General features: G+C 39.5%; 48 protein-coding genes (1 of these 48 running past the window's edge). 6 read left to right on the forward strand and 42 right to left on the reverse strand.

Annotation, left to right across the window (positions count from 1 at the left end):
* From MWU78_RS09900 to MWU78_RS09920, 5 genes are all read right to left on the reverse strand, one after another.
* Positions 1-444, reverse strand: a 444-nt coding sequence (locus MWU78_RS09900; protein WP_246997454.1) for a Calx-beta domain-containing protein, incomplete at its 3' end; no start/stop codon positions are given.
* 155 nt (positions 445-599) lie between these two features.
* Positions 600-1,484, reverse strand: a complete 885-nt coding sequence (gene fabD, locus MWU78_RS09905; protein WP_246997456.1) for an ACP S-malonyltransferase — start codon at positions 1,482-1,484, stop codon at positions 600-602.
* 324 nt (positions 1,485-1,808) lie between these two features.
* Entirely contained in the window at positions 1,809-2,318 is a 510-nt protein-coding gene (locus tag MWU78_RS09910) for a gamma carbonic anhydrase family protein (RefSeq protein ID WP_246997458.1), read from the reverse strand.
* Between the two features lie 111 nt (positions 2,319-2,429).
* Positions 2,430-3,161 (reverse strand): LytTR family DNA-binding domain-containing protein, encoded by a 732-nt coding sequence (locus MWU78_RS09915; protein ID WP_246997460.1) that lies wholly within the window; start codon positions 3,159-3,161, stop codon positions 2,430-2,432.
* Positions 3,162-3,233: 72 nt separating this feature from the next.
* Positions 3,234-5,438, reverse strand: a complete 2,205-nt coding sequence (locus tag MWU78_RS09920; RefSeq protein ID WP_246997462.1) for a tetratricopeptide repeat protein — start codon at positions 5,436-5,438, stop codon at positions 3,234-3,236.
* 319 nt (positions 5,439-5,757) lie between these two features.
* On the opposite strand from MWU78_RS09920, the gene MWU78_RS09925 reads away from it, so the two are divergent.
* Positions 5,758-6,939, forward strand: coding sequence for a vWA domain-containing protein (locus tag MWU78_RS09925; protein WP_246997464.1), 1,182 nt, complete (start codon positions 5,758-5,760; stop codon positions 6,937-6,939).
* 190 nt (positions 6,940-7,129) lie between these two features.
* Here MWU78_RS09925 and MWU78_RS09930 read toward each other — a convergent pair whose 3' ends face one another.
* Positions 7,130-8,122 (reverse strand): type IX secretion system membrane protein PorP/SprF, encoded by a 993-nt coding sequence (locus MWU78_RS09930; protein WP_246997467.1) that lies wholly within the window; start codon positions 8,120-8,122, stop codon positions 7,130-7,132.
* A gap of 118 nt (positions 8,123-8,240) precedes the next feature.
* On the opposite strand from MWU78_RS09930, the gene MWU78_RS09935 reads away from it, so the two are divergent.
* The 3 genes from MWU78_RS09935 (at position 8,241) to MWU78_RS09945 (ending at position 10,431) form a co-directional block, all read left to right on the forward strand.
* Positions 8,241-9,143, forward strand: a complete 903-nt coding sequence (locus MWU78_RS09935) for a NifU family protein (protein WP_246997469.1) — start codon at positions 8,241-8,243, stop codon at positions 9,141-9,143.
* 69 nt (positions 9,144-9,212) lie between these two features.
* Positions 9,213-9,413 carry a dodecin family protein gene (locus MWU78_RS09940; RefSeq protein WP_215950179.1) on the forward strand — a complete coding sequence of 67 codons (201 nt, stop codon included), beginning with the start codon at positions 9,213-9,215 and terminating at the stop codon, positions 9,411-9,413.
* Positions 9,414-9,594: 181 nt separating this feature from the next.
* Positions 9,595-10,431 carry a mechanosensitive ion channel domain-containing protein gene (locus tag MWU78_RS09945; RefSeq protein WP_246997471.1) on the forward strand — a complete coding sequence of 279 codons (837 nt, stop codon included), beginning with the start codon at positions 9,595-9,597 and terminating at the stop codon, positions 10,429-10,431.
* Here MWU78_RS09945 and tsaB read toward each other — a convergent pair.
* The 26 genes from tsaB to ruvB form a co-directional block, all read right to left on the reverse strand.
* Positions 10,428-11,099 carry a tRNA (adenosine(37)-N6)-threonylcarbamoyltransferase complex dimerization subunit type 1 TsaB gene (gene tsaB, locus MWU78_RS09950; protein ID WP_246997474.1) on the reverse strand — a complete coding sequence of 224 codons (672 nt, stop codon included), beginning with the start codon at positions 11,097-11,099 and terminating at the stop codon, positions 10,428-10,430. The two genes, MWU78_RS09945 and tsaB, sit on opposite strands and share 4 nt — an antisense overlap.
* Positions 11,100-11,118: 19 nt before the next feature.
* Positions 11,119-12,459, reverse strand: coding sequence for a TolC family protein (locus tag MWU78_RS09955; RefSeq protein ID WP_246997476.1), 1,341 nt, complete (start codon positions 12,457-12,459; stop codon positions 11,119-11,121).
* Positions 12,460-12,490: 31 nt separating this feature from the next.
* Complete coding sequence (locus tag MWU78_RS09960) at positions 12,491-13,639, reverse strand: efflux RND transporter periplasmic adaptor subunit (RefSeq protein ID WP_246997479.1); 1,149 nt, start codon at positions 13,637-13,639, stop codon at positions 12,491-12,493.
* Positions 13,640-13,669: 30 nt separating this feature from the next.
* A complete protein-coding gene (locus tag MWU78_RS09965) occupies positions 13,670-14,932 on the reverse strand; it encodes an ABC transporter permease (protein WP_246997480.1) in 1,263 nt (420 codons plus the stop codon).
* A gap of 1 nt (position 14,933) precedes the next feature.
* Complete coding sequence (locus MWU78_RS09970) at positions 14,934-16,163, reverse strand: ABC transporter permease (protein WP_246997483.1); 1,230 nt, start codon at positions 16,161-16,163, stop codon at positions 14,934-14,936.
* Positions 16,156-16,857, reverse strand: a complete 702-nt coding sequence (locus MWU78_RS09975) for an ABC transporter ATP-binding protein (RefSeq protein ID WP_117018487.1) — start codon at positions 16,855-16,857, stop codon at positions 16,156-16,158. The genes MWU78_RS09970 and MWU78_RS09975 overlap by 8 nt, the downstream gene beginning before the upstream one ends.
* 100 nt (positions 16,858-16,957) lie before the next feature.
* Entirely contained in the window at positions 16,958-18,070 is a 1,113-nt protein-coding gene (locus MWU78_RS09980; protein WP_246997484.1) for an efflux RND transporter periplasmic adaptor subunit, read from the reverse strand.
* Between the two features lie 94 nt (positions 18,071-18,164).
* A complete protein-coding gene (locus MWU78_RS09985) occupies positions 18,165-19,424 on the reverse strand; it encodes an ABC transporter permease (RefSeq protein WP_246997486.1) in 1,260 nt (419 codons plus the stop codon).
* Positions 19,425-19,452: 28 nt separating this feature from the next.
* Entirely contained in the window at positions 19,453-20,700 is a 1,248-nt protein-coding gene (locus MWU78_RS09990) for an ABC transporter permease (RefSeq protein ID WP_246997488.1), read from the reverse strand.
* Between the two features lie 88 nt (positions 20,701-20,788).
* Positions 20,789-21,046 (reverse strand): hypothetical protein, encoded by a 258-nt coding sequence (locus tag MWU78_RS09995; protein ID WP_246997490.1) that lies wholly within the window; start codon positions 21,044-21,046, stop codon positions 20,789-20,791.
* Positions 21,036-21,569 carry a DUF420 domain-containing protein gene (locus MWU78_RS10000; RefSeq protein WP_246997492.1) on the reverse strand — a complete coding sequence of 178 codons (534 nt, stop codon included), beginning with the start codon at positions 21,567-21,569 and terminating at the stop codon, positions 21,036-21,038. Before MWU78_RS10000 ends, MWU78_RS09995 begins: the two co-directional genes overlap by 11 nt.
* Positions 21,569-22,297 (reverse strand): SCO family protein, encoded by a 729-nt coding sequence (locus MWU78_RS10005; protein ID WP_246997494.1) that lies wholly within the window; start codon positions 22,295-22,297, stop codon positions 21,569-21,571. Before MWU78_RS10005 ends, MWU78_RS10000 begins: the two co-directional genes overlap by 1 nt.
* Positions 22,297-22,929 (reverse strand): hypothetical protein, encoded by a 633-nt coding sequence (locus tag MWU78_RS10010; RefSeq protein ID WP_246997496.1) that lies wholly within the window; start codon positions 22,927-22,929, stop codon positions 22,297-22,299. The genes MWU78_RS10005 and MWU78_RS10010 overlap by 1 nt, the downstream gene beginning before the upstream one ends.
* 136 nt (positions 22,930-23,065) lie before the next feature.
* The gene (locus MWU78_RS10015; RefSeq protein ID WP_246997498.1) at positions 23,066-23,449 is read right to left on the reverse strand and encodes a cytochrome C oxidase subunit IV family protein; all 384 of its coding nucleotides are present in this window, start codon (positions 23,447-23,449) and stop codon (positions 23,066-23,068) included.
* Between the two features lie 56 nt (positions 23,450-23,505).
* On the reverse strand, positions 23,506-24,480 hold the full coding sequence (locus tag MWU78_RS10020) for a cytochrome c oxidase subunit 3 (protein ID WP_246997500.1): 975 nt from the start codon (positions 24,478-24,480) through the stop codon (positions 23,506-23,508).
* A gap of 147 nt (positions 24,481-24,627) precedes the next feature.
* On the reverse strand, positions 24,628-25,209 hold the full coding sequence (locus tag MWU78_RS10025; protein WP_246997503.1) for a cytochrome c oxidase subunit 3: 582 nt from the start codon (positions 25,207-25,209) through the stop codon (positions 24,628-24,630).
* 5 nt (positions 25,210-25,214) lie between these two features.
* Positions 25,215-26,114, reverse strand: a complete 900-nt coding sequence (gene cyoE / locus MWU78_RS10030) for a heme o synthase (protein WP_246997505.1) — start codon at positions 26,112-26,114, stop codon at positions 25,215-25,217.
* 227 nt (positions 26,115-26,341) lie between these two features.
* Positions 26,342-27,052, reverse strand: coding sequence for an energy transducer TonB (locus tag MWU78_RS10035; RefSeq protein WP_246997508.1), 711 nt, complete (start codon positions 27,050-27,052; stop codon positions 26,342-26,344).
* 242 nt (positions 27,053-27,294) lie between these two features.
* The gene (locus tag MWU78_RS10040; RefSeq protein ID WP_246997510.1) at positions 27,295-27,651 is read right to left on the reverse strand and encodes a VanZ family protein; all 357 of its coding nucleotides are present in this window, start codon (positions 27,649-27,651) and stop codon (positions 27,295-27,297) included.
* A 37-nt stretch (positions 27,652-27,688) separates the two neighbouring features.
* The gene (gcvH, locus tag MWU78_RS10045) at positions 27,689-28,069 is read right to left on the reverse strand and encodes a glycine cleavage system protein GcvH (protein ID WP_246997512.1); all 381 of its coding nucleotides are present in this window, start codon (positions 28,067-28,069) and stop codon (positions 27,689-27,691) included.
* 124 nt (positions 28,070-28,193) lie between these two features.
* On the reverse strand, positions 28,194-35,375 hold the full coding sequence (sprA, locus tag MWU78_RS10050) for a cell surface protein SprA (protein WP_246997514.1): 7,182 nt from the start codon (positions 35,373-35,375) through the stop codon (positions 28,194-28,196).
* Positions 35,376-35,380: 5 nt separating this feature from the next.
* On the reverse strand, positions 35,381-35,962 hold the full coding sequence (ruvA, locus tag MWU78_RS10055; RefSeq protein ID WP_103443094.1) for a Holliday junction branch migration protein RuvA: 582 nt from the start codon (positions 35,960-35,962) through the stop codon (positions 35,381-35,383).
* 66 nt (positions 35,963-36,028) lie between these two features.
* The gene (locus MWU78_RS10060; RefSeq protein WP_246997515.1) at positions 36,029-38,323 is read right to left on the reverse strand and encodes an NADP-dependent malic enzyme; all 2,295 of its coding nucleotides are present in this window, start codon (positions 38,321-38,323) and stop codon (positions 36,029-36,031) included.
* 191 nt (positions 38,324-38,514) lie between these two features.
* Positions 38,515-39,435, reverse strand: coding sequence for a tRNA epoxyqueuosine(34) reductase QueG (gene queG / locus MWU78_RS10065; protein WP_246997517.1), 921 nt, complete (start codon positions 39,433-39,435; stop codon positions 38,515-38,517).
* 5 nt (positions 39,436-39,440) lie between these two features.
* Positions 39,441-40,772, reverse strand: coding sequence for a cytochrome P450 (locus tag MWU78_RS10070; RefSeq protein ID WP_246997519.1), 1,332 nt, complete (start codon positions 40,770-40,772; stop codon positions 39,441-39,443).
* Between the two features lie 52 nt (positions 40,773-40,824).
* The gene (ruvB, locus tag MWU78_RS10075; protein WP_246997521.1) at positions 40,825-41,847 is read right to left on the reverse strand and encodes a Holliday junction branch migration DNA helicase RuvB; all 1,023 of its coding nucleotides are present in this window, start codon (positions 41,845-41,847) and stop codon (positions 40,825-40,827) included.
* Positions 41,848-41,998: 151 nt separating this feature from the next.
* On the opposite strand from ruvB, the gene MWU78_RS10080 reads away from it, so the two are divergent.
* Complete coding sequence (locus MWU78_RS10080) at positions 41,999-44,263, forward strand: acyl-CoA dehydrogenase (RefSeq protein WP_246997523.1); 2,265 nt, start codon at positions 41,999-42,001, stop codon at positions 44,261-44,263.
* Here the strand turns inward: MWU78_RS10080 and MWU78_RS10085 are convergent.
* The 9 genes from MWU78_RS10085 to MWU78_RS10125 all read right to left on the reverse strand — a co-directional run bounded on the left by MWU78_RS10085 (position 44,260) and on the right by MWU78_RS10125 (position 56,924).
* Positions 44,260-45,084: a DUF2807 domain-containing protein gene (locus MWU78_RS10085; protein ID WP_246997525.1), complete on the reverse strand. Its 825-nt coding sequence runs from the start codon at positions 45,082-45,084 to the stop codon at positions 44,260-44,262. The two genes, MWU78_RS10080 and MWU78_RS10085, sit on opposite strands and share 4 nt — an antisense overlap.
* Before the next feature lie 188 nt (positions 45,085-45,272).
* Complete coding sequence (locus tag MWU78_RS10090) at positions 45,273-47,093, reverse strand: cbb3-type cytochrome c oxidase subunit I (protein ID WP_246997528.1); 1,821 nt, start codon at positions 47,091-47,093, stop codon at positions 45,273-45,275.
* A gap of 44 nt (positions 47,094-47,137) precedes the next feature.
* Positions 47,138-48,196, reverse strand: a complete 1,059-nt coding sequence (locus MWU78_RS10095; protein ID WP_246997529.1) for a cytochrome c oxidase subunit II — start codon at positions 48,194-48,196, stop codon at positions 47,138-47,140.
* Positions 48,197-48,230: 34 nt separating this feature from the next.
* On the reverse strand, positions 48,231-49,544 hold the full coding sequence (locus MWU78_RS10100) for a quinol:cytochrome C oxidoreductase (RefSeq protein WP_246997532.1): 1,314 nt from the start codon (positions 49,542-49,544) through the stop codon (positions 48,231-48,233).
* Between the two features lie 18 nt (positions 49,545-49,562).
* Positions 49,563-50,123 carry a cytochrome c gene (locus MWU78_RS10105; protein ID WP_246997533.1) on the reverse strand — a complete coding sequence of 187 codons (561 nt, stop codon included), beginning with the start codon at positions 50,121-50,123 and terminating at the stop codon, positions 49,563-49,565.
* An 11-nt stretch (positions 50,124-50,134) separates the two neighbouring features.
* Positions 50,135-50,656, reverse strand: coding sequence for a DUF3341 domain-containing protein (locus MWU78_RS10110; protein WP_187581894.1), 522 nt, complete (start codon positions 50,654-50,656; stop codon positions 50,135-50,137).
* Between the two features lie 2 nt (positions 50,657-50,658).
* Positions 50,659-52,407, reverse strand: coding sequence for an NrfD/PsrC family molybdoenzyme membrane anchor subunit (gene nrfD / locus MWU78_RS10115; RefSeq protein WP_246997535.1), 1,749 nt, complete (start codon positions 52,405-52,407; stop codon positions 50,659-50,661).
* Between the two features lie 33 nt (positions 52,408-52,440).
* A complete protein-coding gene (locus MWU78_RS10120) occupies positions 52,441-55,560 on the reverse strand; it encodes a TAT-variant-translocated molybdopterin oxidoreductase (RefSeq protein ID WP_246997537.1) in 3,120 nt (1,039 codons plus the stop codon).
* 35 nt (positions 55,561-55,595) lie between these two features.
* Entirely contained in the window at positions 55,596-56,924 is a 1,329-nt protein-coding gene (locus tag MWU78_RS10125; RefSeq protein ID WP_246997539.1) for a c-type cytochrome, read from the reverse strand.
* Between the two features lie 229 nt (positions 56,925-57,153).
* Here MWU78_RS10125 and MWU78_RS10130 point away from each other — a divergent pair, with 229 nt between their 5' ends.
* A complete protein-coding gene (locus MWU78_RS10130) occupies positions 57,154-57,525 on the forward strand; it encodes an SPOR domain-containing protein (RefSeq protein WP_246997541.1) in 372 nt (123 codons plus the stop codon).
* A gap of 42 nt (positions 57,526-57,567) precedes the next feature.
* On the opposite strand, the gene infB is transcribed toward MWU78_RS10130, so the two are convergent.
* Positions 57,568-57,671 carry the final stretch of a translation initiation factor IF-2 gene (gene infB / locus MWU78_RS10135; RefSeq protein WP_246997544.1) on the reverse strand. 2,773 nt of this gene lie beyond the right edge of the window, so the window shows 104 of its 2,877 coding nt (coding positions 2,774-2,877); the start codon falls outside the window, past its right edge; it ends in the stop codon at positions 57,568-57,570.

Raw genomic sequence — 57,671 nt, forward strand, 5'->3', positions numbered from 1 at the left:
GTCATTATCCAAGATCGTATAGGTATGCACCGTGTTCGTACCCAATGTGGCATTGGTAGGCGACGATAGCGTCACCACCACCGTCTCATCAAGTTCGTCGATCAAATCGTCCACGATGCCCGCTATGCTGATGTTCCCTGTCAAGTCTCCAGCCAAGATCGTAAGCGTACCGTCGGCCAGGGTATAGTCCGTCCCTCCTCCGGTAGCCGTGCCGGTTACGGCATAATTCACCGAAACATTAGAACCGCTCGCAGCGGAAAGCGACACCGCAAGGGCAGCGCTGGAAACGGATTCAAGGCCACTGGAGGCCGTTGTGCTAAATGCGACCGTCTGCCCATATCCACTAAACCCTAAAAACAGCAGAGCACTCGCAAAAACCAAAAACTTCAGTTTATAAGAAACCAAAAAATTGGAAAGTATATTATATAGGGAAATTATTTTCATAGCCGGTTACATCATTCAAAGATTGAAATGGGGAATGGCCTAGCCGTATCCCCAAAATAGGGAATCAATATTAAGAAAAAATACCCCACAAGCCTAACAATACAGCTTAAATATGAATATATCAGATGAACAGCAAAAAACTATTGCTAAGCCATTTACGAAAGCTCCGCAGACATAGTTTCAGCTCCGGGATGTATCTTTTTAACCAAGCCTTGAAGCACCTTCCCAGGCCCAACTTCTGTAAACAATGTGGCGCCATCAGCCACCATTTGCTGCACGCTTTGGGTCCATTTTACAGGGGCCGTTAACTGGGCGATTAAATTTGCTTTTATAACCTCTGGATCGGTTACCGCAGTGGTTGGTACATTTTGGTATATGGCACAGCTTGGTGTCTTGAAAATAGTATTTTCTATAGCAGCAGCCAATTCTTCCCTTGCGGGCTCCATTAAAGGTGAGTGAAAAGCACCGCCTACTGGCAATACCAAAGCCCTACGGGCACCGGCTTCCTTCAATTTTTCACAAGCGACATTTATAGCATCCACTTCACCGGAGATTACCAATTGGCCCGGGCAATTATAATTGGCCGGCACCACAATACCAGGTATTTCTGCACATATTTTTTCCACAATAGCATCATCCAAACCTAAAACAGCTGCCATAGTGCTTGGTTGTATTTCACAGGCTTTTTGCATTGCCATTGCACGTTGGAATACTAATTTTAATCCATCCTCAAAATTCAGGGCACCATTGGCCACCAAAGCCGAAAATTCCCCCAAGGAATGGCCTGCAACCATATCCGGTTTAAAGCTTTCGCCCATAACCTTACTCATGATTACCGAATGCAAAAAGATGGCCGGCTGGGTAACCTTCGTTTCCTTTAAGTCCTCCGGAGTCCCCTCGAACATAAGATCGGTAATGGAAAAATCTAAAATTTCATTAGCGGTTTCAAACATTTTTTGCGCTAAGGGATACTTTTCATAAAGATCCAATCCCATTCCTACAAATTGTGCTCCTTGACCAGGAAAAATATATGCGTTCATACGTTTTTATTTATACTATTTAATGTTGTGGCAAAAATAAGATTATTTGATCAGGAGTTTGCCCTGAAGCCCAAGAATTAGTTTACTTTAGGCCTCAAGCCTAATTGAATATAATTTTCAATTGATAACTATAAAATAATCATCAACACTCCAATCCCGAAAAATTACTCCTTAAACCAACTGGAATATTTTACATTTTCACCTCACCCAGAAACGTCGTAAAAGACGTTCCGACCTCTCCAAAGGAGAGGTAGATCAGGTTTCCCTTTCTACAAGCATACAGACCTGAAAATATTCCTTGAAGCATACTTAAATATAAAAAAATCACTCCTTAAACCAACTGGAATATTTTACGTAATTATTGGCAATTCGTTCTACCTCACCAACACTTAATTCAGTACTGATATCCTTTATTTTTTTGGCCGGCATACCCGCAAAAACAGTACCCGAAGGTACACGTGTTCCCTTTGTAACCACGGCACCGGCTGCAATAATACTATTACTTTCAACAACACAATCATCCATAACAATACTGCCCATTCCTATTAACACATTGTCATGTATAGTACAACCGTGTACTATGGCATTGTGTCCTATGGAAACGTTATTGCCAATATTGGTGGGCGACTTTAAATAAGTACAATGTATTACAGCTCCGTCCTGCACATTCACCTTATTTCCCATTTTTATATAATGGACATCCCCTCTTAAGACCGCATTGAACCATATACTGCATTGGTCTCCCATGACTACATCCCCAACAATTGTGGCATTCTCAGCTATATAACAATCTTCCCCTATCTGGGGCGATTTTCCGTTTATTGTTTTAATCATTTTGATTTTTTTAATTACTTGGCAAGGTTTCATTATAGAGCCTCCCATTTCCATTTTTTAGTGGTCTACCCCTATTAGGCACTTCAACCTTAGACTTTATGCAAATTTATGCTATTCAAAATACGATAACAAATTCTTCTTTTTTGAAGCGGAAACCATTATTTCCTTTCCATTGGAAATTATAACACTACCCCCCTTGCCCCTCTTATATTGGACCACCTCGTTAACATTTACCAAATACGACTTATGTATTCGGGCAAAAACATATTCTCCTAAGGCCTCCTCAAAATATTTTAAAGTTTTACTCACCAATATCTTTTTATTCTCCAAATACAGTTCCGTGTAATTGTCATCTGCCTTGCAATATAAAATATCGGCCACATTCAGTACTTGAAAGCCGTCCTGTTGTGGTAGGGTGATCTTTCCGTCCACCTTATTGAATTTTGGTGTAAGTATCCGATCTTCTATTGCTTTTTCCTTTTCCCTTATTTCAGTTACATATTCCACTGCCTTTATGAGTTCGTCTATGCTAATGGGCTTCATTAAATAGTAGGCCGCATGGGCATTAAGGGCATCCACGGCGTATTGATTATATGCGGTAACAAAAACGGTCTCAAAATCACGGTCCGGCAACTGATCCAATAAATCGAAAGCATTTCCAAATGGCATTTCTACATCCAAAAACACCAAATCCAGATCATTCCCTTTGATTAGGGCAAGTCCTTCCGCTATGGTTGCCGCCTCCCCTACCAGACTTACGGTAGGACAATATTTGGCCAAATAATTACGGAGAATTTCCCTGCTATTTACTTCGTCTTCTACTATTATAGCATTTAACTTCATTCTTGGAACTTATAACATATTGAAAAAATTGCAGGACTAAGTGGCATGCAAACTAGAACTCTTCTTATTTTATCAATCCCTCTTAATAGAGAACACTACCCTGGTGCCCGTGCCATTAGCCTCCAGGTCAGAAATAAAAACGTCCACTTTATCCTTATACATATCGTTTAATATTTCTATTCTCTTTTTAATGTTCCCCATGCCCTTGGACTTCTGTTTCTTCTGATTTTGGGTCTTGATGGCTTTCGATCTCTTCCTACCTATGCCATTGTCCGTTATAGAAATCTCAATAGCATTTTTATCCTTCTGCTTCAGTTCTATTTTTAATAAACCCTTATCTTCCCTGTAGCGCAACCCGTGCCATATTGCATTTTCAATATAGGGTTGCAATAGCATAGGAGGTATTTGAAAAGCATCAATGTCTATATTTGGATCTATCTCGATCTTATAATCAAATTTATCCGTAAAACGGGAATGCTCCAACTTGGTATACAGTTCCAACAATTCCAATTCTTTGGACAAGGGAATAAAATCTTCGTCCGAATTTTCCAATACGGCCCGCATTAGGGTAGAGAAATCGCTTAGATACCTGTTTGCACTTCTTTCGTCGCTTTTAGCAATAAAATTATTTACAGAATTTAGGGCGTTAAATATGAAATGAGGATTCATCTGAGACCTCAGCGATTTCAAGGCCAATAAATTATTTGCCAATTTTTGTTGCTTATTGCTACTATAAAAGAAGTATGCGGCCAATCCCATCAAAAGCATTCCAAAAATTAATGAATAGATAATCCAATTCTGCCGTTTTATACTTTCTTCTACCAATTGCTGCTCCGTAAGGGCCAGGCTGTATTTGCTTTGCGAAAGTTCCCTTTCCTGTTCCAGTCCGGAAATTCTGCTTTGTTTGGAGGCTATCTCCCTATTAAAACGAGCCGCTCTGGCTATTTCCTGTTCTTTTCTAACATATAAGGTATCTACAACAGCTACATATTGTTGATAGGTCTCCAAAGCCTTGGTGAAATCGCCCTTATACCTATACACTTCCGACAATTTTCTCGTGGCATCTTTCTGGACGAACAAATCGTCTTCAACATCAGCATCTTTAATACTCTCTTCCAAATAAGGTATTGCCTCGTCGTATTTATCCTGGGCAATATAGGCATTGGCTATCTTATAATTTATTCTTTGGGCCGTTATGGAATCGTTTTGATTTAACGATCCAGCTGCGGGCGACTTGGTTTTAGGTATTTTCTTCAGATCCTCCAAGCTCTTTTTTCGCAATGCTATTTCCTGCCCAAATTGATTTTTTTGATTGTAAAAATCGGCCACCTTCTCTTTTTCCTGTACAGCCCGCTGAGGGGCTTGACCAGAGGCCATTTGCAGGGAATTATCAAAATAAACATCGGCCTCCTGTAGCCTATTGTCCTTTGCATAGGCCCCAGCTATCTTGGAATTTAAATCGATGGTCTTTGGTGAAATCTGATTCTTTTCGGCCACCGTAAGCCCTTCATTATAGAAGGCCACTGCTTTATCCACTTCACCAAGGCCAACATAGGCGTCCCCGAGAAATTCGTACAGCTCCACTCTTTGATAGGGTACCATTTTAGGTATTTTGACTAAGGGCGATAAAACTTTCTCCGCTGCCCTAAAATCTTTGTTCAAAATATAGGTTTCACCCAATAGCAATGAAGTTTTAAGGGTCTTGTTCGCTAAAAGTGCATCCTTATAACTGGAAATGGCCAAATCATATTGTTTGTGGTACTGATAGACTTCACCCAAGGTGGTATAGGAATTGGCCAATTCCTCCTTATTATTACCTACTCCCAATTGTGAAATGGATTGGGTAATAAAATCGATGCTTTTGCGAATATCCTTCTTCTTATAAAAATTTGCCGAATCTATATAGGCCCGGTACAAAGAGACCGACCTATCCCCCCTAATGTTATTGCTTGCACCAACTTCACCCCTTTCCAAGGCATCCACCAAAATTTCTATATCGCTCTTACTCTTAACCAGATAACGCACGGTTTCCATATTTGGGCTTTTAAACACAACCTCCTCTCCGATTGAAACCTTAATATTGAATTCACCTCGGGCATTCGTCAGGCTATACTCCCCGCTATTGGTGGACACCGCTACCCCCGAAACTCCTTGGTCGCCCTTTCTTTCCTTAACAACACCCCGCACCTCAAATTGTTCCCCAGTCTGTGGTAATTGGGCATACCCAACGGTTCCACTGAACACTATTAAGAAACATATGTAAAAATACTTGGTCATTAGCTTATATAATATAGGATAAACATAATCGATTTAAATCATATTAAAAAATGCATAATTCCATCAAACTGGGCAGTTCACTACCAAAAAACAGGCTTTACGAATCCAAAACTCCTGTTGCCTCATCCAGGATAGCCGTTTACTCATTCTCGATTTTTTTTGAAATATGTTGCTCCTACTTTTAACATGTGATATCACCGGTTTACATCGAAATAATTAAAATTCCGGGGACTCATATATGGCAACATTAGTGGTAAAGCATAATGGCCCAACCACTAAAATTAAAAAAGAATCAATGTTTAACTTAAATAAAATAGAAATGAAAAATTTAAAACAAATCCTAATAATGGGGGCAATTACCCTAGGTATGAGCAACAGCTATGGTTCCGACCTTAATTATTTGAACAGCAGCAAAGAGCCCATATTAACTGAAGCGGGCATAGAAAAATATAAGCCGGCCAATAACTTGGTCAAGATTGCGCTATTGCTTGATACCAGTAACAGTATGGACGGACTTATAAATCAGGCGAAAGCACAATTATGGGATATTGTCAACAAATTTACGCATGCCAAGTGCGGTAACGATGGTAGACCTCAATTGCAAATTGCACTTTATCAATATGGAAACGATAACCTATCTTCCAGGGAAGGTTACATCCAACAGGTATTGGGCTTCAGCAGTGATTTGGATGAGATTTCAGAAAAATTATTCTCCCTGTCTACCAATGGAGGGGAAGAGTATTGTGGACGGGTAATTCAGACATCGTTGAACCAGTTGGACTGGGGAAAAAATCCAGATAATCTAAAAATGATCTTTATTGCCGGGAATGAGCCTTTTACCCAAGGAAAATTAAACTATAGGGATGCGGTGGCCAATGCCAAGGAAAAAGACATCGTAATTAATACTATTTTTTGCGGTGCCTACGAACAAGGAATAAACACCGATTGGAAAAATGGGGCCCAACTAACAGGTGGGGAATATATGGCCATTGACCATAACCGGAAAGTAGTCCATATAAACACACCATATGACGATGTGATCATTAGACTAAACTCCAAATTGAACAGTACCTATATTTCATATGGCGCATTGGGTGCAACCAAGATTCAACAGCAAAGTGCCCAAGATGACAATGCTATGGAAATGGAAGAAGCCGTGGCTGTAAAAAGAGCTGTTAGCAAATCGTCTCGACTATATTCCAATTCCTCATGGGATTTAGTGGATGCCTCTAAAGATAAGGATTTTGATATCGCTAAAATTAAAAATGAACAATTACCAATGGAATTACAGGGAAAATCCAAAGCGGAAATTGCAACCTACGTTGAAGACAAGAAAAAGGAGCGTATTGGCATACAAAAAGAAATTCAAGAACTGAACAGCAAAAGGGAAACCTATATTGCCGAGCAACAAAAGGATAACGAAAAAGGTGAATTGGAAAATGCCATGCTTACGGCAATAAAAAAGCAGGCGGCCAAGAAGAATTATCGTTGGGAGCAGTAAGTTAAAAGAAAATCGGAATCCCTTGTAAGAATCCCAACTGCCTCATAAATTGAATAAAATAATGTTCAATGGATCTTATTGGATCTGTTGAACAATATTTTATTTGATAGTAGCACAAGAAAGTGCTTCAACTAAATTATTATGGTTATTGATAAGGGACTACGCCCAGGGGCCCAATTTAGCAATAAGATCAGTAATTAACTGCCGGACATTTACAATCGTATCTTTTCTCGGATTGACCAAAGTCGTACCCTAAGGTAATTTGATGAAACCCACCATTATCAAATCGAACATCGCCCATTTGATAAGAATAGTTATAGGACACCAGAAAATTTCTGTAGTTTACCCCAACGATAGGGGTAATAAGCTGCAAACGTTGTTCCCCAAAATCTGTGGCGGTCTGGTATTGTGCTCCATCAAAACTTCTTCGGTAAGAAACGCCGCCCCATACCGTTCCAAAATCCACACTCTTGTAAACCTTTGCGTTTATATCAATAGCCTTTTCCTGGGTAAACTCTGTAAACTGGAATAACACCGAAGGCTCTACCTGCCATTCGCTCCTTCCAAATACATAACCAGTGGATACCAAGTATTTTCTTAGGTTGTTGGACTCGATCGCCGAATATAAATCCCTACCGCGCCCCATTAAATTGTGTATCGCTGCATGGGCATAGAACTCCATAAAATTATAGGACATACCCAAATCCATATTAAAATAGCTAACACTATTCCTGGAACCGGTTATAATTGGGTCTGGAATAACCGAAACAAACTCCGACTCATCCAAATTACTTTGTTGAATTCCCGCACTAAGTCCAAAGGAAAGTTGATTAAGACTTCTATAATCCCCACCCAGCCGTAGATGATGTGCATAAGTAAGCTTTAACCCCGTTTGGGAATGGTAACCGTTGGCATCATTAAATACGGTTGCCCCATAGCCACTATTTTCACCAACCCTTACATGGGCGTTTAAGGTCTGCATATTAGGAGCCTCGTCCACATTAAACCATTGCTTTCTAATGGTTGCCCTAATTTTCCCTCCTTCACCTATTCCTGCCATTGATGGGTATACCAAATAGTAATTATCCGCCAAATAATCAAAATAAACTGGGACACCTTCTTGCGCAATGGACTGGTAGCCAATCGCAAAAAACGAAAGTAGGATCAATAAATGGTGTTTCATTTAAGATTAGGGGTGAATTAATAACTTCGTCCAAATATAAAATATAACGGATGAAATACTACATTATTATATATGCCATTAGTTAGAAAACCTTCGTACTTTTGTGAAAAATATTAAAATGAAGGAGTTTATAGTTACCGTAGTACCCACGAAGAATCCGGCGATACTAAAATTTGAAACTAATCATTTCATTACAAAAAATAATAATTACGAATTCAAGAACATAGACGAGGCTAAAAATTCGCCTTTGGCCAAACAATTATTTTACCTGCCTTTTATTAAAACGGTTTACATATCAGGTAATTTCATTGGACTTGAACGATATGATATAGTGGAATGGGACGATGTAAAAGACAGCGTAGCCCAACAGTTGGTAGATTATCTTAATGAGGGGGAACCTGTAGTACTTGAGGATGACAACAAGAAAAAAGTTGCGGTAACCGTTTATGCCGAAGTGACCCCGAATCCGTCCGTGATGAAATTTGTTACCAACAAAAAAATAGTTCCCACTACTTTTGAATTCAAGAATATAGATGATGCCAAAGAATCACAATTGGCCAAACAGCTTTTTATGTTACCCTTCGTGAAAGAGGTATTTTTTGATGAAAATTATGTTTCAATAAGCAAGTACGAGGTAGCCGAATGGGATGACATTACCTTGGAATTGCGTGAAAAAATCAGGGATTTTATTGCCGAAGGTCATGAAGTGGTTTCGGCCACAAGCCTTCAAAAGCAAAAAACCGATACTCCTCAGGCCAAATTGGAGGATACTAATTTGGATGATACTTCAAAACAAATCATCGATATATTGGAGGAATATGTAAAACCGGCAGTAGCGAGTGACGGTGGCAATATTCTTTTTAAATCATATGAAGCGGAAACAAAAACTGTGAATGTCATATTACAAGGGGCCTGTAGCGGTTGCCCTTCGTCTACCTATACTTTAAAAAATGGTATTGAAACAATGCTAAAAGATATGATGGGTGATAAGGTACAAGAGGTGGTAGCCCTAAACGGCTGATTTTGATACCTTTTAGGCTTTATTCTATATTTTATTTGTTAACTTTAAGAGAATCTAAAACTATACATTATGGCAATCTTAAAAGTTATCGAAGTACTGGCCAATTCCAACAAAGGATGGGAGGATGCCGCTAAAAAAGCTGTAGAGCAAGCTTCAAAATCAGTTAAAAATATACGTTCGGTCTATATTAAAGAGCAAAGTGCAACGGTTAAGGACGGGAAACTGGACGATTATCGCGTAAATGTCAAAATCACTTTTGAAGTGAATTAATTTTATTCGCATTTCAATCAACAAGCGCCGTTAAAAGGCGCTTTTTTTGTAGTGTCTTTTTGTCAATAGTAAGGTTATAACGAGAACCATAAGTACAAGCTCCCAAGATTAACAATTGTTTAGTGCTTAGAATTTGACAGGGATCCGGAATTTTTATTGTTTTGCAAAAATTTAAAATTACATGAATATATTTAACGAATACGAGGATAATTTAACTAAAGCCCAAGAATGGGCATGGGAAATTCTACCGGGCCTGGCCACCTCTTTAATCACTGCCGTTCTAACTTTTATAATTGGCCTTTGGATTATAAGGCTGATCAATAGAATGGTCAGGAAATTCTTCCTTAAAGCGGATTACGACCCTTCTTTGGAATCCTTCTTACAAAGCTTTATCAGCATTGGTCTAAAACTAATGCTCTTCGTCTTGGTAATTACTCAATTGGGTGTACAATCTTCCTCCTTGGTAGCCATTATTGGTGCTGCTGGTCTTGCCGTTGGTCTGGCCCTACAAGGTTCCTTGGCCAACTTTGCGGGTGGAGTACTAATATTACTGTTTAAACCCTTTAAGGTAGGTGATTTCATCTCCGCACAGGGTGTAGACGGGACCGTCAAAGAAATTTCAATCTTCACCACTAAGATCAGTACTTTTGGAAATCAGATGGCCATAGTACCCAATGGACAATTGTCCAACAACAATATCATTAACTACAATACCCAAAGTACCAGAAGAGATAAAATTGCGGTGGGCATTGGATACAGTTCCAATATTAAACTGGCAAAAGAAATATTGCTCGAAATCTGTGCGGAAAATGCAAATATCCTAAAAGATCCAGCACCTGAAGTTTATGTAGCCGAATTGGGCGATAGCTCGGTTAACCTATCCTTGCGGTTTTGGGCACCAAACGAAGTTTTCTGGGCCGCTCACTTCCATGTTATGGAAGAACTAAAAAATAGATTTGATGCTGCAGGAATAGAGATTCCATTTCCACAAAGGGTTATTCACGAAGCGAAGTCCTAGGCTTTTTTACCTTGCAACATAAAATCCTTTAAATAATACGGTTCAAAGTAAGCGATATTCTCAAATTCGCTTGCTTTGAACTTTTTATAGGATATTTCTCCCATTTCCAATGCCGTAGGCAATTTGGATTCATAATTAAAATTGGAATGTTCCAACAACGACCTACATTTTTCGGCACCGTCCCCGATTAAGAGTACACTTCCCTTCTCTGCAAATTCCAAAAAGCTCTCTTTATGAATTATTTCAGCCTTGGTCTCCCTTATGTTTTTTCCATCTGCATTGAAAACTGTGGAATACACCTCCATTCTCCTAGCATCCAGCAAGGGTATAATAAAATCGTACTTTTTGCCAAGTCCCTGCTTGGCCAAACTTTCCAGGGTAGATACCGAGATTAGGGGCAAGTCCAATGAGAAACAAAGGCCTTTAGCTGCTGATACCCCAATACGCAAGCCAGTATAGGAGCCGGGACCCTTACTTACGGCAATAGCGGATATATCCTTAAAAGATAAGGAAGCTTCTTTCAAAGCTTCCTGTATAAAAACATGCAATTGTTCCGAATGCGAATAATTGGGGCTGTTATCTTCCTTTAATATAATTACCTCCCCATTCTTAGCAATACTCACCGAACAATTGGTGGTTGCGGTCTCTAAATTTAAAATCATAGCCATAATAGACTACAAATATAGCTTAATCCAATGTTATAGGTAACCCAAAATAAAACTCCAATACCTTTAACCTAAATATATAATCGTATTTTGTTCTTATCAATACTGCCTCTGCATCGTCTACCCTGGATTGTGATTGACTAAAATCGAAGGAATTCATCAGGCCCACATTAAACCTTTCTCTGGAATAGTCATAGGCCAACCTCCTAGCTTCCAATGTTTTCTGTGCAGCTTCGTAGGCTTTGGAAAAACTCATTACATCTACATATGCCTGATTTACATTTGTTTCCAAATCCAATTTATCCTGTTTTAACTGTAGTCGTGACCTTTCAACCCCGATCTTGGCCCGTTTAATATTGTTCTTAACACTAAACCCATTAAAAACCGGAATATTTAACTGCAGTCCGTAAGCAATACCATCGGTTAAATATAGCTGGTCGGCAAAAGAGATTCGGTTAAAAGTTGATGGATCTCTGAATTCACTTGAATAGCGCGTTCCATAATTAAAGAAAGCCCCCAAAGTTGGATACACAGCCCCTTTGGCTATATCCAAATCCTTTAATGCCAAATCTACATTTGATAAGGAGAATCTAATATCATTCCTAAAGGTAAGTGCCTTGTCAAAAATTGTTTTAGGGGAGTTATCCAAAATATTGGAGGGAGGAATGTCAAATTCTTCTTCCGCGATGTCAAAATTTTCGTAATCTGTTATTTGTAGCAATTGTGCCAGGTTGATTCGTGAAATCAACACTTGATTTTCACCATTTACAATTTGTTGTTCCTGAGTAGCAGCAGTAGCTTCAATTTCCAACAAATCACCTTTAGGTACAACTCCCGCATCCACCAACTCCTTTGTCCTTTCCAAATCCTGGCCGGTAACGGCATATTGTGCCCTAAAAACTTTAAGGGACTCCTTGTTGGACAACACCTGTAGGTAGGAATTAGCCACTGCAAGCATTATATCGTCCTTCAAATTATCCAGCCTATATTGATTGGCCAAGGCGTTAAGTTTAGCCCTATTCAATCTATGAATATTCCTTAGACCGTCAAAAATATTGACCGAGGAACTAAAGCCTCCAGATGCTGTTGTTACCGTTCCCGTAACTTGTTGGTTCCTGGATTGATCCAAAACCAGTCCTGAATTACCGGAGACACTTGCATTTACATTAAAATTGGGTAACATATCGCCAATCGCATCCGATTTATCTATTTTGGCATTTTCAAGATCAAGTTCATATTGCTCTATGGTCAAGTTATTTTCCACTGCGTAGTACACACATTCTTCCAAGGTCCATTTTTTTTCTTGGGCGGTGATTATGCCACAACAGAAAATAGACAAAGCTATTATAATCTTAATTTTCATGTTTTGATTGTTTTTTGATTGATATTCCTGCTTAATTCCCTTCTGCCGATTCATCATCTTCTTCCGTGCCCTTCTTTATAGGCTCGGTCTTGTTCCAAATCTTAACCTTGTCATCTTTGGTTATTCCAGAAACAATTTCCACATTTACTCCATCAGATATCCCTATCTCAACATCCTTTTTTTCAAATTTTTGTTCTTCCACAGTACCAATAGCTATCTCCACAAAGGGCTTATCCGTTATTTTATCAAATTGCAGAAGGGCCTCGGGAATTACCATAACACTGTCTTTCTTTTCCAACACCAAAGAGGCATTGGCGCTATACCCGGCACGAATTAAAAAGTCGTCATCAACGGTTACGTCCCCCTCTATCTTAAACTGGACTGCACCGGATTCCTCTATACCCTTTGGGGCAATAAACCTAAGTTTGGCGTCGAACTTTTTATCATTGATGGCTCCTAGGCTAATTTCCAAGGGCATTCCCAATTTCAATTTTCCAACTTCACCTTCATCCACCTTTCCTTCAAAAATCATAATGCTTAAATCGGCAATGGTGGCAATGGTAGTACCATCGTTGAAGTTATTGCTCTGTATTACCTGATCCCCTTCTTTAACAGGAATCTCCAAAATAGTTCCAGAGACTGTGGCTCGTATGTTCGTATTCGCGGTAGCGCTACCTCCAGCCGATCCATCGCGGATAATCTGGTAATCTGATTGAGCATTCTGCAATTCCAATTTTGCTTGATCAAATCTCAATTGCTGGGTATTAAAATCTTGGGAGGATATTACTCCTTTATCAAATATGGCCTTATTCCTATCGTATTCGATCTTGGTGTTGTTCAAAGCTATTTCCGCATTTTTCACACGACCTCTGGCCTGGTTCAGGGACTGTTCATTAGGAACCACCTTTATTTTTGCAATTAAGTCGCCCGCTTTTACTTCAGCGCCCTCTTTCATCAAAATTTCATCGATGATACCCGAAATCTGCGGTTTTATTTCCACTTCATCCTCTGGCACTACCTTACCTGTTGCCACAGTTTTCTTTTCAACATTGGCCGTGAACGGATTTTTTGTCTCGTAAGTAATTGCCGACTTGCTATTGGACTTTATAAAAAAGGCTGCCGCCCAAAGGGCCCCAAGCACCAAAACTCCTATTAGCACATATTTTACAATCTTATTCATTTTACTATATATTTATTTGTATTGGTTTGTTTATTCTTCTCTTAAAGCATCTATTGGTTTTATACTTACGGCACGTTGGGCAGGTATAAGACCGATCAAAGTACCTAGAACTACCATAATGGCCAAAGCACCTAAAACATAAGGTATAGGTACGGTAGGATTGGCATAGGGGAAATCCATGCCCTGGGTCCACTTATTGATCAAACTTAGCACTCCCGCGCCCAAAATAATCCCCATAACCCCGGCTATCATGGTTAAAAACACCGATTCCAAGATAATGAGAGATCTAACTTCCCTAGGGGTAGCACCAAGAGCACGCCTAACCCCTAGTTCTTTGGTCCGTTCCTTGACCGAAATCAATAAAATATTCCCAATGCCTATAACTCCGGCCAAAATAGTGGCTATACCCACCACCAAGGACATGAAGGTCAACCCCTTTGCAAAGCCGACAATTCTATTAAAGATTTCCCCAAGGTTAAAAGATCCTATAGCCCGGTCATCTTTTGGATTCACATTATGAATACCCTTTAGAATCGCCTTTACATTTTCTTCCACCTTAATAACATCGGCATCATCATAGGCTGCAATGGCAAACCAACCCACATTTTCCCCCGTATTATATAATTTCCTAAAGGTTGTAAAGGGTATATAAATATCGGAATCACTTTCAAAACCACCTCCTGGCGTAAACTTATGCACACCCACTACCTGGAAAAACACATTGTCTATTCTGATATAATTGCCTATGGGGTTTTCATCAATTTCGAACAACTCCTTTTGGGTGCGTTCCCCAATTACACATACCTTTCTAGCTCCATCAATATCCTCGTCATTAATAAATCTACCATCATCATATATTTTCTTGGTCGCTATTTTGGTAGAAATAGGATAATCGCCATAAACCGCGAAATTCCCTGACTTACCTCCCCTAATAATTTGGGCCGGACCACCTCCAAATACACCCTTTACGTTTCTTGGAGCGATATATTGAATCTCGGGAATCCTATTCTTTAAAATACTCACATCATTCAATTTAAGTTGTATCTGTCTTCCGGTTTTAAATCCTTTATAAGGCATGCTGGTGCTTTGTGCCCAGGTGAACATACTGTTCATAGCCACATTTTGAAATTGCTTTTCGAAACCATTGTCCAACCCTTTGGCAGCACCGGACAAAACGATATAAATAAAAATCCCCCATAAAACACCTATCACTGTGATAATGGTCCTAGTCCTATTTTTACCAATAGAACCAAAAATCTCCTGCCATGTATTGCTGTCAAATAAAAATCCCATATTATTCGTCTCTTAAGGCTTCAATTGGTTTTATATCCGCTGCTCTTTTTGCCGGAATATACCCTGCAATGGCGCCAAACAGTATCAAGACTAAAGTCGCACTAATAGCCATTGTAATATCTATATAGGGATTTGTGATAAAGTAGTCCTTCAATTTTTCGCCCAATGAGTTTAATATAAAAACTCCGAGAAGCATTCCCAGAAAACCTGAAACGGTGGTAATAAAAACCGATTCCAAAAGTATAGAACCAATGACCGACTTTGGTGTTGCTCCCAACGCCTTACGAATACCCAATTCTTTGGTGCGCTCCTTGACTACGAAAACCATTATATTACTAATACCTATAATACCCGCTATAATGGTTCCAAAGGCAACAAAGGCAACTATGATCTGTAAGACCCTTGCAAACTGTTGATTTTGCTTTAATTGGTCCGCAACATTTCTAATAAAGACCCCGCTCTGGTCATCTGGACTTATGTACTTCTTTTCCCTAAAAAATCTATCCAGGCTTCTATCCAAGGCCATTGCTCCAGCGTAGCCTATTTCTGGTTTAAAAGCGACTATGAACTGATCAACTTTATCTGTATTTTTCTCAATGAGCTGTCTTGTTGTGTATGGCATATAGATCAAACGCTCTTCATTATCCCCCCCATCATCCTGAAAAACACCTATAACCATAAAAGCACTCCCTGCTACATCTATATATTCACCTAAAGAATTTTCACTACCAAAAAGATCTTTCTCAACCAGCCTTCCTATGACAACATATTTGGTTCTATTCTTTATATCTTCTTCATTTAAAAAACGACCCTCCATTATAATGGTCTTTTCGGCATATTGATGTGCCGGACCAACTGCTCTGGTAGTATAGTTGTTGGATTCGTTTTTGTATTTTACCAACCCACTTCTGGAAATACGGGGAGTGGTATACTCAACGAACATGGCAAAATTTTTATTTATATCCGCTAGATCACTATTATCGAACTCAATAGTCCTGTTGGATTTGTAGCCTTTATATGGTACGGTGGTCCTCCCTGGAAAAACGTAAAGTACGTTGGTGGCATCATCCCCAAAAAACTCTTCGAAAGTATTTACCAGGCCATTGCCCATTCCAAACAGAACAACGAAAATTAAAATGCCCAAAGCAACGGTAAATCCGGACAGAAAAGTCCTTAGTTTATTCTTGTGGATTGTCTCAAATATCTCCTTCCAATTATCCCTACTAAACATACTGGGAAGCCCTAACCTGGGTTATTTTCTTGTCCTCAACAATAACCCCATCCTTCAAATGCACAATCCTTTTGCACATATCTGCTATGTCCGGCTCATGTGTAACTATAAGTATGGTATTTCCCGCATCGTTAATTTTTTGAATAAGGTCCATAACCTCATAAGAGGTTGTGCTATCCAAGGCACCGGTAGGCTCATCCGCCAATAATACCTTTGGCTCGGCTGCCATGGCCCGTGCTATGGCCACCCTTTGTTTTTGCCCACCGGACAATTCACTGGGCAAATGGTCCGCCCACTCCCGTAAACCTACCTGTTCCAAATATTTCAAGGCTTTTTCCTGCCTTTCTTTCCGCCCAACTTTTTGATAATACAGGGGAAGTGCTACATTCTCCATGGCACTTTTATAATTGATCAGATTAAAGGATTGGAAAACAAAACCCAAAAACTTGTTCCTGTATTGGGCAGCCTTAGTTTCGTTCAAGTTTTTAATTGGCACTCCGTCCAGGGTATAGGACCCTTCATCAAGCACATCCAACATACCCAATATATTCAGGAGAGTGGATTTACCAGAACCTGAGGACCCCATAATGGCCACTAGTTCACCTTCTTCAACCGAAAAATTAATTCCTTTTAATACATGAAGGGAATTACTTCCCATTTTATAGGATTTATGAAGATCTTTTATTTCTATCATGTTTTGTTGAATTAGTTGTAGTTTCCTGAAATTAAGAATATATGACCGACTATGGGTATAGTTGTTACATTACAATGTGTTAAAGCTGTGTTAAAGTGCATTAGACGCCCAAGGCGCCAGGTTTTATTTCGTTCCAAATTTTTATTTCCTCATCTGGCTTAATACCATTTAAAATTTGGACATATATTCCATCACTTACTCCCAACTGAATTTCCCGTCGTTCAAATTTCTGAGCACTTATAGCAATTTCCACAAAGGGTTTTTTGGTTACCGGGTCAAATTGAATCAAGGCTTCCTTTACCGCCAAAACACTATCTGCCCTGGCCAATATTATGGAAGCATTGGCACTGAGCCCCGCTCTAATAAAAATGGAATCGCGCTTTTTTAAAGTACCTTTAATTTCAAATTGAATAGCCCCATTTTCCACCTTCCCCTTAGGGGCAATATAGTCCAAAACAGCATCAAAAACGGCATTCTCAATGGCTCCAACAGTAATTTCCAAGGGCAAGTTTTCCTTTATCTTGCCTACTTCCGACTCGTCTACCTTTCCCTCAAAAATCATCTTATCCACATCGGCAATAGCTGCAATAGTAGTACCCTCATTAAAATTATTTGATTCTATAACCTGATTCCCAACCTCTACCGGCACTTCCAAAACCATTCCACTTACAGTGGCCCTGATCAAAGTGTTTGCCTCATTGCCGTAACCTTTGGTTGTCCCGGTTTTTACAATATCGAAGCGTTTATTGGCGGCAACATAGGATTGTTTGGCCTGGTCAAAGGAAACTTCTGCCTTTTCCAAATCTACTTTGGAAATTACACCCTTGTCAAACAAGGTTCTTTGCCGTTCCAAATTGCGCTTTTGGTCATCTAATGAAATTTTAGCCTCCTCTATGGTGTTCTTGGCCTCGTTCAAAGCCGATAAATTGGGGACAACCTTGATTTTGGCGAGTAAATCGCCTGACTCAACATAATCGCCCCCTTCTACAAAAACCTCTTCAATAACCCCAGAAATATTGGGTTTTATCAACACCTCCTCCAAAGGTAAAATACTACCGGTGGCCACTGTTTTCTTTATTATTGTTTGGGTGGATGGCTTTTCGGTTTCGTAAACCACAGGATCCTCGGCATTCTTTTGATATAGATAATACAAAGCTCCACAGCAGCTAAAAACAATAAACGTTAATATTACAACAGTAACTGACTTTTTCATTTTTATGATTTGTTTTTGATTGATTGATTGATTCACTTCTTTTTATATCGTTCTTTATTTTCCAAAAAACAGCGCCCTGATAATACAAAGACAACTATTCCATTCTTAGAGCCTCAATAGGCTTAACCTTAATAGCACTTTGGGCTGGTATAAATCCGGCCAACAAGCCTGAAACGACCAAAATAATTAAAGCCGTAAGTACTACGCCTAGGCCAACACTGGGATTTAGAAACATTTCTACCGGTCCATTGGTTTCCAAAAAATAATTAATAATGAAAATGACCAAGGCTCCAAAGCTAATCCCGGCCATCCCTGAAATCATGGTCAAAAAAATAGATTCCATTATAATTTGAAGCTTTATGGACCAAGGATTTTCTCCCAATGCCCTTCGTATCCCAATCTCCTTGGTCCGTTCCTTGACCACGATCAGCATAATATTACTTACACCGATTACACCGGACAGTAACACCAAAACACCAACAAAATAAGCAATATAACGCATGGCCATGAATAGCCCCAGTACTTTGTTGAACTCTTCGAATAAGTCAAAATGACCTACTGCCCGTAGATCTTGGGGATGAATTTTTTGATTTTCCCGAACTACAGCAAAAATTTGTTCCTTTAATTGGGTTATAGAGGAATTATCATTTGCGGTAATCGCCATCCAACCTACATTATTACCCTGGTTAAAGGCCAGTGAAAAGGAGGTAAAGGGAATAAAAATTTCTTTTTGGATCTCTTCGGCATTCCCATCATTGGAATTCTTTTTATAGGTTCCAATAACCATAAAATTTACACCTTGAATTTTAATATAGGTACCTATCACCTCTTCTCCAACATCATACAAACTTGCTCTGACACCTTCACCAATAACAGCCACTTTCCGTTTCTCCCCTATATCCAACTCATTTATGAATCTACCCGAAGTAATGCCCATGGGATCCTGATTGATGATATCCGGATAATCCCCATAGACATTGAAGGCCCCTGTTTTTATTCCACGTACCACATTATTAACTCCATTAAATCCACCCAATTGATTTCTTGGGGAAACGAATCTCAGATTGGGCACATTTTGCTTTATAGCTGCCACATCCTCCAATTTAAAATAAAAGCGCCTTCCCTTTGGCAAACCTTTGTAGGCCATAGAGGTACCCTGAGTCCACATAAACATTGTATTGGTAGCGATGTCACCAAAATTTGATCGTATGCCGTTTTCCAACCCCTTACCTGCAGCCAACAGGACAATCAATATCAATATACCCCAAAAAACACCAAATGCGGTTAGAAGCGTCCTAAACCAGTTGCTGGTCAAAACTTCCAATATCTCTCTCCACCGGTCTTTATTGAGCATATTACACTATATCTTTAAAATGATTACCTTATTCATCCCTCAGCGCCTCAATGGGCCTTATGGTAGAGGCCCGCCAAGCAGGAAAAAACCCCGCTATGGCACCAGCAATTATCAATAGAAAAACTGTGCTGATGGCCACGCTGAAATTGATGGAAGGATTTAATACATAATCAACCTGAAGAGACGGCCCCACAAATTCCAGAAGTCCCATGCTAAAGATCAGTCCCGCAAATCCGGCAACACTGGTCACAAATATTGCCTCGTGCAATATCATGCCCACAATGGTCCATGGTCTTGCCCCCAAGGCCTTCCTCACCCCGATTTCCCGGGTTCTTTCCTTTACAATAATCATCATTATATTACTAACTCCGACCACCCCGGCCACTATGGTACATATACCTACAAACCAAAAAAAGAATTTTATTCCTCCCGTTAAATTTTGGAATCGCTTTACACCTTCCAAAGTATTAAAGGTATTTACGGCGCTCGGATCGGTAGGTGCCACAGTGTGCGCCACCTTTAGGTACGACTTGATGTCTTCAGTGAATTTTATGGACTTTGCAAGTGTTTCTTCAAAATTGCCGGATGGCTTTAAGGTAAAGAACATCATATTTAAATTATCGCTCCCATTAAAAACACGTTGCGCCGTACTTATTGGGATAAAGAGTCGATCTTCTTCCCTATCACCTCCCTTATCCCCGTACACCCCAACTATCTGAAAATTAATACCTGATATTTTCAAAAATGAACCTATGGGATCTTCCTCCCCTTTCAGCAGTTCCCGTTTGATCTTATTACTAATCATAACGACCTTGGCCACACCTTCTTGATCTCCATAATTTAAATAGCGACCCTGTGAAATAAATTGATTTTCAATGTTTTGGAATAGTGGCGACACACCCTCAACTGAATAGGACCCCGATTCATTATTATAATCCACCGTTACATTTCTCAACCTAAAAAAAGGGGATTTATGTTCCAAATCGCCAGCAAAATTGGAATTGATGGATTGGTAGTTATTATTTTTCAGTTGAATGGGCCTACCAGGATTCAACCCCTTGTATTCCTGTGTAGTTACTTGGGTCCATACACCGATCCTATTGCTCGCATCGCTTTCAAATTCTTTGGCAATACCATTTTGCATGCCCTGGCCAAAACCCAATAGAATAACCAAAATAAAAATTCCCGAGGCTACGGAAAAGCCCGTAAGAAAAGTACGGAGTTTATTTTTCCGTATGGCATCAAAAATTTCCTGCCATCTCTCAATATCGAACATAGGACTTATGATGTTTATTGAATAAGACCCTTGTACAATGAAATTGTTACAGTTATTATTTTAATTAAATGTTAAAATTGAAGTTGTTTTAGGCTTTCATCTTTTTGTATATAAAGAAGAACAAACCGGCCACCAACAGGTATGGAACAGCCATAAGATACACAATACCATTATTGATACCCTTTGCAGCAGCCTCACTCCCTTCGCTCTCCAAGACCGCCCTGCACATGGCACATTGGGCTTCCGAAAAATTTGGAAACAACAGAAATGACAACGTTAAAACCAATACCAGGTATTTAATTTTAAAATTATCGCGTCCTGAACTAGAAGATGATTTAGTGTACATAATAGGGAGATATCATTAAATAGACCACTACTCCGGTAACTGCGACATACAACCACAACGGAAAGGTAATTTTTGCAAGTTTCCTATGCGCCTCATAATTCTTAAGGTATGCCTTTGCATAGGTGCGCAGGACTAAGGGTATAATTACAATGGAAAGAATAATATGGGTAATCAAAATAAAGAAATAAATATACTTAACAACACCTTCCCCTCCAAATGAGGTAGAATCAGAAGTCATATGATAGGCAACATACATAACTAAAAAGGCCAAGGACAATAAAATACAGCCGCTCATTAGTTTTTGATGCAGCTCCAATTTTCCGTTTTTAACAGCAATGACAGCAATAATCAATAAAATGGCGGTAAAACCATTTACAGAGGCATAAATTGGCGGCAAAAAGCTCAAAGGCTCCACGTTTGGTAGTTTCACCCCAAATAGTATGGCAACCACTATTGGTATTACAACGGATACCAGATTGATAATCTTATTGAACTTTTTCTCCTTTAACGCAATTGTATCCATTATTCTTCCAATAATTTTTTAATATCCTCTTTCAGAATTGATATTTGCTCCTTTTCCCCATGATCATTTTCACCTTCTTCCTCGGTAATGGTTCCCCGATAGTATACGATTGGATTTCCAAAGCTATCTACCCTAGAGCGTATATAACCATTTTTGTCTACCAAAGCAAAAAGGCCCGCATGTTCAAAGCCACCTTCCGCAGCCGGAACTTCAGCTGCAAAAATACTAAATCCAGTATTGGCCAAGGTATAAATGTCGTTTAGGTTCCCTGTTAACAAATGCCAGTCCATATTGGATATACCATATTCTTCGGCATATTCCTTTAATACTTCCGGCGTATCATAATCCGGGTTTATTGTAAACGAAGCCACCCCAAGATTGTCTATACCTTTAAATTCCTTCTGAATCTGTACCAAATTTTTGTTCATTATTGGGCAAATGGTTGGGCAGGTCGTGAAAAAGAATTCCACAAGATAAACCTTGCCCTTGTAATCATCATTGGTGATCAGTAGGCTATCTTGGTCGATAAAGGCAAAAGGGGGTACTTTTCGTTTTTCCCCGTTCATTTCCACAAATGCCAATTTCTCATTAGCACCCCTAAGGTTCAACCTATCATTTTCCACCACATGTCCACCTTGCACCCGGTCAATAATTCTAGGAATAAAGATGATTCCAAAAACCAGGATTACCAATGAAACCCAAACATAAGAGTATTTATTCTTTTGCATTACTTTATCCTATCAGCACTATTCTTTTTTAGGGCCATACGATATTCGGCCAATATAATCTTCACATCATCCTCCATCTTATTGTTTAGGTCCGATACCGAGGAGGTATCAAATCCATATTTAATGCCGTCATCCGCATCATCATCCCTTCCCCTTAAAACCCTTTTCTTATCGATAATAAAAACATAGGGTGTACCAAGTTCGTTGTCCAAACTTAGGTTTGTCTTTAGACTATTGAACATTTGATGAATTTCGTTTTCAGTCCCAAAAACAAATTTCCATTTACCAACATCCGCCAATTGTTCCAACTCCTTTTTCAATTCCTCCACGCCCTGCTCCGTACCTTTGGGCATGATCATGACAAATTGAAAATCGTGGAACTCATTAAAGCGTTTGTAAATTTTTTGGTTCAAGTTAAAGGCATTGCCTTTTTTGCTTTCCACATCCTTCCCAAGAAATCCGAGTACCGTAATCTTACCTTCCAAGGATACATTGTTTGGGGCAAAATCCAATTCCGAGACATTCTCGGTCAAAGTTGCCAACTTACCAAAATTTGTAATACCTGTAGCAAAAAAAAGGTAGATTACTATGGGCAGGACAAATAGGGTTATCAGTACTATTGCTTTCTTCATCTAAAATATATTAGCTTCCAAATTTACAGTTTGGTCAAAAAACATATTTCTCCCCTGTAAAATCCGTATAAACTGAATTGCTACAAAAATAAAAAAGACGGTTGTTATACCGTCTTTTTAAGCTGTTAATTATTCGTTAGAAGTTCCACTTAACAAAACCGTCAGTGTAAACGTGGTATATATAATCTGCCTCAAAGAGAAGGATAAAAATAAGATAGGCCACCAGGAATATAGGGGTCCATACAATGGCTCTTCTCAAAGAACTCTTCTCGTCCCTAAGGTGCATAAAGTCCCAAGCAATATAATAGGCCTTAACCAATGTTAATATGATGAAGATCCAGTTTAAAACTTTCATTCCCAAGAAATATGAATGAGTCAATGCCTCAGGCTTTGCAATCCCCAATCCCACTTCAACTACAGTGACCAAAGTAAGGAATATTAATACGCCCCATATTTTTTGGGTGTTGGACTTAAACTTCAACAGACCTCTAAATATTTCCAGTTTATGTTCGTGTGCCATTTCTAATTATATTTTTTAATGTATTCTTTTAATGATAAATAATAATTCACAGTAAACTACACCAAGTAGAAGAAGGTAAATACAAATACCCATACTAAATCTACAAAGTGCCAGTACAACCCAACTTTTTCCACCATTTCATAATGTCCCCTTCTCTCATAAGTCCCAAGAATAACATTAAAAAAGATAATACAGTTGATAATAACACCGGAAAAAACGTGAAAACCGTGAAATCCAGTAATAAAGAAAAAGAAATCGGCAAACAACCTACTGCCATATTCATTGCGCACAAGATTGGCTCCTTCCACTACCAGAGTAGCATCATTTAGTTTTTTCAAGGTTTCATCCCTTGTCAAAACAGTTTTATGGCCATCTTCATTTATTAATTCGGTACGTATTAAAACATTCGAATCGGATTTTACACCTTCCACTATCTCATTTAAGGAATAACTTGGAAGGGATTCTCCTTGATAATACCAAATTCCGTTCTTCTTTTCATGATCCACCCTTTCACTAGGCAATGTTTCTGCAAAATCGCGTATAGCCAGACGTTCTCCTGAATCCGCACTAACAAATTGCAATATTCTACCACCTTTGGTTTCCAAAGCACCAAAATCGCCCTTTATAAAGGTTGCCCATTCCCAAGCTTGTGAACCTACGAATATAGCTCCCCCAATTATGGTAAGGAACATGAACCAGATTACCTTTGTCTTTTGTAATTTATGTCCAGCATCAACGGCCAATACCATAGTCACCGATGACATTATCAGAATAAAGGTCATGAATGCCACGTAATACATAGGATAATTCCCATGAAAAAACGGAACGTGCGTAAACACCTCATCGGCAATTGGCCAAGTTTCTATAAACTTAAATCTCGAAAAACCGTATGCAGCAAGAAAGCCAGAAAAGGTCAAAGCATCCGAGACAAGAAAAAACCACATCATCAACTTTCCGTAACTAGCACCTAGAGGTTGATTTCCCCCACCCCAGACATTTTCTTCTGTACCCGTAGTAATCGTAGAATCCATATAACAATTATAGCGTTAATAAAATTTTCACAAATTTACATTTTTTTCGGCTAAACAAAATTTTTGCCTTTTAAAAATGGCAAAAAAAACCCATTCTAAATAAGCATGCCCATATTACCTTCTAATAACCAAAGAAATAGGCCTGATTTAGTTTACGAAATACATGAATAGAATTAAATAAACCCAAAGAATATCCAAAAAATGCCAAAATGTAGCTCCAAGTTCCAAGCCAAGCATTTCCTTGGAAGAATACTTATTCCGCAAATGATTGGCAATAACTACCAAAAGAGAAATAAGCCCGGCAACAACATGCACAATATGCACTGCCGCTATTAAGAAAACATAGGACATTTTAATATTGCTTGTAGGACCGGTAAAATAGTACCCATTGGCCACCATCTGGGAAAATCCATTAAATTGAAGTATTACAAATGCAATTCCCAAGCCCAAAGTCAACAACAACCAATTGGTACACTGCTTAACCTTATCCTGCTTGATGGCTTTTTTGGCCAAAATATAAGTTATACTGCTTATAATTATAACTATAGTACTTACCAAAAATGAAGATGGCAAAGCCAAATCCTTGACCCAATCTTCCCTAGAACTACTAACTATATAGGCACTGGTCCAACCTGCAAACCCCATAAGCAGGCTAACAATTCCGAACCAGAGCATCATCTTTTTCGCCCTATCGTTCTTTTCTTTTCCTGTACCCTGAGTTAAGTCCATCCTTATTAAATAAATTTATCCATTACGTACACCACCTGCATCAAGGTGATATAACTTACACTAGCCAACATTAATTTCCTTGCGGAAACATTATCCCTTTTTTCATATAATCTAAAAGCAAAGAACAGCATAACCGTTCCCATTAAAAAGATGATTACCGCTGCAACAATAGATAATTGCAATCTACCTGTAAAACCAAATACAGGAATCACTGAAATGATTATCATCCATATGGTATACATAATTATCTGTAAAGCTGTGCCCTTATCCTTTTTACCAGTGGGAAGCATTTTAAAACCTCCTTTTTTATAATCCTCATCCAACATCCAACCCAAGGCCCAGAAATGTGGAAACTGCCAAAAAAACTGTATCATAAACAATGTCCCCGGCTCTACCCCAAAATTATCTGTAGCCGCTACCCACCCCAACATAAAGGGAATGGCACCTGGAAAAGCACCAACAAAGACAGCTAAGGGGGTAATTGTTTTTAATGGCGTATATACACTTGTGTACAAAAAGATGGAGATCGCTCCGAACATAGCGGTCTTGGGATTCAGGAAATACAAAGCAACTATTCCCAAAATTGTCATCAGCACTGCAATGGCCATAGCCGTTCCAACAGACATTCTACCGGCCGGTATAGGTCTATTCTTGGTACGACTCATTAAGGCATCCAAGTCTTTTTCTATAATTTGATTATAGGCATTGGAGGCACCCACCATGCAATATCCCCCAAAAGCCAAAAGCAGAACCGATAGAAAATTAATTTCAACAGCACCAAGAAAATACCCTGCTATGGAAGAAAAAACTACACTGACTGCTAGCCTTGCTTTGGTAATTTCTTTAAAGTCAGCAAAATATACCGCTAAAGAGGTACTTTTTACCGAACTGACTGCCGTTTTCATTTACATTTTTTAAAGGGATCGCAAAGATACACCTCATTGGAATTTTTTGCAACCAAATAAACATGTTTATATGAATTAACCTTCAAAGTAGCATTAATTCCAAATAAAACATATCGTCCGAGAATTTACATTACCCATACATTGAAATAATTGGGCACAAATTATGGAACAAAAAAAATCCCGAGCCAAGGCTCGGGATTTTAAATATAGTGATGATTTCTATTCTACTATTGTAATTTAAAGGTAATTGGAATACTAAATGGTACACGAACAGCTCTACCTCTTTGTTTTCCTGGAGTCATCTTAGGCAATTTACCAATAATCCTTGCAGCCTCTTCTTCCAAGTTTTTATCCGGACCTCTCATCCTCACGTTCCCGATACTTCCATCCTTTTGGATAACGAACATTACGTTAACCCTTCCTTGAACTCCCATTTCTTGGGCAATTTCTGGATAACGGAAGTTTTTACCAATATGCTTCTGCATCATTGAGTTAAAACAATCCCTTAACTTATTTTTTGGCTCGTTTTCACATCCTGGGAAAATTGGAACATCCTCGATAACCGCAAAAGGAACATCTATATCTTCCTCAATCTCTTCAACCTCAACATCGGCAACTTCAATCACTTCTTCCTCCTGGCTAGTTTCAGTAGATTCGATTACAGTTTCCTCAACTTCCTCCTCATCCTCAACAACCTCGATAATCTCGGGGGCAGCTGGTGGTGGTGGTGGTGGTGGTGTCTTAATTTGCTCGGTCATAGGAACTTCTTCGTCCAAAGTATCCTCCACATTCATGGTATAATCAAAATTGTTATCATCGTCATAGGTCTTCCATTCAAAAGCTATGTACGTCAACAGCATAACCAACACAAGACCAATAACGAAATAAAGTCCGCTATTTCTTGTTAAATCTGCCTTAGGATTCTTTTTAAGTTCCATAATTCTTAATTTTTAATGTTCGCTAATTTATATATTTATTTTATCTGTTTAAAACTTTTTGTTAAAAAAAGTACAAATAAATTTAAACAGGGCCTTGGGTTCCAATCCTCACTTTCATTTGTTACTACAGGCTCCGATCATGGCCACAATGTGGATTCCACATATCTCCAATTACACTTGACTAAGAACCAGAAAGTTACACCCTTTATATTGGAATACTCACCAAATTACTCAAAAAAATGTTATTTCAACCACTTTAAAGAAGTTTTTCCAGAGAACATAAACTTTACTGCAAAACCCCCAAACAATGCCCCAGAGCTATTTGCCAATACATCCAACAAATCGGGATTTCTATCAATCGTAGCCACACCTTGCAATACCTCAATAACTATACCATAAAGGACCGCGTAAATAATTATTTTTGCCAATGCTTTTCCCAAGGGAACTTTTCTCCTATCTATTTCTCGAAAGGACAAACATCCTAAAACGGTAAACCCAAAATAAAAAGAAAAATGCACTAGTTTGTCGAAATGGGGAATAGCTATTGAAGGAATACTTTCTTCTTCAAAAGATAATAAGCTGAGCAGTGTAATGAACACAACCCAGCTTATAAATATTATAGTGAAAAAATATTTTTTAAACACCCACGAGTTCTTTGTAAGCCGCATCGGTAAGCAAGCTCTCTATTTCGGACGAATCACTTATTTTAATTTTAATGATCCAACCTGCCCCATAAGGATCAGTATTCACCTTTTCCGGCTCATCCTCAAGTCCTTCATTAAAAGCTACTATTTCCCCACTTAAAGGAAGAAAAAGATCAGAAACAGTTTTTACGGCCTCAACGGTTCCAAAAACCTCATCTTTATCCAAGGATTCATCCAAGGTCTCTACTTCCACATAAACAATATCCCCTAGTTCGCCTTGGGCAAAATCTGTAATTCCCACTATAGCGGTATCGCCCTCTATTCTGACCCATTCATGGTCTTTTGTGTACTTTAAATCTGAAGGTATATTCATTATCTCAATTTGTTAAGGAGACAAATGTAAAAGAATATCTTTTGTTAATCAAACAACTTATTTAAACTTTTCCACATACTTAAAAGCATCATCCTTTTAAGCACCTTTTCTTTTCTTGACAAGACTAGTTTCCGAAATTATACCTTAAGGTAAAACCAGTATTTATGGAAGTTTGTGGAAATGCCGTTGAAACAGCAAATTTGGAAAACGAATGATCGTAAAAAAACAGGGCGTTTAAACTTTTGCTCAAGGCATAATCGGCAACAAATTTCATGGACATTAAATTTTGTCCAGAAGTAATTTGATTGTTATCTATGTCCAAGTTTCTTATAATGGTAATATTATCCCTAAGGGTTACATCCGCTTTAAGATTTAAATCCCCTTTTAGACGCTGCTGTTCACCGCCTATATTGGTAACAAATTTCACATCCTTAAAACGATACCCCAATCCCACGGTGTATTCCTTACCATTTATCTCTGTCATTAAACTATTGTCAAAACTCAAGGATAATGCCCTATCCGTTCTAATCTCGGCGAGCACACTTAGGGAGTTTCGCATTTCAAAATCTACCCTCACCAATGGGTTAAACTGATCCGTAAGCACCACGTTGTTCATTATGTTGACCGGTAAAAAATCCTGGTTTTCGGAGTTTATTGGCTCCATGCCATCATTGATCAATTGTGTACGGGTCAAATTGGTCTGATACGAATTTATACTATAGGCCGACCTATATCCGTGACTTAGGGAAAAACGCTTGAATTTTTTCTTAAACCAAGGATTGCGCATTAATCCGGTATATTTAATGTTCCAATTGGGAATTGGAATATTTCTAAAAGCGTCCAAACTTACCTTATTGGGGTCCTTCCCTGTATAAGCTGCAAAAAATGCGGGCAATAGAACGTCCTGACTTGTCTTACTGTATCTTTCCGGAAAGCCATCCTCATCCACCTCACCGGTGTCATGGTTTCTTTCTGCAACAATCCTATTGGCTACCGTAATCCGATTTTGCTTGAAGGTTTCAAAAGTACCGGAACTAAATTCATCACTCTTGTTAAAAATAGTTCCTATCATTAACGTTGAAATACTAAAATTGCCATAGTTATTCCCTAACAGATTCATATATTCATATGAATTATCGCCCAAATCCTCCACGTTAAAAGTCTCCTGATAACTTTCGGACATTTGTCTATCGGCCACAAGGTCTATAGTTAAATCCCCAGTGGGCTGTGCCGTTGCCGTTATATTTAACTGCTTATTGGTATTCTGAATATATTGTTGGTTAAATTCCGGATAAGTGGTCAGCCATCCGTTTCGGGCCGCCTCATATCTAACATCGGCCTGACTACCAAAAACAAATCCTATGGTTGGTTTTGCGGTACCTATAAAACCGACAGATCTAGTATATCCAGGCAATACCTTACCACTATTTTGACTATAAGTGACATTTACCCGCTTCACCATTGTCAACACATCCACAAATGCATTATACCCGGCACTGGTCGATTTTTGAGTCTCTTTACTATCTTCTTTTGATGCTGCGTTTCCCCCTTTGTCCAAACGGACCGGTTTCTTAGCAGCACCTTTGGTATCCTTTCTGCCCAATCCTAGAAAATCATAGAATTTTTGCATGGTCAAGGAGGCCGTTAAATTATGTGTACTGGCATTCTGTACCGTGTTTATATCCTCACCGGCCACTTCGTTCAAGGCATCCCCGCCCCTTTGCCAGTCAAAATTACTGGTATAAGTGTATTGGGCATTTATAAAATCGAAAGCAGGTATTTTGTTTAAAGGCAATTCGTAATTCAATTGCATCTCCTGAGAATGTCTATTGGGTTCTCCCAAATCAAAAAATCCATCCCACAATCCCAGGGCCTGATTGATTTCGGAGTCCGAATTCCCATCTTCCGAAAAATAATTCCTTACAATATTATTGTTCGAAGCGGTAAGATTTAAGCGTAAGGATTTTGTTAAGCTATAATTAATGGCGTACTGCCAATTAAAAAGATAGTTTCTTTGCTGCAGAAATGGCAAATCCAATTTTTCCACCCCAGGCTCAAAAACATCCCTAAACTTTTGTTGATTAAAAGAACGGTTTATATTGGATTGTAACGATATACTGGCAGGCAAAACATTCAAATTTAAATCTTTCAGCCATTTCCAATACTTACCGGTGAACAAGGAATCTTTTTTAGCAAAAGGCTCCACTGGAGCAGGTCTAAAATTGTGGTTGTACACAAATCCGGTCACCACATTTTGATCCTTTAATTCATCTATTTCAAAGTCCCTATGGTTCACCTCGTTATAGGAGTAATTGAAGGTGAAGTTTTCAATGTCATAAAAATTAGCTTCGGCTTCCTCCCCTCTATCCTTTCTTACCCCAATGAAGTTTATACTGGTTCTCTTGGTATAATCTTCTCCCTGCTGCCTAATTGCCTCGGCATCTTCGGGGGTTTCCGCAGCGGCTATACGATCTTCCAATTTAAGATCATCATAGACTGGATCAAATTCCGGAGTTATCACCTGCTCGGAAATGCCGTAATTAAATGGTAATTGTAAACCCCATTTTTTAGGAAACAATTGGCCAATATTCACATTAGTGACCACATCATAGGAAATGGCATCTTCACGTGCCCTTTCATTAGGCATTTGATCAATAGCACCAAATCCGGAAGTACTTTTACTACCTGTTGCGGATACACTTGCAAAATCTGCCATGTTCATATCCATTGCCGCTATCGCTGCCCACCCCCCGTTATTATCCAATCCTGCAAGTCGCAATTCATTAAACCAGACCTCTCCCCTTGCCGGAAGATTGTCATCGTTCTTCACCCCTACCATCATACTTCGAATACTACCCAAAGAAGGGTTTCCACGAATACCGATACGCAATTTGCCAAGGGTTCTGGGATCAAATTCATCTACTTGAACCACTTCCCCATTATTTATTTCATAATAATAAATTGTGCTAAGGGTCTGAGATGCGATTCCGGCAGATTTCACTTTGGACAAATCGTCCAACGAAAGATCCAATTCATTTACATCCGGCCAAATTTCGCTGTCCGAACTGGTGCCGTAAGGTGTTAACTGCAAGGGCAACTCTATCTGATAAAAATTTTGGGAAAAATCCGAACCAATTCTTATAAAGCCTACCAAAGGAGTCTCATCGTTGGCATAATCGGTTTCTACAATCTCTTCGGCATGCATAAACATTTTTAAACGTTTATACTGCCTAATATCAATATTCAAATTTTTAAAGACCCCTCTGGAATCACGAGGCTCCAAATTCTCGACCACAAACGACAACGACTGCTCATTCTGTCTAATAATAGTATTGTTATTGTTCAGTCTTTCGCGCTGCACTCCTGGAGGTAATACATACGGAATTGGAGTTCGGTTCGCATTTTCTTCAATATTAACGGCGTTCACATCCACCAAAGTACCATCATCCGTTGGGTCGCCGTCTACATCTGGTTGTAAAGATTTGGTATAAGTACGCCAATCTCCACGCACCAAATCCAAAGTAGCAAAACGCATCACTACATTACTGGAAAACCCTGTAAGGTACATCCTCATAAAGCTTATGGACCTAAAATCGGTTATCCCTCCCTTAGCATCCGTAAAATCGGATAAAGGGATCTTGTACTGAATCCAACGCTCGTTCAAGGTATTACCATTAGGCAAAGACCTGGTAACTCCTTCCTTTATGTCCGTTACATATTTATCATTAATAGTAGTCCCAGGTTTAATATTTATACGATATTCAAAATAACTGTTTACCGTATTCATGGTTCCATCCCTATCTATATCCTCTACATCGGGCAAGGTAGTGGACCCTCTATTGGAATCGCTCAATTGTACTGGAGAGTTACCATCCGGATTATTATAATTTAAATATCGTTCCAAAATACTCCCTTCCCTGTTCAGGAAATACTCATAATTATCCAGAGCGGGATCCTCAGCTGGACCATTGTAGGTTATTCCTCCCTCAAAAGTATAGGTCGCCTCATCGGCATCACTTAAACCGTCGAAACCAACATCCTGTAACCCTCTGTTATCCTGATCAGCATCAAAGGCATACACTAGGGACTGGGTTGCTGGAACCTTACCCCAATTTGTTTTATAGGTAAGATCATTGGAAACTGGATTTACAGGTAAACCGTTTTCATACTGCTTCCTTCCATCGGGCAGAATATCCTCTGAGATATTTCCTAGATTAATCACCAAATCACCTGAACTTGTTGTTATGCCATCCACATAGGGATCCAATACCCAAAACTGAACATATTCCACGTTGGACTGTTCAAAATTGGTACTACTTAAAGACCTCATTATCCCTGCCCATTTATCCTGCGGCTGTTCCGCTGTAAAATTAGGGTTTGCATTGTACGGCCCTTTTGAATTTGGATAGTATGCAATATCCAAGGTGTTTTGTGCCAAAGTCTGGCCTTGGGCAACATCCTGGTTAAAAACATCCTGTATATAGATCCTTCTAGTTTCGTTTGTGGATATATCATCATCACTCAGTGCAGATGGTCGCTGATTGGAATAAAAAATGGGATCCACTGTATACCATGCCATTTTAGCCCTGCCATATCCAGATTCCAAACCGTTGCTGCCCGTCATGTATTCCAAGGGCGGACTAGCCATGGACCACCCAAGGAAGGAGCGGATATCTATTAGCGATTGTGCTCCCTCAAAATCGTCCAAATAGGTAGTGGTCTCCCCCTCAAAATCTGCATTTTTCGGTGACCCTGGACTTAAAAAGGCAACTTCGCCCCTCACCGATAAATTGGAAGGTACATCGGTATCTATATTTGGTAATTTATTGGCCAATCTGGTAAGAAAAGGAACTTCGGTAGAGAAATTACTATTCAATCCCAATATCGTATTGTTCACCGGTTCAATTCCATAATTGGACTTCTGGGTCAAGGGTTTCTCGTTCAGATTCAACATAGTACCACCCAACACAAAGTTCTTATTGAATTGATGTTCTACATTTACTCCTGTAAATCGCCTTGTTTGCTGTCCAAAAACAGCATTATTTTCAACAGAAATATTGATGGGAGTGTTGGAAGCTTCCAAACTTGGATCCAATATTTGAACTGTACCGGATTGATAGTTTACGGTATAGTCTATGCCTTCCTGCAACTGTCGACCACCAGCCGTAACCCTTACCGATCCTCTTGGCACATTAAAGGCGCCTATAGGAATACCATTGGTTCCCTGCGACTTATAGGTACCTTTTAGAATGAATTTATTTTTATCCGCATCCTGTTGTGCCGCCGCCGTAGGTAGAGCGTACATATTCCTAAATACGTACTTCTGTTGATTGGCATTATAACCTTGATCATTGTCCACGTCATAGGTACCGCCCCCCAAGAGATTAAACAGGTATTCCCCGAATGGCTCCACCTTTGTAAATATTATACTTCCTGTCTGCGAGTCTATGGTTATACCTTCCACATAATCAAAAAAGCCATCCCCTCCATTCTGGAGATCGTTATAAGCATTTAACCTATCCAAGTTAAACACATCCAACAGAATCCTTTCCTCCAAAGGCTTCGGTGTGGTGGGCCAACCAGAACCAACTCCGGATTCCGCAGGTGTAATATAATTTCTAGGAGTGGTCTCTGTATATAAAATGTTTAATTTAAAATCCTCCTGACTTAATTGATAAGCCCCAGTGGAATAAATATTCTTCATCATCAGGTCCCAGATAGGATCAACAACATTGGTAATATTGCTCTTAAGCAATTTAAGTATTAAGGTATTATTGTTTACCGGAATTTCAGCACCTGGGGATACGGTTGTGGCATCCAATCCACCATTGGCGAACTCTCCCACCTGATAGACCTCACCGTTGAATGTATATTGAAATGCAACCCCTAAAACCTCATCATTACTTAACCTTTGGTTTAAGGAAATATACCCCAATTGGGTATTGAAGTTAAAATCACGTCCCTGTTCCAGTTTTCTGGCATTTTCCAAAATAGCATAATCAAACCCTTGATTTACAGTATATCCCGGAACATTAAATCCAGTTTGAACAGTGGCTATATCGCGAATATTACTTGTTAGGGCTCCTCCTGAGCTTATTAACAAAGGATCGTAATCATTGGCACCGTTTCTGGGTAAATTACCAGCGGATGAATTATTAAAGAATCCGGCAGGATCCCCGTTGTTTTGTCCAATTCTGGTCTTTCCCGGTTGTACCTCCCCCAAATCTTGGATGGCTACAACATTTCTAACATTTAAAGTTTGCTGACTTCTGTTGGTCACCCAAACCTCCAATCTGGTAATTTGGACCTGACTCCTTATATATGGGTAATTTACAAGGGCCGCATCATAATTATCCCTAAAGTAGTGTGCTAGAAAAAAGTGTTTGTCCTCATCGTAATCCTGGGCCCGAAGTTCAAAGTCGTTAACAGTACCCCCACCTTGTGCAACTACGGTATTGCTCTGTGACCTTTGTTCCGAAAAGACTGCAGTAACCCTGGTCTTGCCGAATTGCAATTCAGTTTTCACCCCAAAAAGACTCTGTGCCCCGGTAATCAAGGAACTGTTAAGGGGCATACTAACATTACCGACTTCTATTTTTTGAAGTATATCATCCTCAGAAGGGGTATAGTCCAATTTTACCAAATTCTGAAAATCGAAGGTTGCCTCGGTATCGTAGTTGGCAGTAACCTGAAGCCGCTCCCCTATTTTACCCAACATACTTAGGCTAATACGTTGGTCAAAATCAAAAGAAAGATTGGTGCGGTTTCTAGGCGACAAGGAAGGATTATCATTCTTTTGCCAAATAACGCCTAGGTCCATTGCCACAGAACCCTGAGGAATTACCTCTATAGTATTACCTCCGAAAACACTTTCAAAAAAGCTATTGTTTACATAAAAGTTGGGCAATAAATTTTTACGAGCCTCTTCACTACCTTCCTTTTTCCCAGAAAAGGCATCAATTTTTTCCTTAAAATATGATTTCATGCCTTCACGGCGTACGAGTTCCAAGTATTGGGCCGGAGTAAGGATAACGGGATAGCTAATGTCAAAATCGCCGACACTTACAGTATAAATATATCTGTCCAGGGTGGGGTCATAAGTATATTTGGAAACAATGCTGTCAGGGTTTTCCATTTTCAGTTTCCCCAAGGCAACACCGGTTTGAAGCGTGTCTATTTCCTGCTCGTTAGTATCTTCCGCCTCTGTTTCCTGTGCAAAGGAAAATTCCGTTGCGCCCACGAAAACAAAGAATAGGATAGTAAGCTTAAATAATGATTTAAGATAAATTTTTGCCCCTTTTTTCAAACTTGTTATAAATTTTTAAGCGCAAATTTAATAATGTCCTCTACGCTTAGTCCAGGGTCTTGGCCAACTACCTTGTCCACAACTTTTTCAGCTTGTTTGCGAACAAATCCAAGAACCTCTAATGCAGATAACGCTTCATCTTTATTTGTATTGTTTGACGGGGCGGAAAGTTCATCAATATCGTAGACTTTTAAAACCTTGTCCTTAAGGTCCAAAATTACTCGCTGTGCCGTTTTGGCACCAATACCCTTAATCCCTTGAATGGTTGGCACATCACCGGTAGCAATGGCATCCCTGATCTGTCCGGGAGATAAGGAAGACAACATGGTTCTGGCAGTGCTCGAGCCTATTCCAGAAACTGATAACAACAATCTAAATATCTCGCGCTCGGACTTCTCCGAAAAACCAAACAAGGTATGGGAATCCTCTTTTACCTGGAGATGGGTATACAGTTGTATATTTTCTGAATCCCCAATTTTAGAAAATGTATGCAACGAAATATTTACAAAATACCCAACACCTGCACACTCGATTACAATATGGGTAGGATTTTTTTCAACAAGTTTTCCTTTTAAATGGGTAATCATTATTTATTTCTGGTTTCAGGGTTCAGTTTTCGGAACTTATTGAAAATTGAGATTTATATAATTATTCTACTTTCGGGTTTTTGCTATTTTCCTTTTCTCCCTTTCCTGGGCATCTATAACGGCAACAGCGGTCATATTGACCATCTCGTCCACACTGGCCCCCAATTGAAGGATGTGCACGGACCGTCTTAAACCTACCATTATTGGCCCAATGGAATCTGCTTGGTTCAATTCTTTCAACAACTTATAGGTAATGTTTGCCGATTCCAAATTTGGGAAAATTAAGGTATTCACTTTTTTGCCCGATAATTTGGAAAAGGGGAATTTCCCTTGGTGCAAGTCCTTATTCAATGCAAAATCGATCTGTAGTTCACCGTCTACCACCAATTCGGGATTTGAAGAGTGCAATATTTTCACCGCTTCCCTAACTTTTGTGGCTCTAGGATCGGTAGAAGACCCAAAATTGGCATAGGACAACAAGGCCATAACAGGGCTAAAACCAAAGGTGGTAGCCACATTTGCCGTCATTTTTGCAATTTCTGCAATTTCCTCCGCATTGGGATCTATATTGAGAGAGGTGTCCGCCAAAAATAACGGGCCCCTTTCTGTAATCATAATGTTTACGGTAGACACTTTTTTAACGTTGGCCGCTCTTCCTATTACCTCGAATACTGGTTTTACCACGGTTGGGTAAGCTCTGGAATATCCAGAAATCATTCCATCCGCATCTCCTTCCAAGACCATCATTGCCGCAAAATAGTTGCGTTCCTTCATTTTTGCCCGAGCCCCGAACAGACTAACCCCGCTTCGCTGTCTATTTTCAAAATACTTGGCGGCATAATGATTTCTTTTATCATTGGCTTCATCGGCATGAGTATCAACGACAAGAATATCTGCATCGAATTCGAGTTCCTTCATCAATTCAGCGATCACCGCTTTATTTCCCAATAAAATTGGCGTTGCAATCCCTTCTTCATGGGCAATTTGAGCCGCTTTGAGAACGTCCAAATGATCTGCCTCGGCATAGACAATTTTCTTAGGGTTCATTCGGGCACGATCGTGCAACAAACGCACAATCTTATTATCGTTACCAGAACGCTGAAGCAGTTCCTCCTTATATTTGTCCCAATCGTCAATAGGCATTTTGGCCACTCCACTTTCCATTGCGGCTTTGGCCACCGCTGGAGGAATTTCAGAAATTAACCTGGGATCAAAAGGCTTAGGTATTATGTAGTCCCGTCCAAAGGTCAATCTAGTTTGTCCGTACGCAATATTCACCTGCTCCGGAACAGGCTCCTTGGTAAGATCCGCCAATGCCTTAACTGCCGCCATTTTCATAGCTTCGTTAATTTTTGTGGCCCTAACATCCAAGGCCCCCCTAAATATAAACGGAAATCCTAAAACATTGTTTACCTGATTAGGATGATCAGATCTACCGGTGGCCATAATTATGTCCTTTCTGGTTTTTATGGCCAGATTATAATCAACTTCTGGATCGGGATTGGCCATGGCAAACACAATGGGATCTTTAGCCATGGACAATAACATTTCTGCTGAAACGATATCCTTCACAGAAAGACCAATAAAAACGTCGGCATCTTTCATCGCCTCTTCCAAGGTATCAATTTTCCTATCCGTGGCGAACTCCAATTTTTCTGCGGATAGGCTTTCGCGATCACTGCGGATCACCCCTTTACTATCCAACATTACTATATTTTTTTCGCTTGCCCCAAATGCCTTGTACAGCCGTGTGCATGAAACTGCGGCAGCACCAGCACCACTGACTACAATACGGACTTTGCTTATTTTTTTCTTGGTAAGCACTAGCGCGTTCAAAAGGGCAGCGGCCGATATTATAGCTGTTCCGTGCTGATCGTCATGCATTACCGGAATATCCAATTCCTCTTTTAACCGTCTTTCTATTTCAAAGGCTTCAGGAGCTTTTATGTCTTCCAAATTAATACCTCCGAAGGTTGGGGCTATTATCTTTACCGTTTCTATGAATTTTTCAACATCGGTAGTATCCAATTCAATATCAATACCATCAATGTCCGCGAAAATTTTGAACAACAGACACTTCCCCTCCATCACGGGTTTGGAAGCCTCAGGACCAATATTCCCCAAACCAAGTACGGCAGTTCCATTGGAAATTACCGCTACTATATTGCCTTTGGCCGTATACTTATACACGTTATCCTTGTTCTTGGCAATTTCCAAGCAGGGCTCTGCCACTCCTGGAGAATAAGCAAGACCTAAATCCCTTTGCGTTGCATAAGGTTTGGTAGGTACTATTTTTATTTTACCTGGTTGAGGCTTGGCATGATATACTAAAGCTTCCCTTCTGGTCTTCTGCTTGCTCATATAGTCTAATTTAGAAAAACAAAGTTAACAGTATTCTTTAAAATAATAGGATTAAAAAAGGTAATCTCAAGTAGTTTTATTTCTCCTTAATTTACTCCCGATCATTTTTCACAGAACTCCCCCAACCGCCAACCCTAATGCGGAATAGGCTCCTACAAGATCAATAAGTTTCAAAATGCCGAACTATCTCCCTACTTCAGAAATTCAATATTTCTTTTAAGTCCAGAAAATTTGGTCCTTTTTACAGCAGATTTTTGGAACACCTTTTTAAATACATCTTCCGTAATTTCCTCCCAATCCTTTTTCGTCATGGAAAGTAATTCGGGATGGGGATCGAACAAAGGTTCTCGATGGGGTTTGGAGAAGCGATTCCAAGGACATACATCCTGACACACATCACAACCAAACATCCAATCGTCCATTTTACCCTTGAAATCCGTAGGGATTTCATTCTTTAATTCAATGGTAAGATATGAAATGCATTTACTTCCGTCCACAACATAAGGCTCTACGATAGCTTGGGTAGGGCAGGCATCTATACAGGCAGTGCAGGTACCGCAGTGATCTGTTGTCCTATGGTCATATTCCAGATCTAAATCCAATATTAGTTCTGCTATAAAATAAAACGACCCCACTTGCTGTGTCAATAAATTACTGTGTTTGCCGATCCAGCCCAATCCGCTCTTTGCAGCCCATGCCTTGTCCAAAACGGGAGCCGAATCTACAAAAGCCCTGCCATTAACCTCTCCTATCTCTTGGGTAATGAATTCTTGAAGTTCCTTTAATTTCGATTTAATAATATGATGGTAATCCTGACCGTAAGCATATTTGGACAGTTTAAAGGTGGTTTCTTTTTGAGTTTCTTTCGGAAAATAATTAAGAAGAAGGGAAATTACGGATTTAGACCCTTCCACCAATTTTGTAGGATCCAAACGCTTATCGAAATGATTTTCCATATAACCCATTTCCCCGTTCATGTTCTTATTTAGCCAATTTTCCAACCTAGGGGCTTCCTCTTCCAAGAATTCTGCCTTGGAGATACCGCACGACAAAAAACCTAGGCGTTTGGCTTCGGCTTTAATGAGCTGGGTATGTTTGTAACGGTTATTCAAAAAAATTAACGTTCTTTAAATAGTAAAGGTACGCACTTTGGCTTAAGGGAAATCAAGGGATTGATCTCTACGTTTGCCAAGGAACTGGAAATTTGGTACTTCTTAACAATTTCAGCTATGGCAATGATCATTTCATACATAGCAAAATTATTGCCTACACACATTCTAGGGCCCGCTCCAAACGGATAATAATACTCACTATGATCTCTTTTATCCTTACCATTGAAACGACTGGGAATAAATTCGGTAGGCCTTTCCCAATAATCGGCATAGCGATGCAATTCATAAATCGACATTAGCACCATGGTATCCTTGGGAAGTGCGATTCCATCGAAGGATTCTTCTTCCGTAGCAATCCTATCAATGATGTAGGCCGGCGGATATAATCTTAGCGCCTCCTCCAAACACTGTTTAACAAATTGAAGCTGCATCACTCCTTGCATTAAATCAATATTATTGTCATTCAGATTTACCGTGGACACTTCCTTGTAAACTTGATCCTGAATTGCCGGGTGTTTGGCCAAAAGAAACAAGGTAAAACTAAGTGCATTTGCTGTAGTTTCGTGACCTGCGGTAAAAAGAATCAGTACTTCATCCAACAATTGCCCGTCGGCCATGGGTGAGCCATCTTCATATTGTGCCTTAAGCAGCATGTCCAATAAATCATCTATTTCCAATCCGGATTTTCTTCGCTCTTCTATAATTTCCAAAAGCAGCCTCTTGCCTTCTTCGGACATTTTTAAGTGCCGGTCTATTTTGCCATTAAGTTTGTACCACCATTTTAGATAAGGCTGTCGCATTTCTTTGATCAACATACGTTGATTGGCCTCGGTAATATATTTAAGTCGAGACATCCTCTCCCTAATGTCCGAACTACTAAAAAGTGCCTTTGCCACAACCTGAAACGCAAGGTCTCCCATAAGCGGAAAAACGTCCTGTTCACTGTTGGGATTAATGCGCTCAAGTTCAGAAAGTACGGCATTTCTAATGACCCCCATTAAATTATGGAGTTTTTTCTTATGAAAGGCGGGTTGTACCATTCTCCTGTGCGTGCGCCAATGTTCTCCATTGGAGGTAAGGATACCGTGACCTATATACTTGGCCAGATCCACAGTTTGGAGAGGGGATTTTTGAAAATTCTTGTGCTGTTTTTGGAGTATGTATTTTATTAATCCAGGGCTTCTTGTAAAAAGAATTATTTCCTTTGTACTTAATTGCACTTTAAAATTATCCCCATTTGCCTCAAAGTTTTCATGATGAAAGGGTAAAGGATTTTTTAAGATTCTCCTTGCATTTTTTAGGACCTGGAACCTGGATACTAATTTCAAGTTTTTCATGTAGGAAGGGTTAGGTCTTAGGAAACAATATTTTAAGTGTTCTTAAACATGGTCAAAAAAGACCTCCCTGAATATTTCCTTTAATTCTTCCAAGGTGCCTATAAGCCAATTCCGTTACTTCCCTACCTCTAGGAGTACGCATTATAAATCCTTGTTGGATTAAAAAAGGCTCATATACCTCCTCTATAGTTTCTGCACTTTCAGAGACAGCAGTAGCCAAAGTACTTATCCCCACAGGTCCTCCTTTAAACTTGTCTATGATGGTCGTCAATATCTTGTTGTCCATTTCATCCAATCCATGAGCATCCACATTTAATGCCTTAAGACCAAATTGCGAAATTTCTATATCGATCTTTCCATTCCCTTTAATTTGGGCAAAATCGCGGACCCTCCTTAAGAGCGCATTGCATATCCTAGGAGTACCCCTACTTCTACCGGCAATTTCAATGGCCGCTTGTTGGGTAATGGGCGTTTTCAAAATTTCGGCACTTCTTTCCACAATAGTTGAAAGCAGTTCCGTGGAATAATATTGCAATCTACTCTGTATTCCGAATCGAGCCCTCATGGGAGCCGTTAAAAGACCAGAGCGGGTTGTGGCCCCAATCAAAGTAAAGGGATTCAAATTTATCTGTACCGATCTGGCATTGGGACCGGATTCAATCATTATATCTATCTTATAATCCTCCATTGCAGAATACAAATATTCCTCCACAATGGGGCTCAATCTGTGGATCTCATCAATAAACAACACATCCCGTTCATCCAAATTGGTCAGCAATCCTGCCAAATCCCCAGGTTTATCCAATACTGGCCCTGAAGTCATTTTAATCCCCACCCCCAATTCATTGGCCAAGATATGGGCCAAGGTCGTCTTTCCTAGACCAGGAGGCCCATGGAACAAGGTGTGATCTAGGGCCTCTCCTCTCAAATTGGCCGCCTGAACAAATATCTTTAGATTTTCCAGCACTTGCTCTTGTCCCGTAAAATCATCAAAGGAAATGGGGCGCAAGGCTCTTTCAATATCAAATTCTTCGTTCGATAAATTTTCGGCTGTGGGATCTAGGTTCTCATTCATACTCCAACAAAGATAATGGAAATTGGGATAGTTCTTCAAGGAAACCAAATATAAGAATATGGGTTTTTCCTCCTTATAAAGTGATTCCCAAATTTTTCATAATCCTATAGGGTATAAGAAAATTGAATGAAAAATAATGTAAATTCATAGTATGATAAAGATCACATATCCACCCAGCATTCTACAATATATACCTTTCTTTTTTGTAATCTGGTCTGATGACCTATTGACCGTTTCGGAAATTGCAGTCGTAAAAAAGATAATAGAAGACGACCAACACCTTTCCGAAAAAGATAGGGAAACCCTAAACAACTGGCTTAATACAGCTAAGCCTCCAAAGTCGGAGGAAATAAAATCCTGGCAGCGTACCATTTCCAATTCGGGTATAAAATTGGTAGAGGGTGACAACCACCCCTTGACTTCCTTTAGCAAGAAATTGATATCTCAAAATGGGTCAGCCCATTTGTTCAACGAAGATTTGTCCGCTATTGAAATAAACCTAGGAATACAACCAAATCATTACCATCATTTGTTCGAAGTGGAAGTTATACAGGAAAAATCCTCCAACTATTACAACCCAAAGGAAATAGATCAATTATTTAAGGGCGATTTCGGACATGAAATAGTTGAATTTAGTGAGACCTTAAGAAATCCCATTTTCACATGGGAGATTATTAAGAACAAAGACATTTTTAGAGAGAAAGTATTATCCCAAGTACAATGTTTGGCCGAAGAAGGCTATGGTGCATTTGCCTATCCAGAGGCGTATGGAGGAACAAACAATATGATGTTGTACGCCAACATTTTTGAAAACCTAATGTATGTTGACGGAAGCCTTACCGTAAAGTTCGGGGTCCAATTTGGACTTTTTGGAGGAAGTATAGAAAAGTTGGGCACAAAAAAACACCATGATCGATATTTAATGGATATTGGAAAAGCCAACTTACTTGGATGTTTTGCCATGACGGAGACAGGTCATGGATCTAATGTAAGAGGTGTAAAAACAACAGCCACTTATAATTTGGAGGAGGATAACATCACCATTCATACTCCGGGCAAGAATGACAATAAGGAATATATTGGCAATGCATTACACGGAACAATGGCCACAGTGTTCGCCCAATTGATCGTTGGAGGCAAAAACCATGGAGTCCATGCTATTGTAGTGCCAATAAGGGATGAGGAACATGGTTTAATGCCAGGTGTACGTATTGAGGATAACGGCTATAAACTAGGTCTCAATGGTGTAGACAATGGCAAAATTTGGTTTGACCAGGTAAAGGTACCCCGTGAAAACCTTTTAAATAAATATGGTGACATTAAACAGGACGGTACTTATTATTCCGAAATCAAAAATCCGAACAAGCGCTTTTTTACCATGCTGGGCACCTTGGTAGGGGGCCGAATTTGTGTGGCCAAAGGCGCATTGAGCGGTGCAAAAATGGCCCTAGCCATTGCGGTAAAATATGCCCTCCACCGACGGCAATTCAACGACAATCTGAAGGTCCAAGAGGATTTGATTATGGACTACCCATCACACCAACTTCGACTTACACCGGCTATAGCCAAATCTTATGTATATCAGGTAACCTTAGATTCATTAATGAAAATCTATAGTGATGAATCTATAACTGATAAACGAAAAATAGAAACCCAAGTCGCCGGATTAAAAGCAATTATAACCTGGTTCGCAAACGAAACCATTCAAGAATGTAGGGAAGCCTGTGGTGGTAAGGGGTACCTGCTAGAAAATAGAATAGCAGATTTAAAAGCAGATGTGGACATATTTACCACGTTTGAAGGTGATAATACGGTGCTTTTACAATTGGCGGCCAAGGGAATCATGTCCGATTTTAATTCAGAACTCAATAGCTCCGGATTTGCTGGCGTATTAAAACTATTGGGCACACAAATTAGTGATAAATTGGTTACTATTAATCCGATGTACGCCAACAAAGTGGATAAAGAGCATCTTTACAATCCAAAATTCCATAAACATGCCTTTGACTATAGAACTAGAAGGTTAACCTATTCTGTAGCCATGAGAATCAGGGATTACATCAAAAAAGGGGTGCCGTCCTATCAGGCATTCCTAAAAGTACAAACACATTTATTAGCATTGGGGAAGGCCTATAGCAGTGAATTGGCCTATAACACATTTATAAAGTTTACCGAAACCATAGACAACAAAAAGAACAAAGAACTCTTTCTCAAATTGGGTTGTCTCTTTGCATTAACCGAAATTCGGGAAGATGCCTCTTGGTTTCTGGAACAGGGCTATTTGGGAGGAACCAAATCCAAGGCCATACGCCAACGAGTGGAACGGTTAAGTACCGAATTTAGACCACATATAGAGGTTTTGGTTGATGGTTTTGGGATTCCGGATAATTGTTTAACAGCCCCAATAAGTCGTTAATTCTTTCGCCTGTAAAGCTCGGAGGTATCCAGAAATTCTTGCAGATTAATTTTGCCCTCACCAAAAACATAGGTCTTGGCCGATCCTTTGGAATTAAGATCAACAGCGGTCTTAGCCAAAACTTCGGCCGAGGTGCCACCTTCCAAAGTTGCCTGAACCGTATTGGCTTCCAATCTTTTGGCTTTAAGGTCTGAATTATCCAATATATGCACTTGAAAAACATCGGTAAATCCTTCCAAATCGGCCTTTGAATTTCGTTGCATATACAAAACAGTGCTTTCCATAACCCCAAACAGTCTTAAATCCGATTTCTCAGCCATACGAATATTTAAGGTATCTGTGTCTACCTTAAAATTACCCTTACTATTATCGTTCATTGTAATCTCCATTGCATCGGCATCAACATCAATTTCAACCCTTCCAGAACCTGTTCCATTAACCTCCAAAAACTCGGTAGAAAATCGGTTCTTAACCACGATATTCCCCTCCTTGGCAGTAATACGGTACAATTGACTAAAATTCACTGTAATATTGAGCCTTCTCTTGGAGGTTATTTTATAGTAGGAACTAATAATAAGTGTTTCATTCTCTACCCTAAACTTTAATACATCAATTAGATTATCGTCAGCTTCAATTATATATTCCTCTGTAGAAGCGGCTTGTAAGTTGATATCAAGATCATCATTTAACTCTATGGCCGTAAATGGAGGTAGGGCCTCCCTTACTTCTATAACATTCTTATTGCCCTTGATTTTGGGTTTCCGCTGGGAGTAGACTACACAGCTTACCGTTAACATAAAAAATAATAATATATGTTTCACTATAAATGATTTAAAATAAATAATCAATACTTAAAAAAACCCGTTTCAAGAACCTAAGACATTAAAACAATAAAAAACTTAATGACCCCATATGGTGCTTAAAGCCCATTATTTCAAATATCTAAATGGAAGGTACAAAAAAAGTCCATCTTAAAGACGGACTTTTTTATTTTGTTACTTTCAATTCATTAATGCTGCATTTCCTCCTCACCCTCAAATAATGGTAAGGTTTGAGGAACAAAATCCTGTCCCGGAATAATATATTCGCCGTTATCATCGATTTTACTATAATCATAAGGCCAACGGTGTACTTCTGGAATTGCTCCAGGCCAGTTGCCATGAATATGTTCTACCGGCGTAGTCCATTCCAAGCTAGTAGATTTCCATGGGTTCTGAACAGCTTTACTTCCGTAGAAAATACTTCTAATAAAATTGAAGGCAAATACCAACTGTGCTCCAGCGGTAATAAGCGCAAATACAGTCATTAACACTTGAATATCGGTCAGGTCATCGAACATTGGAAATGCAGTGTTCTCATAATACCTACGTGGTACCCCAGCCATTCCTACAAAATGCATTGGGAAGAAAACTCCGTATGAACCAACAGCCGTTATCCAAAAGTGTACATACCCTAAGTTCTTACTCATCATTTTACCGAACATTTTAGGGAACCAATGATAAACACCGGCAAACAATCCGTAAAGTGCAGATATACCCATCACCAAGTGGAAGTGGGCAATAACAAAATAAGTATCATGAACATTAATATCCAAGGTACTATCCCCAAGAATAATTCCAGTTAATCCCCCAGAAATAAAGGTTGAAACCATACCTATGGAAAACAACATCCCAGGATTCAACTGAAGATTACCTTTCCATAAGGTAGTAATCCAGTTAAACGCCTTTACAGCTGATGGAATAGCAATCAATAAGGTTGTAAAGGTAAACACGGAACCTAAGAAAGGATTCATACCTGAAATAAACATATGGTGACCCCAAACAATAGTAGACAAGAATGCAATTGCCAATATAGAAGCAATCATTGCCCTATACCCAAAAATCGGCTTGCGCGAATTGACGGCCATAATTTCGGATACCATTCCCATTGCCGGCAAGATTACGATATATACCTCTGGGTGACCCAAAAACCAGAACAAATGTTCGTACAATACCGGTGATCCACCTTGATAATGCAACACCTCTCCTTGAATAAAAATATCGGACAAGAAGAAAGAAGTACCAAAACTTCTATCCATAATCAACAGTAATGCCGCAGACAATAAGACAGGGAAAGAAATAACACCTATAATTGCGGTTACAAAAAATGCCCAAATAGTTAAAGGCAGTCTAGTCATGGACATTCCCTTGGTCCTAAGATTAATTACGGTAACAATATAGTTTAATGAACCCAATAAGGAAGATGCTATAAATATTGCCATAGCTACCAACCATAGGGTCATACCCATACCTGATCCTGGTTGTGCCATTGGAAGTGCACTAAGTGGAGGATATACAGTCCATCCCGCAGCGGCAGGTCCTGCTTCTAAGAAAAGGGAAGCAAGCATAATAACACTGGACAAGAAGAACAACCAGTATGAAACCATGTTCAAAAATCCAGATGCCATATCCCTTGCTCCTATTTGAAGCGGAATTAACAAGTTACTAAAGGTACCGCTCAATCCTGCTGTTAAAACAAAGAATACCATGATAGTACCATGTATGGTTACCAATGCCAAATAAACATCAGCATCCATTACACCTCCTGGTGCCCATTTACCTAATATGAATTCAAAAATTGCAAAAGATTCTCCTGGCCATGCCAGTTGCATCCTGAACAATAAGGACATCATAATACCAATGAATCCCATTATAAGACCAGTAATTAAATACTGCTTTGAAATCATCTTATGATCTTGACTAAAAATATACTTCGTCACAAAGGTTTCCTTGTGATGATGTCCGTGATCATCTGAATGGTCTTCTACGTGTGCGTGAGCTGTTACAGACATAGTTGTATTTTTAAATATTTTTATTATTATTTTTAAAGACTAAATTATTGTGCTGAAGCCATGGATTTACCAAAAGTCTGCTGACTTGCTATCCATGCATTGTATTCCTCTTCCGTTTCAACAATAATTTTCATTTGCATATTGTAATGGGACTTTCCACATATCTTATTGCACAACAAGATATAGTCGAACTCCCAAGGATCGGTATTCTCAATTCCCCGAGATGCCTTTTCAGCCCTAATTCCGTTAATTCGTTTTACTTTATCCACAACATCCGGATTCTGTCTCATCTCCTCAGTAGTAATTGTAGGAGTAAAAGAGAACTGTGTAATCATCCCAGGCACACAATTCATCTGCGCTCTAAAATGTGGCATGTATGCAGAATGCAGTACGTCTTGCGAACGCATTTTAAAATTAACTTTTCTACCCACCGGTAAATGCAATTCCTTAACTATAATATCATCGGCTGCATTTGGATCTGAACTGTCCAAACCTAGAATATTGGCCTTATCAATATCGATCATTCTAACATTGGCATCACCCAAAACATTATCATTTCCTGCATATCTGGCGGTCCAGTTAAACTGTTGGGCATATAATTCAACAGTTAGAGGATCGTCCTCATCATTGATATCCATAATATTGGTCCAGGCATACAAGCCCCACAATATTAAACCTGCCAATACAATAACAGGGATAATGGTCCAGATAAACTCCAAACGATCATTATCGGCATAGAACAACGCCTTTTTTTCCTTGTCACCCCTGTATTTAAACGCAAAATAATGCAATAAAAACTGGGTTAAAGTCTGTACAATAAAAATGATTACAAATGAAGTAACCATCAAAGAATCATACCCTCCACCATGCTCGGAAGCAGCTTCCGGCAAAAGTACTTTAGTATACTTCCAAAAGCTAAAAATGGTAATTCCATATAGGAAAATCAAGAAAGCGAACATCAAATACCCATTGTATTTATTATCTGTTTCACTTGCTACTTGGGAATTGCTAGTTCTAATTTGTGACAATTCGAATATCTTGGTCATTTGCCAGATAGCAATTGCCACTAATACTAAAACAACTATGGTCAAAAATGGAGTCATCGTATGATTTGAAATTATACTTATATACTAAATACTAATAATGAAAATGCTTACTCTCTTCTATAAACGGATTTCGTTTTGGCTGCAATGGCGCTTTAGTCAAAGCCCTGAATACAAAAAATATGAAAAATCCGGTAAAGAACAAAATAGATCCAATTTCTGGTATACCTATATACCATTGGTCGCCAACAGTGGATGGCATTATAGCGTTAAAAATATCCATGTAATGTCCAGCCAAAATTACGATTCCAGTCATTACCACGAACCAATTAGTCCTCTTAAAATCGCTATTCATAAGCAAAAGAACAGGGAACAAAAAGTTCATTGCAACCATTCCAAAAAATGGCAAATTAAAATCCGCTATTCTGGTAACGTAATAAGTCACCTCTTCTGGAATATTGGAATACCAAATCAACATAAATTGAGAGAACCATAAATAGGTCCAGAAAATACTTATACCGAACATGAACTTGGCCAAATCATGAATATGACTATCATTAACATCCGGCAAATAACCTCTAGCTTTTAAATAAATGGTCACCAAGGCTATTACGGTGATACCAGATACAAACATACTGGCAAAAATATACCACCCAAACAGAGTACTGAACCAGTGTGGGTCTACACTCATAATCCAATCCCATGACATCATGGATTCAGTTATCAAATAGAAAACCAAAAAGCCAGCGGATATCCTAAAATTCAATTTAAAATTGGAATCATCATTGGACTCATCTTGAGCCAAGGACAATTTACGGGAATACTCCCTATATAAGATCCACCCACCCAAGAAAACGGCAGCCCTGATCAAAAAGAATGTACCATTAAGAAATCCGGCTTTACCTTGCAAAAGGGCATCATGTGCAACCACCTCTGGATCCATCCAAACGAACAAATGGTTCATATGGGCAACCGACAAGGCCAATATTGCAAATACAACTATACCACCTGGCACCAAATAGGCCGTAATTCCTTCCATTACCCTAAAAAGCAATGGCGACCAGCCAGCCTGCGCAGCCCGCTGAATAGCATAAAAGGCCAAAACACCCAAGGCAATCATAAAGAAGAAAAAGGCCGCAACATATAATGCCGCCCAAGGCTTGTTTTGCAACTGGTGCAACAAATGTTCATCATGCGATGCATCAAGGGCATCACCATGTTCCATTTCTGAACCATGACCCTCCGCAACTGCATGAGCATCCCCATGTCCGTCACCGTGTCCGGCAACTATGGCCTTCGCCTCTTCTACAGTACTTGGCGCAGCCATAAAACCGATACCAATTCCCAAAACGCCCACAGCCATTAAAATGAAGGAAGCAATTTTTAATCTATTTGAAAAAGTATACATATTGCTAATATCTAGGTCTTATTTTGTTAAATCTTGTTTCAATTTCATCACGTATTCAGAAACCTTCCAACGCTCTTCGGTATCCAATTGCCCTGCATAGGACCCCATGGAGTTTAATCCATAGTAAATGGCATGGTAAGTAGTTCCAACAGTTACGTTTCTAGCTACATCTGCATAACTGGGCACACCCAATATTTTTTCCCTTTTTACCAAGTTACCTTGTCCGTCTCCCTTATCACCGTGACAAATGGCACAATAAATAGTATAGAGCTCCTTGCCTACAGCTAGATTTGCCTCTTGCTTTAAGGAATCCAATGGACTCGGATTTACCCTTGCCAATTCTTTTCCTTCAATAGTATTCTCAATTCCGTAAGGTATCCATCCCCTAGCTACCGTATTTTCGGCTGGAAGCCCAGCTTCCATCCCATCAGGAAGAAAATCAACTTTCTGGTAGGCCTCATAACCTACGGACTCGTACATATTGGGCATGTATTGATAGTTTCTGCTATTTGTGTTTGCACAAGAAGCAACTAATAATACCAAACCAAATAAGACTCCTATTTTGCTAAAACTGTTCATAATATCTATGACTACTTTTCTGTAATATTAATTTCGACTGCTCCCGTATCCATCAACAAATCCCTTAATTCCTGTTCGTTATCATGAATTTCAATTTCCATTAGGAAATGGTCATCCGTGGTTCTAACATCTGGATTTTCAGCTTCTTTAAATGGCCACAATCTACTTCTTAAATAAAACGTGATTACCATTAAATGCGCCGCAAAAAATACAGTTAACTCAAACATGATCGGCACAAAAGCTGGCATGTTCTCCAAATAACTGAAACTTGGCTTACCACCAATATCCTGTGGCCAGTCCTCGATCATGATATAATTCATCATAACAATTGCCACGGTAAGACCAACACAACCATACATAAAAGAAGTTATGGCAATCCTAGTTGGAGCAAGCCCCATTGCCTTGTCCAATCCATGTACTGGGAAAGGACAATAAACCTCCTCTATATGATGCTTTGCTGCTTTTACCTTTTTAACAGCATGCATTAGCACATCGTCATCATTATAAAATGCATGTATAACTTTCGACGCCATAATTATTTCTTATTATTTAAAATCTTTGCTTGTCCTGCCCAATCATCTCTTTGTGCCCTTCCCGGGAACGTTTCTGTAATAGAATCCAAGAGGTCATACTCCTTACTGGTCATACGACCCACCTGTGCGAATGTATATATCCCTATTTGATTCAAGGTAGCTTCCATTTGAGGGCCTATACCTTTTATTTTTTTCAGATCATCAGCCTTCTGCTTGGTAGGATCAAAAGTTCCTATGGTGCCCAACAGTTCAGAAACCCCAACTTTATCACCTTTTGCCGGAACAACCTCTCCCATAATAACGTCATCTGTAATAGGCTCTTTTTCCTTAACTACAGGCTTAATTGTGGAAATTTGGTACAAAGGCTTACCTGTATCCCTTAATTTCTTATACCTCTCACCGGAAGATTTCAAAATTGACTTCACCTCTGCCTGAGCAATTACCGGGAAAGTTCTAGCGTATAATAAAAACAACACGAAGAAGAATCCAATGGTTCCAATGAAAATCCCTATATCCACAAAAGTTGGAGAGAACATTGTCCATGAAGACGGAAGGTAATCACGGTGCAATGAAGTTACAATAATTACAAACCTTTCAAACCACATACCAATGTTTACCACGATAGAGATAAAGAAAGAAAACATAATACTAGTCCTTAGCCTTTTAAACCACATAAACTGAGGCGAGAAAACATTACAGGTCATCATTGCCCAATAAGCCCACCAGTAAGGTCCGGTAGCCCTATTCAAAAAGGCATACTGCTCATATTCAACACCTGAATACCAAGCCATGAACAACTCCGTAATATAGGCACAACCTACAATGGAACCTGTCAACATAATAACTATGTTCATCAGTTCTATATGCTGCACAGTAATATATGATTCCAAATGACACACCTTCCTCATGATGATCAACAAGGTGTTAACCATAGCAAATCCAGAGAAAATAGCTCCAGCAACAAAGTAGGGAGGAAATATCGTTGTATGCCATCCCGGTATTACCGATGTAGCAAAGTCAAAGGATACAATGGTATGTACAGAAAGTACCAACGGTGTAGCCAATCCGGCCAAGACCAATGAAACTTCCTCAAAACGCTGCCAATCCTTGGCACGGCCTGTCCATCCAAAACTTATAAGACTGTATATTTTTTTCTGAAAAGGTCTAACTGCCCTATCACGAATCATGGCAAAATCCGGCAACAATCCAGTCCACCAGAAAACAAGGGATACTGAAAGGTAAGTAGATATTGCAAATACATCCCAAAGCAAAGGCGAATTAAAGTTTACCCACAGAGATCCAAATTGGTTTGGAATAGGTAATACCCAATAAGCCAACCAAGGACGACCCATGTGAATTATCGGAAACAATCCCGCTTGTATAACCGAGAAAATGGTCATCGCCTCAGCAGAACGGTTAATAGCCATTCTCCATTTCTGCCTAAACAGCAATAATACCGCTGAGATCAAAGTTCCAGCGTGACCGATACCTACCCACCAAACGAAGTTGGTAATATCCCAGGCCCAGCCCACTGTTTTATTTAATCCCCATGTACCGATACCTGTTGATACCGTGTAAATTATACATCCAACACCCCATAGGAATGCCGCTAATGCAATGGAAAATACAATCCACCAATGCTTATTGGCTTTCCCTTCAACCGGAGCTGCAATGTCCACGGTTACATCGTGGTATCCTTTATCTCCAAGAACTAAGGGTTTTCGTATAGGTGCTTCGTAATGCGACGCCATAATTTAATATATAGTTACGTTCCTCTAATTTGATTAAGCTTCGTTTGTATTTCTCACTTTTACGTGATAAAAAACATTTGGTTTGGTCCCAACATGCTCCAACAAGTGATACATGCGGTTACTTTCCTTTAATTTCACAATTTCACTTCCTGCATCATTAACGTCTCCAAACTTCATAGCACCATTACCACATGCAGCGGAACAAGCTGTTTGAAACTCTCCATCCTTAACCACACGACCATCGCGTTTGGCATCAAGAATTGTTTTTTGGGTCTTTTGCATACACATAGAACATTTCTCCATAACACCCCTAGACCTAACGGTTACATCAGGATTGATGACCATTTTCCCTAAGTCGTTGTTCATATGATAGTCAAACTCATCGTTTTCATTGTAAAGGAACCAGTTAAACCTCCTTACCTTATAAGGACAGTTATTTGCACAGTACCTAGTACCTACACATCTGTTATAAGCCATATGGTTTTGACCCTGACGACCGTGCGAGGTTGCCGCTACCGGACAAACAGTCTCACATGGCGCATGATTACAATGCTGACACATTACAGGCTGGAATGCCACCTGTGGATTGGTAGATGGATCTTCCATCTCACCAAAACCACCCAAGGACCCCTTATCCCCGAACAAGCCTTCAAATTCCTCCTTTTTGGTATCATCTTGTGCAAAAGTCTCTTCGGAAGAATAATACCTATCTATACGCAACCAGTGCATATCCCTAGATTTCCTCACTTCTTCCTTCCCTACTACCGGCACATTGTTTTCCGCATGACACGCTATAACACAAGCACCACAACCTGTACATGCATTCAAATCTATGGACAAATTAAAATGATGGCCAATAGAACGGTCAAAACTATCCCACAAATCCACTGATGTAGCAGGTACTTCTTGATGATCCAAGGATACCACAGGAACAACGTTCCAATCTTTAGCATCCTTAGTATTAAATATCTCTAAGGTAGTTTCTTTAATAATATCGCCCCTACCCATTAAAGTCTTATGCAATTGAACACATGCAAATTCATGCATTCCAGAAGATTTCTCTATGGTCACAGCCTGGGTACTGGAGAAGTTACTATACAAGGTATAAGCATTTACACCTGTTTGCATCTCACTCTTCATACCAACTGTTTTGCCGTACCCAAAGGAAAGTCCCAAAGAGCCTGGAGCTTGTCCTGGCTGAACAATAACCGGTACGCTATCCAAAGCAACACCGTCTACAGTAAGTTTTACATAGCTACCATTTAAACCGCCATCAGCAACATTTTCATTGACCAAGCCTAATTTCTCAGCATCAGCTTTAGAAACGGTAACGTAGTTATCCCAAGAAACCCTTGTAATTGGATCCGGAAACTCTTGCAACCAAGGATTACTTGCCTGCTGTCCGTCTCCCATACCAACTTTGGAATACAAAGTTAATTCCATACCATCTGCCGTAGCTCCGGACAGACTTCCTATAGCCGAAGCCAAAGGAACCGCAGTAGGTGCTTCCACCGCCTCCCCAACAACAGGGGCCACAGCTTTCACAGCCTCTTCCTCCGCCATTGGAACCGACGCAAAAATACCATCGTGCAATGCCTGATTCCAGTCACTACCAGCCAATATTCCAGTATTCCAAGTTTCTTTTATATAATCGTAATAAGTCTTATCACTATCCATCCATTGCAAAATAGCGCCCTGGATCTGTCTTGTATCAAACAATTCTTTTATAGTAGGCTGCATTAAGCTATAATGCCCCTTCTTTAATTGGGCATCGCCCCAAGATTCCAAATAGTGATTTGACGCTCCAACATACTGAACCAATTCCGTTGTTTCATTTCTGTTGGCAGAGAATGCCACTGTTAAATCTACATTCTTGATTCCTTCAGCAAAATCAGCAGCATTTGGAAGCGAGTATGCAGGGTTGACACCATCCATCAACAAAGCACCAACCTTACCAGATTTCATGTCGGCCAATAATGCATTTACAGCCTTAACACTACCTTGTCTAACATACTTGGGAGCAGTAGCGTCAAAAGCCCTACTTCCCAACATTTCATTAATGGCCAAAACTACCGCCTGGGCATTAACATCATCTATACCCGTCACAACAACGGCATTTGATTTATTCTTTAGCACCTGACCAGCAACAACATCCAATGCAGCCTTTGCACTTTCCGGCAGATTACCACCACCTGAAGTACCATTAAGCTTACTGTAAAAATAAGCCAAGGCTACTTTTTGTTCAGAAGGCGTCAAAGGAACTCTTTTATCCGCATTGGCTCCAGTCAAGGACATATTGGCCTCAAACTGCACATGCTTGGACATTTTTCCATTTTTAGGAACCCTGCCCTTGGAATACCCTCCATCATATCCACCACCTTGCCAATCCCCTAAGAAATCAGCCCCAAAGGAAACAATGATGTCTGCATTCTCAAAATTATAATCGGCCAACGCCCTTTCGCCATACTTGGCCTCAAAAGCAGAAAGCGCCGCATCTTGGGAAATAGCATCATAGGTAACGTGATCCACGTTTCCATAAGACTCCTTAAATTCAGCTATCAATCTGGAAGTGGACGGACTTGCGTAAGTCTGCGTTAAGATTGCAATCTTTTTGGTTGAATTTTTTAATGACCCTAATTTAGATTTTACCGCGGCATCCAGATCGCTCCAGGCAATAGGCTCACCATTAAATGTAGGCCCTTGCAAACGTGTACTATCATACAGTGACAAAACCGAAGCCTGTACACGAGCATTTGCATTCCCTCCGATTTTTGCGTCGGTATTATTTTCAATCTTAATAGGTCTTCCTTCGCGTGTTCTTACCAAAATACTGGCAAAATCAAAACCATTCGCAATGGTAGTGGCATAAAAATTGGCCACGCCAGGAATTATATTGTCCGGTTTCACCACATAAGGAATTGACTTTATTACCGGACCCTCGCATGCTGCTAATGAAGCCGCAGCCGTACTAAATCCTACGTACTTAAGAAAATCCCTTCTGTTGGTCGAAGATGCCGCCAATGTTTCTTTATCACCCAAGAAATCATCTACAGGAATCTCTTGAACAAATTCATTTTGTCTTAGCGTCTCAACAATGGAATCGTTGGGGTTTAATTCCGCCTCGCTTTTCCAGTATTTTTTGTTTGATGACATATGATATATCTGAAATTATCTTCTAATTAGTTTGATTAATAGTGACACTTACCACATTCCAATCCACCCATTTGAGCGGCCGTAAGTTTATCAACCCCGTATTTTTTGGAAAGTTCAGAATGAATCTTTTCATAATACGCGTTACCCTCCACCTTAACATTGGTCTCACGGTGACAATTAATACACCAACCCATAGTTAACGGAGAATATTGATACATAATTTCCATTTCCTCAACAGGTCCATGACATGTCTGACATTCAATACCTGCCACAGAAACGTGCTGCGAGTGATTGAAGTATGCAAAATCTGGAAGATTATGAATCCTCACCCATTCCACCGGTTTGGATTCACCAGTATACTTCTGATTTTCCTCATCCCATCCTACAGCCTTGTACAATTTTTTGATTTCACCCGTATAGAATTCATTGGTATACCCATTTGCCAAATCTTCCTGACTTGGACCTTCTGGATTTCCTTTGTATTCATAAATGGATTTATGACAGTTCATACACACATTTAAGGATGGTATCCCTGAAGTCTTGGATACCCTTGCAGAAGAATGACAATATTTACATTCTATTGCATTATCACCGGCATGTATTTTATGTGAATAATGAATAGGCTGTATTGGAGCATAACCTTGATCCACACCAACCTGCATCATCCAACCATAAGCAAAGTAAGCACTGCCCAATAATAGGAATATAGAAAATACTAGTACCAAAAATTGATTTTGCGCAAAAGCCTTCCAAATTGGCGTCCTTTTCTCGGCCAATTCTTTTTCCAATACCACACCGTTTGCTTCAGCAATACGTCTCAAGGTTTTGTTCACCAAGACAAGCATCATCACCAACATGGCAAAGACCAATGCCAAGGCACCCAAAATTATTTCATTGGAAATTCCAGAGGAACCCCCACTGCCTTGAGCAGCACCATCAACAGCTACAGGTGTTGCAGCTACCACTGGAGGCGCATCGGTATATGCTAAAATATCATCAATATCCTGATTGGACAATAACGGAAAAGGTGTCATTGCCGCCTGATTGTACTCATTGTAAATTTTCAAGGCGTCGGCATCCCCGGCTTTGATCATCGCAGGACTGTTCTTTACCCACTGATAAAGCCACTCCTTGTCATACTTTTCAGTAACCCCTGCCAAGGCCGGACCGGTCATCTTCTTGTTTAAAGAGTGACACGCGGCACAATTCTGGTTAAACAGCTGTTTACCCTTAGCAGCGTCACCTTCACCCGATGAAGCGGCGACAGTTTCTTGAGCAAGAAGGGAATTTGAAAGCAGTAATACTACTACCAGACTGACACCTAAAACTTTAGAAATTAGATTGCGGTATGGAACCTTTTTCATATTAAAAATATTTCTATCGAATGTTTGGCATGATATTTATACATTCAAAATAACAATTGGAATAACCATGCTCAAATTGATGGCAAAAATACACATTAGACTTTATTTGGGAAATGTTAAGGTATTGATAATTCACAATTTATACCAATTCTAAATAAAAATAAAATCTTTTGATTGATTCTTAATAATTTACATTTGTAACGTCTAAAATTCTTAACATAAAAACCCTATGAAAACCATTCCTTTTTCACTTATTTTAGCTTGTTCCGCTTTTTATTGCAACGCACAACAGGGCAATATCAATATTCAACAAGACGAAAAAATCACGGACTTAATGGGAATCTATAAATCTGTAAACGAAAGTAGCAGTCATTACAGGATCCAAGTTGGGTTTGGCTCCTTTAGGGAAGCTGAAATCCTAAAGGCAAATGTAGACAAGGATTTCCCTACTTGGCCTACCAAAATCGATTTTGAATCCCCCAGTTACCGGGTTAGGATAGGCAAGTTCAAAACCCAATTGGAAGGGGAGCGAAAACTTATTGAGGTAAGGCAAAAATACCCGAGTGCCATGCTCTTAAAACCAGAAAAAGCGACCAATTAGGTCGCTTTCTCTTTTTAAATTCTTTTTATAAATTATTTCAGGCTATTTCAACTTCTTTTTAACAGCCACTTCCTGGAATGCTTCTATGACATCCAATTCCTGTATTTCGTTGTAATTCTTAATTTGCAAACCACAGTCATATCCTT

This window comes from Arenibacter sp. F26102, from assembly GCF_023015865.1.
Taxonomy (GTDB): Bacteria; Bacteroidota; Bacteroidia; order Flavobacteriales; family Flavobacteriaceae; genus Arenibacter.

Excerpts from the sequence above, each read along its gene's own strand:
- fabD (WP_246997456.1), bottom strand. The coding sequence starts at position 1,484 with ATGAACGCATATATTTTTCCTGGTCAAGGAGCACAATTTGTAGGAATG.
- MWU78_RS09910 (WP_246997458.1), bottom strand. The coding sequence starts at position 2,318 with ATGATTAAAACAATAAACGGAAAATCGCCCCAGATAGGGGAAGATTGT.
- MWU78_RS09915 (WP_246997460.1), bottom strand. The coding sequence starts at position 3,161 with ATGAAGTTAAATGCTATAATAGTAGAAGACGAAGTAAATAGCAGGGAA.
- MWU78_RS09920 (WP_246997462.1), bottom strand. The coding sequence starts at position 5,438 with ATGACCAAGTATTTTTACATATGTTTCTTAATAGTGTTCAGTGGAACC.
- MWU78_RS09925 (WP_246997464.1), top strand. The coding sequence starts at position 5,758 with ATGAAAAATTTAAAACAAATCCTAATAATGGGGGCAATTACCCTAGGT.
- MWU78_RS09930 (WP_246997467.1), bottom strand. The coding sequence starts at position 8,122 with ATGAAACACCATTTATTGATCCTACTTTCGTTTTTTGCGATTGGCTAC.
- MWU78_RS09935 (WP_246997469.1), top strand. The coding sequence starts at position 8,241 with ATGAAGGAGTTTATAGTTACCGTAGTACCCACGAAGAATCCGGCGATA.
- MWU78_RS09940 (WP_215950179.1), top strand. The coding sequence starts at position 9,213 with ATGGCAATCTTAAAAGTTATCGAAGTACTGGCCAATTCCAACAAAGGA.
- MWU78_RS09945 (WP_246997471.1), top strand. The coding sequence starts at position 9,595 with ATGAATATATTTAACGAATACGAGGATAATTTAACTAAAGCCCAAGAA.
- tsaB (WP_246997474.1), bottom strand. The coding sequence starts at position 11,099 with ATGGCTATGATTTTAAATTTAGAGACCGCAACCACCAATTGTTCGGTG.
- MWU78_RS09955 (WP_246997476.1), bottom strand. The coding sequence starts at position 12,459 with ATGAAAATTAAGATTATAATAGCTTTGTCTATTTTCTGTTGTGGCATA.
- MWU78_RS09960 (WP_246997479.1), bottom strand. The coding sequence starts at position 13,639 with ATGAATAAGATTGTAAAATATGTGCTAATAGGAGTTTTGGTGCTTGGG.
- MWU78_RS09965 (WP_246997480.1), bottom strand. The coding sequence starts at position 14,932 with ATGGGATTTTTATTTGACAGCAATACATGGCAGGAGATTTTTGGTTCT.
- MWU78_RS09970 (WP_246997483.1), bottom strand. The coding sequence starts at position 16,163 with ATGTTTAGTAGGGATAATTGGAAGGAGATATTTGAGACAATCCACAAG.
- MWU78_RS09975 (WP_117018487.1), bottom strand. The coding sequence starts at position 16,857 with ATGATAGAAATAAAAGATCTTCATAAATCCTATAAAATGGGAAGTAAT.
- MWU78_RS09980 (WP_246997484.1), bottom strand. The coding sequence starts at position 18,070 with ATGAAAAAGTCAGTTACTGTTGTAATATTAACGTTTATTGTTTTTAGC.
- MWU78_RS09985 (WP_246997486.1), bottom strand. The coding sequence starts at position 19,424 with ATGCTCAATAAAGACCGGTGGAGAGAGATATTGGAAGTTTTGACCAGC.
- MWU78_RS09990 (WP_246997488.1), bottom strand. The coding sequence starts at position 20,700 with ATGTTCGATATTGAGAGATGGCAGGAAATTTTTGATGCCATACGGAAA.
- MWU78_RS09995 (WP_246997490.1), bottom strand. The coding sequence starts at position 21,046 with ATGTACACTAAATCATCTTCTAGTTCAGGACGCGATAATTTTAAAATT.
- MWU78_RS10000 (WP_246997492.1), bottom strand. The coding sequence starts at position 21,569 with ATGGATACAATTGCGTTAAAGGAGAAAAAGTTCAATAAGATTATCAAT.
- MWU78_RS10005 (WP_246997494.1), bottom strand. The coding sequence starts at position 22,297 with ATGCAAAAGAATAAATACTCTTATGTTTGGGTTTCATTGGTAATCCTG.
- MWU78_RS10010 (WP_246997496.1), bottom strand. The coding sequence starts at position 22,929 with ATGAAGAAAGCAATAGTACTGATAACCCTATTTGTCCTGCCCATAGTA.
- MWU78_RS10015 (WP_246997498.1), bottom strand. The coding sequence starts at position 23,449 with ATGGCACACGAACATAAACTGGAAATATTTAGAGGTCTGTTGAAGTTT.
- MWU78_RS10020 (WP_246997500.1), bottom strand. The coding sequence starts at position 24,480 with ATGGATTCTACGATTACTACGGGTACAGAAGAAAATGTCTGGGGTGGG.
- MWU78_RS10025 (WP_246997503.1), bottom strand. The coding sequence starts at position 25,209 with ATGGACTTAACTCAGGGTACAGGAAAAGAAAAGAACGATAGGGCGAAA.
- cyoE (WP_246997505.1), bottom strand. The coding sequence starts at position 26,114 with ATGAAAACGGCAGTCAGTTCGGTAAAAAGTACCTCTTTAGCGGTATAT.
- MWU78_RS10035 (WP_246997508.1), bottom strand. The coding sequence starts at position 27,052 with ATGGAACTTAAAAAGAATCCTAAGGCAGATTTAACAAGAAATAGCGGA.
- gcvH (WP_246997512.1), bottom strand. The coding sequence starts at position 28,069 with ATGAATATACCTTCAGATTTAAAGTACACAAAAGACCATGAATGGGTC.
- ruvA (WP_103443094.1), bottom strand. The coding sequence starts at position 35,962 with ATGATTACCCATTTAAAAGGAAAACTTGTTGAAAAAAATCCTACCCAT.
- MWU78_RS10060 (WP_246997515.1), bottom strand. The coding sequence starts at position 38,323 with ATGAGCAAGCAGAAGACCAGAAGGGAAGCTTTAGTATATCATGCCAAG.
- MWU78_RS10070 (WP_246997519.1), bottom strand. The coding sequence starts at position 40,772 with ATGAAAAACTTGAAATTAGTATCCAGGTTCCAGGTCCTAAAAAATGCA.
- ruvB (WP_246997521.1), bottom strand. The coding sequence starts at position 41,847 with ATGAATGAGAACCTAGATCCCACAGCCGAAAATTTATCGAACGAAGAA.
- MWU78_RS10080 (WP_246997523.1), top strand. The coding sequence starts at position 41,999 with ATGATAAAGATCACATATCCACCCAGCATTCTACAATATATACCTTTC.
- MWU78_RS10090 (WP_246997528.1), bottom strand. The coding sequence starts at position 47,093 with ATGTCTGTAACAGCTCACGCACACGTAGAAGACCATTCAGATGATCAC.
- MWU78_RS10095 (WP_246997529.1), bottom strand. The coding sequence starts at position 48,196 with ATGACTCCATTTTTGACCATAGTTGTTTTAGTATTAGTGGCAATTGCT.
- MWU78_RS10100 (WP_246997532.1), bottom strand. The coding sequence starts at position 49,544 with ATGTATACTTTTTCAAATAGATTAAAAATTGCTTCCTTCATTTTAATG.
- MWU78_RS10105 (WP_246997533.1), bottom strand. The coding sequence starts at position 50,123 with ATGAACAGTTTTAGCAAAATAGGAGTCTTATTTGGTTTGGTATTATTA.
- MWU78_RS10110 (WP_187581894.1), bottom strand. The coding sequence starts at position 50,656 with ATGGCGTCGAAAGTTATACATGCATTTTATAATGATGACGATGTGCTA.
- nrfD (WP_246997535.1), bottom strand. The coding sequence starts at position 52,407 with ATGGCGTCGCATTACGAAGCACCTATACGAAAACCCTTAGTTCTTGGA.
- MWU78_RS10120 (WP_246997537.1), bottom strand. The coding sequence starts at position 55,560 with ATGTCATCAAACAAAAAATACTGGAAAAGCGAGGCGGAATTAAACCCC.
- MWU78_RS10125 (WP_246997539.1), bottom strand. The coding sequence starts at position 56,924 with ATGAAAAAGGTTCCATACCGCAATCTAATTTCTAAAGTTTTAGGTGTC.
- MWU78_RS10130 (WP_246997541.1), top strand. The coding sequence starts at position 57,154 with ATGAAAACCATTCCTTTTTCACTTATTTTAGCTTGTTCCGCTTTTTAT.